The following is a 56,372-nucleotide window of genomic DNA, read 5'->3' on the forward strand; positions in this document are numbered from 1 at the left end:
GAGGTGAAAAGAAGCGCCCACCCTAAGCTGAATTTAATGACACTATTAATAGCGGATATATCGGTTTTAATGCTTTTCAATATCCATAAGGTAAGTAAGGCAGCAGGAACACTCCCTAGCGATAACCAGCCAGTAATTGCCCAATTTATATTTTTTTTCTTGTGGTGTACAAAAATGCCTCCCATTTTGGTAAACGCAGCATACAGTAAATCAGTTCCAACAGCTGTAGTGGGTGGAATACCAAACCACAATAATATTGGCGTCATTAATGATCCGCCTCCAACACCAGTTAATCCAACAACAAATCCTACTACTAGACCAGCTACTACAAATCCTATTTGAAAATCCATGAATAATTTTTTGGCAAAAGTAAAAATTATTTATCTAAATCCTATGGATTAAATAGAATTTAAAAAATTTATATGTGTTTGTTTTTTTGATACAAAAAGTCAAAATAATATTTTGGTATTTATAAATAAGGTAGTATTTTTGCAAAATAATCTACAAGCCCGATAGGGTAATGGATTTTTAATAAGAAATTACAATGAGCATAGCTACAGTACAAGTTTTATTAGATATAACAAAAGATTTCTCTATTGAGGAGACTTTGGCTTTTTTGGCAAAAGAATATCCAAATCAAGTGGTTTTCTCTACTTCTTTTGGGCAAGAAGATCAGGTGATTACTGATTTTATCGGTCAAAATCAATTGCCAATTACTGTTTTTACTTTGGATACAGGGCGTTTATTTCAAGAAACCTATGATGTGTTTCATAAAACATTGAAAAAATACAAAACAGAAATCAAGACTTTTTTTCCTGATACAACTGCAGTAGAAGCTTTGTTGAATCAAAAAGGACCGAATAGCTTTTACGATTCGGTAGAAAATAGAAAAGAATGTTGTTTCATCCGAAAAGTAGCGCCTTTAACTAAGGCCTTAAAAGGGAATGCTATTTGGATTACAGGATTAAGAGCAGAGCAGTCAGAGAATAGAAGTGATTTGAATTTCTTTGAATACGATGCGCATTTTGATATTATCAAATTCAATCCGTTGTTGAAATGGACTTTACAAGAAGTAGAAGCCTATTTAGAAAAAAATAATGTACCACAGAATACCTTGCACAAGAAAGGTTTTGTAAGTATCGGTTGTGCGCCTTGTACTCGTGCCATACTTCCAGGAGAAGATATTAGAGCAGGAAGATGGTCGTGGGAATCGAGTCATAAAGAATGTGGGTTACACCAAAAATAAATTATAAATGATTTTTCAATCATTTAATCTTTAAATATAAATAATGAGTTCAATAGTTAAAACAAATGCTTTAGAAAGCGAAGCGATATACATTTTTAGAGAAGTAATTTCTCAATTTGAGAAACCAGTATTGCTTTTTTCAGGTGGAAAAGATTCGATTACCTTGGTGCGTTTGGCGCAAAAAGCCTTTTTCCCGGCTAAAATTCCTTTCCCATTGTTGCACGTAGATACAGGTCATAATTTTCCTGAAACGATTGAATTTAGAGATAAATTGGTGGCTGAATTAGGATTGGAGTTAATCGTTCGTAACGTACAAGATGCTATTGATCAAGGAAAAGTAGTAGAAGAATCTGGAAAATATTCGAGTAGAAATAGTTTGCAAACGACTACACTTTTGGATGCTATAGAAGAATTCAAGTTTGATGCTTGTATTGGTGGAGCGCGAAGAGATGAAGAAAAAGCAAGAGCAAAAGAACGTATTTTTTCAGTTCGTGATGATTTTGGTCAATGGGATGAGAAAAACCAACGCCCTGAATTATTCGATTTGTTGAACGGAAAAATAGAAATTGGTCAAAACGTGCGTGTTTTTCCAATTTCTAACTGGACTGAGCTGGATGTTTGGAGTTATATCGAACAAGAACAAATCGAAATTCCATCGATTTATTTTTCACACAAACGAAAAGTATTTTTGAGAGATGGATTGATTTGGTCACATTCGCCATTTGTATACCAAGAAGAAGACGAAGCAATTGAAGAACGAATTGTTCGTTTTAGAACAGTAGGAGATATGAGTTGTACAGCAGCTGTCGAATCGTATGCAGCAACTATTCAAGAAGTAGTGGGAGAAATTCGTTCGTCAACCATTTCAGAAAGAGGAGCGAGAATTGACGACAAGCGTTCAGAAGCTGCCATGGAGAAAAGAAAACAACAAGGATACTTTTAAGCCCCCTAACCCCCGAAGGGGGAATGAAGGTGCGACAAACAAAATAAAAAAAATATTAATTTAAAATCAAAACTCAGCTCCCTCCCTTTTGGGGAGGGCTGGGGAGGGGCTTATGGAAGTTTTAAAAATAGCAACAGCAGGAAGTGTAGATGATGGAAAGAGTACTTTGATCGGGAGATTATTGTATGATACGAAATCATTAACTACGGACAAAATCGAAGCAATAGAAAAAAGTAGTAAACAAAAAGGATACGATTATCTTGATTTTTCTTTGGCTACGGATGGTTTGGTTGCCGAGAGAGAGCAAGGAATTACGATTGATGTAGCGCATATTTATTTTTCAACGGCTAAGAAAAGTTACATCATTGCCGATACTCCTGGTCACGTAGAATACACTCGTAATATGGTAACAGGAGCTTCGACTTCGCAAGTGTCGATCATTTTGATTGATGCTCGTAAAGGAGTAATTGAGCAAACCTACCGCCACTTTTTCATCAATAATTTATTGCGTGTTAAAGAGGTCATTGTTGCAGTAAACAAAATGGACTTGGTGGATTATTCAGAAGACGTTTTTAATAAAATCAAAGCCGACTTCCAAGCTTTAAATGCTAAAAGTTCGTTTAAAGAACAAAATGTAAGTTATATTCCGTTGAGTGCTATTAACGGTGGAAATGTAGCCGATAAATCTGAAAATATGCCTTGGTATAAAGGACAAACTGTTTTAGAGCATTTAGAAGATTTAACTCCTGAAGATGTGTTTGAAACTGGTAAAATGCGTTTTCCTGTGCAAACAGTGATTCGTCCAAAAACCGAAGAATACCATGATTTTAGAGGATATGCTGGAAAATTGTACGGCAACTCAATCCAAGTGGGAGATGCTGTGACGGTTTTACCTTCTTTAACCGAATCTAAAGTATCAAAAATCCACTTTTTTGACCAACAATTTGATGAAGCTAAAGCGGGTTCGTCTATTGTATTGGAATTAGAAAACGACATCAATGTAACTCGAGGGGATATGATTGTAAAATCAGATGAATTACCTCAAGTAGAAAAAGATATTAATGCGACGATTTGCTGGATGGACAGTAAAAAATTAGTTCCTGGAACGAAGTATTTGGTACAACACAATACCAACCGAATATTGGCTAAAATTGACGCCATCAAAAATGTAATAGCGACAGATTATTCAGGTGCTACACCGGCTTCGCAATTAGCGATTAACGAAATTGGAGAAGTAACTATCAAATTAAGCAAGGCCTTGTATTTTGATAAGTACAATGATAACAAATCAAATGGAGCGTTTATTTTAATTGACTCCAATACCAACACGACAGCGGGAGTTGGTTTTATAAATTAAATAAAAGTCCAAAAAAATGGAAAGTTTTAGAACCGAAATAGAAAATCCGATTGTCCAAAAAGACATCATCGATTTAGAAAGAAAAATTCGATTATTCAAAGAAGGAAAAATCGATGACGAACGTTTTCGTAGCCTTCGTTTGGCTAGAGGAGTGTACGGTCAGCGTCAAGAAGGGGTACAAATGATTCGTATCAAATTGCCTTTTGGTAAAGTGAGTAGCGAACAATTAGTGCGTATTACTAAAGTGTCTGACGAATATTCGACAGGACGTTTGCATATTACGACTCGACAGGACATTCAAATTCACTACGTAAGTTTGGATAGAACACCTGAGCTTTGGGCTAATTTGGAAAAAGACGATATCACGCTGAGAGAAGCGTGTGGAAATACCGTTAGAAATATTACAGCGAGTGAAAATGCAGGAATTGACCCAGAAGAACCTTTTGATGTGTCGCCTTATGCGCACGCTTTGTTTCAATTTTTCTTGAGAAATCCTGTGTGTCAAGAAATGGGGCGTAAATTTAAAATGTCCTTTTCTTCCTCAGATAAAGATACTGCTTTGAGCTACTTACACGATTTAGGATTCATTCCGAAAATTGTTAATGGGCAACGCGGATTCAAAGTGCTATTAGGTGGTGGATTAGGGTCTCAACCGAGTCATGCCGAATTACTTTCAGACTTTGTTCCAGTCAACCAAATCATTCCGATGACAGAAGGGGTGTTGCGTATTTTTGATCGTTATGGCGAAAGAGCCAAACGTTTGAAAGCCCGTATGAAATTCTTAATAAAAGAAATTGGTAAAGACGAATTTTTACGATTGGTAGAAGAAGAGAAAAAAGCCTTGTCATATCAAACTGTTGAAATAGATACTACAGCTTTTGATGGTCCAATTCCAGAACCATTAGTCGCTGCTCCAAAAGTAACTATCGAAGATGTTGCAGCTTTTGAAGCTTGGAAAAAATCAAACGTAATCGCTCAGAAACAAGCGGGTTATGTGGCTATCGGAATCAAAGTAGCTTTAGGTGATTTTTATACGGATAAAGCAAGAGCTTTGGCTGATTTGATTAAAAATTATGGTGCTAACGAATTGCGTTTTACTTTGCGTCAAGACATTTTGATTCGCAACATTAAAGAAGAAAACTTGCCGTTCTTTTACCAAGAATTAGCCAAGTTGGATTTTGTTACTTTAGGATACAATACCATCAATGACGTGACGGCTTGTCCAGGTACCGATACTTGTAATTTAGGAATCGCAAGTAGTACAGGAATTGCAGTAGAGTTAGAACGCGTTTTAGCTACAGAATACCCACAATACAGCAACAATCAAGAAATCACGATTAAAATCAGTGGTTGTATGAATGCTTGTGGACAACATAATATGGCAGAAATTGGTTTCCAAGGAATGTCCATCAATTCTGGAAAATTAGTAGCGCCAGCCCTTCAAGTATTGTTGGGTGGAGGTAACTTAGGAAATGGTCAAGGTCGTTTTTCTGATAAAGTAATTAAAATTCCAAGTAGAAGAGGACCTGAAGCCTTGCGTTTGATCTTAAATGATTTTGAAGCCAATGCAAACGGACAATCGTTCTTGGAGTATTATGATGCAAAAGGAGAAAAATATTTTTACGAATTTTTAAAACCTTTGGCAGATGTAACTAATTTGACAGAAGCTGATTTTGTGGATTGGGGAAATGCAGACAACTACGTAAAAGCTGTGGGTGTTGGTGAATGTGCGGGAGTAGTAATTGACTTAGTGGCAACTTTATTGGTAGAAGCGAAAGACAAATTAACCTTCTCTCAAGAGGCTGTTGACGATCAAAAATGGTCGGATTCTATTTACTTGACTTATGCAGGATTTGTCAATGCAGCCAAAGCGTTATTGCTTGCCGAAAAACAAAAAACAAACCACCACGCAGGAATCATCGATTTATTTGATACGGTTTTTGTAGAGACCAATAAAATTCAATTAGCAACTGCTTTCAAAGATTTGGTGTACCAAATTAAAGACAACGAACCATCGGAAGTATTTGCAAAACAGTATTTAGAACAAGCAATTGCATTTTTCGCAACCATTGAAACCTATAGAGAAAAAGATTTAGCTGATGCATAAAAATATAAATTTCATCCATGCTTCCTCCCTCCCTTTTGGGGAGGGTTGGGGTGGGGCTCAACCCAAAGTAACTTTAGTAGGTGCGGGTCCAGGCGATCCAGACTTGCTAACTATCAAAGGAGCCAATGCCTTAGCAGAAGCTCAGGTGGTTTTGTATGATGCCTTGGCCAACGAAGAAATATTGACCTATGCACCCAAAAAGTCAATCAAAATTTTTGTGGGAAAAAGAAAAGGTTGCCACGCGTATTCGCAAGACGAAATCAATCAATTGATTGTGGACAATGCCTTAACTTACGGACATGTGGTTCGATTAAAAGGAGGAGATCCTTTTATCTTTGGACGTGGAAGCGAAGAAATTGATTTTGTAGAAAGTTTCGGAATTCCAACAGCAGTAGTGCCTGGGATTTCCTCTTCGGTAGCTGTACCGGCTTATCAAGGAATTTCATTGACCAAGCGAGGGGTCTCAGAAAGTTTTTGGGTAATTACAGGAACTACTTCAGATAGAAAATTGTCAAATGATGTGGCTCTAGCTGCTCAGTCATCAGCAACAGTAGTGATTTTGATGGGAATGAGCAAATTGGCTCAAATTGTGAGTTTGTTTCAAAACGAATTAAAAGGAGCGACTCCTGTTGCCATTATTCAAAATGGAACGACTCCAAAAGAAAAAATAGGAGTTGGGACAATTGATACCATTCAAGAAGTAGTAGCAGAAAAGAAATTAAGTTCGCCAGCTATTATTGTCATTGGAGAAGTGGTCAGAGAAAGCAATAAACTAAAAGATTTCTATCACGACTATTTGATAGAAAAAAGATAATAAAACGTTCATTTGGCGAAAGCCAAAAAAGAGTTATGGAAGAAAGAAACGAACTATATCCTGTATTTTTAAAACTACATCAATTGAATGTGTTGATTGTGGGTGGCGGAAATGTAGGTTTAGAAAAGTTATCTTTCATGTTGAAATCGAGTCCGAATGCCAATGTGGAAGTAGTAGCACCACGATTTCTTCCGGAATTGGAGGCTTTGGTTGCCCAACATCCTTCGGTAAAGTTAACAACTAAGAAATTCAATCGCTGGATGCTTCGCAAACGCCATTTGGTAATTGCTTGTACCGATGATTTGAAGGTGAATAAAAGAGTATTTGACTTGTGTCGCAAGCGCCATTTGATTTGCAATATTGCTGATACACCTCAATTGTGTGATTATTATTTAGGAGGTATTGTAACCAAAGGAAATGTAAAAATTGCCATTTCAACCAATGGAAAATCCCCTACAACAGCTAAGCGATTGCGAGAGTTTTTTGAAGAAATAATTCCAGACGACATCAATAAAATGGTCGAAAACTTGAATGAATATCGAAAGACCTTGAAAGGAAATTTTGAAGAAAAAGTGCAAAAGATGAATGAAATCACTGATGCCTTGAAAAACAAGAAATAGTAGTAAGGTGAAAAAGTGATAAATGTTACCTTTACAAACTAAAATCATTTGTTCATTTGCATAAGATAAAGAGAAGCATAATTATAAAAGAATAAAAATAAAGAGAATGATTAAAACAGACATACTTATAATTGGAGCAGGCCCAACAGGTTTATTTGCCGTATTCGAAGCGGGATTATTAAAATTAAAATGTCATGTTCTTGATGCCTTACCACAACCAGGTGGGCAACTTTCAGAATTATATCCAAAAAAACCAATCTACGATATTCCAGGATTCCCGGAAGTGTTAGCAGGCGATTTAGTAGATAATTTGATGGAGCAAATCAAACAATTCGAACCAGGATTTACTCTTGGGGAGCGCGCTGAAACTATTGTAAAACAGGAAGACGGAACGTTTATTGTAACCTCTAATGCTGGAACACAATTTCACACGCCAGTGGTTGCCATTGCGGGTGGTTTAGGAAGCTTTGAACCTCGTAAACCATTGATTGAAAATATCGAATATTACGAAGATAAAGGGGTAAAATACTTCATCAAAAATCCAGAAGAATTCAGAAACAAAAGAGTGGTTATTGCAGGTGGTGGAGACTCGGCTTTGGACTGGAGTATTTTCTTGGCTGATGTCGCTTCAGAAGTTACTTTGATCCACAGAAGAAATGAATTTAGAGGCGCTTTGGATTCAGTAGAAAAAGTACAAGAGTTGAAGAATGAAGGTAAAATCCGAATGATTACTCCTGCTGAAGTAGTTGGAGTTAATGGAACTAACCACGTAGAATCCATTGTAATTGACGAAGACGGAGCGCAAAGAACTATCGAAACCGATTATTTTATTCCGCTTTTTGGTTTGACACCAAAATTAGGCCCAATCGGAGATTGGGGATTGGAAATCGAAAAAAATGCCATCAAAGTAAATAACTCTTTGGATTATCAAACGAACATTCCTGGAATTTTCGCTATTGGTGACGTGAATACCTATCCAGGGAAATTGAAACTGATTCTTTGTGGTTTCCACGAAGCCACTTTGATGTGTCAAGCAGCTTACCAAATCATCAATCCAGGGAAACGTTATGTATTGAAATACACTACCGTTTCAGGAGTAGATGGATTTGATGGAACTCGTAAAGAAGCGCCAAAAGCAGTAGTAAAAGCGATCGTGTAAAAACTTTTGCATCACAATACAAAGCGCTATTACTTTCGAGTGGTAGCGCTTTTTGTGTATTGGGTACTATTCCAATTCTAATTTTTTAAAAGGATAGCATATAATATTTTTTTAAAGCAAAGGAATGGCGTATTTTTGCCAAGATTTTTTCCTGCTGTACGCTGTATCTTTTATTCTGAAATCCAGAATAAAAGGATGTCGCTTCCATCAGGGCTAAAGGGGAGAAAAGTGATTTTCTGCTAAAAAAATAAATAACAAAACCAGTTTGATGGAGTGCCTTTACGGCCAAAATAAATAATATGTCAAAAATTCAACAAGCCATAAAAGAAAGAATCTTAGTCCTAGACGGCGCTATGGGAACCATGTTGCAACGCAACAATTTCTCTGAAGAAGATTTTCGTGGCGACCGTTTCAAAGATTTTCCACATCCACTAAAAGGAAACAACGATTTACTTTCTATCACTCAACCCGAAGCGGTAAAACAAGTACACCGTTTGTATTTTCAAGCGGGAGCTGACATTGTAGAAACTAATACGTTTTCAGGAACCACTATTGGTATGGCCGATTATCATTTGGAAGATTTAGTGTATGAGTTGAACTATCAATCGGCTAAAATTGCCCGTGAAGTAGCTGACGAATTCACAGACCGTCCTCGATTTGTAGCTGGTTCGATTGGACCAACCAATAGAACGGCTTCGATGTCACCAGACGTAAACGATCCAGGCTATCGTGCCGTGACTTTTGACGACTTGCGAGTAGCTTACAAACAACAAGTAGAAGCCTTAATTGACGGAGGTTGTGATGTGTTGTTAGTGGAAACTATTTTTGACACCTTGAATGCCAAAGCAGCACTTTTTGCTATCGAAGAAGTAAAAGAAGAACGCAAAATAGACATGCCAGTAATGGTTTCAGGAACGATTACCGATGCTTCAGGAAGAACACTTTCTGGTCAAACGGTTGAGGCTTTCTTAATTTCGATTTCTCACATTCCGTTATTGAGTGTTGGATTCAATTGTGCTTTAGGAGCTGACCAATTGAAGCCGTATTTGAAACGTTTGTCTATGAATACACAATTGAATATTTCAGCTCATCCTAATGCAGGTTTGCCTAATGCCTTCGGACATTACGATCAAACTCCAGAAGAAATGCAAGCGTTGATTCGAGAGTATTTGCAAGATAATTTAATCAATATCATTGGAGGTTGTTGTGGAACGACTCCAGAACACATCAAAGCAATAGCCGATGTAGCGAGAGAGTTTAAACCTAGGGTGACTTAAAAGTTGATAGTTACTGGTTGATAGTTTATGGATTGCCAATCTAACAACCAACAACAAATAACCAACAACAAAAAAATGGAATATGTAAAATTAGATGTTTGGGTTGAAACTAGGAAACTAGCCAATTTGATTTATGATGCTACTAAAGTTTTTCCTAAAGAAGAAATTTTTGGGTTAGTGAATCAAATGAGAAGATGTGCTGTTTCAGTTCCGTCTAATATTGCTGAAGGATGCGGACGTCAAACAGCGAAAGACACGATTAACTTTTTACATATTTCAAGAGGGTCTCTGTATGAGTTAGAAACGCAATGTTATTTAGCATTGGATCAAAAATATATTGATGAAAATAATTTTACCGTTATTTTTAATCAAATTCAAACAAGTAAGAAATTGTTAAATGGATTTATCAATTATTACAAAAAATTATAATTATGGGTATTGATATTACCAACAACCAACAACTAACAACCGATAACTATTTAAAGCTATCCGGACTCGAGCCATTAATTATTACCCCAGAAACTAATTTTGTGAATGTGGGTGAACGAACTAATGTAACCGGTTCCAGAAAATTCCTTCGATTAATCAAAGAAGAGAAATACGAAGAAGCCCTAGATATTGCCAGAAATCAAGTAGAAGGTGGTGCGCAAATTATTGACGTCAACATGGATGAGGGAATGTTAGACGGGGTGTATGCCATGACCAAATTTCTTAATTTAATCGCTGCTGAACCCGATATTTCTCGTGTTCCAGTGATGATTGATAGCTCGAAATGGGAAATTATCGAAGCAGGATTGAAAGTAATTCAAGGAAAAGGAGTAGTAAATTCGATTTCGTTAAAAGAAGGAGAAGAAAAATTCATTGAATACGCCAAAAAAATCAAGCGTTACGGAGCTGCAGTAATTGTAATGGCATTTGACGAAAATGGTCAAGCCGATACCTACGAGAGACGTATCGAAATTTGTAAAAGAAGTTACGATGTATTAGTCGATAAAGTAGGGTTTCCTGCTCAAGACATTATATTCGACCCGAATATTTTTCCAGTTGCCACAGGAATGGAAGAGCATAAATTGAATGCTTTGGACTTTTTCCGTGCGACCAAATGGATTAGAGAAAATCTACCGTATGCCCATATTTCGGGAGGAGTAAGTAATGTTTCTTTTTCGTTCAGAGGGAATGACAAAGTGCGCGAGGCGATGCACTCGGCATTTTTATACCATGCCATCAAAAATGGAATGACAATGGGTATCGTGAATCCTGAAATGTTAGAGATTTACGACGAAATTGATCCTGTTTTATTAGAACATGTAGAAGACGTTTTGTTGAACAGAAGAGAAGATGCGACAGAACGTTTATTGGATTTGGCAGAAAGTTTCAAAGGCGATTTCAAGGCCAATGAAAAGGCGATTGCTGAGTGGCGAAATGGTTCGGTTCAAGAACGATTAACTCATTCGTTAGTAAAAGGAATTGACGAATTTATAGAAATAGATGTAGAAGAAGCAAGACAGGCGGCTTCAAAACCTATTGAAGTCATCGAAATCAATTTGATGGCAGGAATGAATGTAGTAGGAGATTTATTCGGAAGCGGAAAAATGTTCTTGCCACAGGTAGTTAAATCGGCTCGTGTAATGAAAAAAGCAGTGGCGTATTTATTGCCTTACATCGAAGCAGAAAAAGATGGTGTTTCGCAAAGTGCAGGAAAAGTCTTGATGGCTACTGTAAAAGGAGATGTTCACGATATTGGAAAAAATATTGTTTCGGTGGTTTTGGCTTGTAACAATTATGAAATTGTTGATTTAGGTGTTATGGTAGCTCCTGAGAAAATTATTGCGGCCGCTATTGAACATAATGTAGATATTATTGGATTGAGTGGATTAATTACGCCTTCGCTAGACGAAATGGTGTATTTAGCCAAAGAATTAGACAAACTAAATGTTCAAATTCCAATTATGATTGGCGGAGCAACAACGTCTCGTGCGCATACTGCCGTGAAAATTGCGCCGCAATACAAAGCGACTGTAGTCCACGTTAACGATGCGTCTAGAGCGGTAACTGTTGCTGGAAACTTGCTGAATTCAGAAACCAAAGAAAAATATACACAAGACATTCGTACCGAATACGACGTACTTCGTGAAGGCTATTTGAATCGCAGTAGAGATAAAAATTTCTTAACGATTGAACAAGCCAGAGCCAATAAATTACAATTGGATTGGAATACCTACACGCCAACAAAACCTAATTTCATTGGAACAAAAACGGTTGATGTTGCCATTGCTGATTTAGTTGATTTTATCGATTGGACTCCCTTTTTCAATTCTTGGGAATTGTACGGAAAATACCCAGCCATTTTAACAGATGAGGTAGTTGGAGAACAAGCAACATCATTATTTGCCGATGCACAAAAAATGTTACATCAATTAATCAATGAAAATTGGTTGACTGCCAGAGGTATTTTAGGAATTTTTCCTGCCAATACCATCAACGATGATGATATTCAACTGACAACAGATAACCAACAACCGACAACTTTTTTAACCCTACGCCAACAATCTCAAAAAACAGCTGGAGCGCCTAATATTGCGTTAGCCGATTTTATTGCGCCAAAAGATTCAGGAGTACAAGATTATATGGGTTGTTTTTGTGTTACCACCGGTTTTGGAGTAGAAGAAAAAGCAAAAGCATTTGAAAAAGAGTTGGACGATTACAATTCGATTTTGGTCAAAGCCCTAGGCGATCGTTTGGCGGAAGCCTTTGCTGAATATTTACACTTACAAGTGCGTAAGGAAATTTGGGGTTATGCTTCTGACGAAAATTTATCGAATCAAGATTTGATTGCTGAAAATTATAAAGGTATTCGTCCTGCACCAGGATATCCTGCTTGTCCAGACCATTTAGAAAAACCAACGATTTGGAAATTATTAAATGTCGAACAAGAAATCGGTGTAACTTTGACCGAAAGTATGGCAATGTGGCCTGCTTCGTCCGTGTCAGGCTATTATTTTGCTAACCCAGAAAGTAAATATTTTGGTTTGGGTAAAATCAAGCAAGACCAAGTTGAAGATTATTCTAAGCGAAGAAATACCACTATGGAGCAAGCACAAAAATGGTTGGCTCCTAATATTGCAGATTAGGCCCCCTAACCCCCAAAGGGGGAACAAGAGAGCGACTAAATACTATTTATTAAATAAAAAACTGATTACCCACTTCAGTTGCCCCTCTTTTGGAGGGGACGGGGGAGGCTTATGAAAGTAACAGACCATATAGCAGCAGCCAAAGGAGAAACTTTATTCTCTTTTGAAATTGTACCGCCTCAAAAAGGGAAGAGTATCCAGGAATTATATGACAATATAGATCCGTTAATGGAATTCAAACCGCCATTTATAGATGTAACCACTTCGCGTGAGGAGTATATTTATGTCAATAAAGGCAATGGTTTATTAGAGAAAAAATTAACCAGAATGCGTCCAGGAACTTTGGGAATTTGTGCTTCTATCAAACACAAGTACAATGTGGATACCGTGCCTCACGTACTATGTGGTGGATTTACCAAAGAAGAAACCGAATACCTTTTGGTGGACTGTCATTATCTAGGAATTGACAATGTGATGGCCTTGCGTGGCGATGCAATGAAAGATGAACAATCCTTTATTCCAAAAGAAGGAGGGAATCATTATGCGGCTGATTTGGTGAGCCAAATTAACCAATTGAATCAAGGGAATTATTTGCATGGAGTTACCGATATTGATCATAAATCCGATTTTTGTATTGGAGTAGCTGGTTATCCAGAAAAGCATTTGGAGTCGCCATCTTTGATTTCTGATTTGAAACGATTGAAAGAAAAAGTAGATTCAGGTGCGGATTATGTGGTAACTCAAATGTTTTTTGATAATTCGAAATTCTTTGAATTCGTTGTCAAAGCTCGTGAAATAGGTATCAACGTGCCTATTATTCCGGGAATTAAACCGATTGCAGTACATAGACATTTGCAAATATTACCTCAAATCTTTAGAATTGACTTACCAGAAGATTTAATTAATGCGGTAGAAAAATGTAAAACGGCTGCCGATATCCGTCAAGTGGGAGTGGAATGGGCTATTCAACAGTCTTTGGAATTGAAAGCTGCTGGAGTGCCGTTGTTGCATTATTACTCTATGGGGAAATCAGAAAATATCCGACAAATAGCAAGCAAGGTTTTTTAAAAGAAACGTCTAGATATTTAAAGCTTTCAGCCTGTAAAGGTTGGGAGCTTTTTTATTTCGTAACCTCTCTAAACACCGTTTCTAAGTTTTTATTCTTTTGATTCAGCTGTAACGTTTTCAATCCATTGGCGGTAGCAAAATCAAAAACGCTAGGGCGCATGTCTTTGTTAGTAGCAAAAGTCAATTCCCAAATCGTTCCATTAGTAGTAGTGTAGGAACTGATGTTTTCAATGGTGGCGATTTGAGTTTCTTTAACTTCTTGGTCAAACTCCACTTCTATAATTTGGGTGGCGGTTTCCGAGATTAATTTTTCTAATTTTTTATCGGCTACAATTTTTCCTTTGTCAATAATAATCACACGATCACAAATGGCTTCGACTTCTTGCATGATGTGTGTAGAAAGGAAAATAGTTTTGTCTTTGCCAGCGTTTTTAATCACATTTCGAATCTCAATCAATTGATTCGGGTCTAAACCCGTAGTGGGTTCATCCAGAATTAAAACATCAGGGTTATGCAACAAAGCATTGGCTAGACCCACACGTTGGCGGTATCCCTTAGACAATTGACCAATTTTTTTATGACTTTCGGTAGTCAGTCCTGTCAGTTGGATGACTTCGTCAATTCGGGATTGGGCTACTTTATAAACATCAGCATTGAAGGCTAAATATTCCCGAACGTATAAATCCAGGTACAACGGATTGTGTTCTGGCAAATAGCCAATAGAAAGTTGGACATCTTTTTGTTGGGTAGTAACATCAAAGTCATTGACTTTGGCACTACCTTCATCAGCAGTTAAATAAGTAGTTAGAATTTTCATTAAGGTCGATTTTCCAGCTCCGTTAGGACCTAGGAAACCAACAATTTCTCCCTTGTTGATAGAAAATGAAATTGCATCAAGGGCTTTTTGTGTTCCGTAACTTTTAGATATGTTCTGAATTGCTATTGACATCGCTTTGTATTTGCTACAAAAGTAAACAGAAAAAGCATTTATTTGTTGTTTCAACCGATTTGAATTTTTTGACTATTTTCAAATTCATAAAAAATAGGGTTTAAATAATCGATTCATTAGGCAATAGTTATAAAAAAATGGTTTTAACAAAGAATTTCATTTTTGTTGTATAAAAGCGTTTCTTTTTTTTGGATGAATTGAAATAAATGCTAATATTTGCACCGTAATTAAATACAAAACAAGCAGGTCATGTGCAATAACCGTTTTTATTTTAGCAATACTTATTACTTCTTTTTTAAGAAGTAAGGATTGTTATAGGGTTATTTGAAAAATAAAAAAGCAAATTAAAACAATATACAATCCTGATGAAAATCAGGATTTTTTTTTGAATTTATGGCAACAAAAATCGCAATACAAGGAATAAAAGGTTCGTTCCATCATCAAGTGGCTCAGGAGTACTTTGGGAAAGAAGTAGTTGTGGATGAGTGTTTGTCATTTGAAGAATTGGTGTCGAGCGTATTGTCTGGTAAATCAGACCAGGCGGTTATGGCTATCGAAAATTCGATTGCAGGGCCTATTATTCCAAATTATGCTTTGATTGACAAGAATAATTTGCACATTATTGGCGAACATTATTTGGATATTCATCAAAATTTAATGGCTTTAAAAGGTCAGAAAATGGAAGATATCTTGGAGGTACATTCGCATCCCATGGCATTGTTGCAGTGTATGGAGTTTTTAAAACAATATCCACACATTAAAATTGTTGAAGATAAAGATACGGCCGAAACGGCTCGAAGAATTCACGAAAAGCAATTAAAAGGCATTGCAGCAATTGCGAGTAAGGTGGCGGCCGAAATGTATGATTTGGAAATTATAGCTCCCGAGATTCAGACGATTAATAATAACATGACTCGTTTTGTAATTATTAATAAAGAACAATCGTTTGTTCCTGAAAATGAAATTAACAGAGCTTCTATCAAATTCGAATTAGATCATAAAAGAGGGAGTTTGGCAGCAGTGTTGAATGTAATGAGTGATTGTAAATTGAATTTGACTAAGATTCAGTCCTTGCCAAAGATAGAAACACCTTGGAAATATTCGTTTTTTGTGGATGTAACATTCGATAAATACGAAGAGTATGCTAAGGCAAAAGCGTTGATAGGAATTATGGCAGAGTATTTTAAAGTATTAGGAGAATACAAGAATACAAAACCATAAGAAGTAAAAAAATACCATTTACGAGAGTAAAATAAGATAGAAGAACAAAGATGATTGCAACGGCAAAACGTTTAGAGATAGTGGAAGAATATTATTTCTCTTCTAAATTGAGAGAAGTAAGACAATTGGCTGCTGAAGGAAAACCCATCATCAATATGGGTATTGGAAGTCCTGATTTAAAGCCTTCACAAGCGGTGATTGATGCGGTGGTTTTGGCAATGCAAGAAGAAAATGCACACCAATACCAAAGCTATCAAGGGGTGCCTGAATTGCGTCAAAGTATGGCTGATTTTTATCAGAATAACTTTGGAGTAGCGATGAATCCAACTACTGAAATTTTGCCTTTGATGGGGTCTAAAGAAGGAATTATGCATATTTCTTTGGCATTCTTAAATGAAGGAGACCAAGTGTTGATTCCTAATCCTGGCTATCCAACCTATACTTCGGTGACGAATTTAGTAGGAGCAGTTCCGGTTTACTATGATTTAAAAGAAAGTACGAATTGGGAACCGGATTTTGAAGCCTTGGAACAATTGGATTTATCCAAAGTGAAAATCATGTGGGTGGGTTATCCACACATGCCAACGGGAGCGAGAGGTAGTTTGGCTTTGTTTGAAAAATTAGTGGCTTTCGCTAAAAAACATAGTATTTTGTTGGTCAATGACAATCCGTACAGTTTTGTTTTGAATGACAATCCGATGAGTTTGTTGCAAGTTGAAGGAGCGAAAGAAGTAGCTTTAGAATTGAATTCGTTGAGTAAAACCTTTAACATGGCCGGATGGCGTGTTGGAATGGTTTTAGGAAATGCCGCTTGTATTGATGCGGTACTGAAGGTGAAAAGTAATATGGACAGCGGAATGTTTTACGGTATCCAAAAAGGAGCAATTGCTGCTTTGAAAAGCGATGCTTCTTGGTTTGAATCGATGAACGCCATCTATAGAAAACGTCGTGTTTTAACCGAACAATTGGCAAAAAAATTAGGATGTGAAGTATATAAAGACGGGGTGGGATTGTTTGTTTGGGCAAAATTGCCTGCAGGAATTACATCCGCAGAACAATTCATCGACCAAATTTTATATGAGAAACACATTTTCATTACGCCGGGAACTATTTTTGGAAGTAATGGTGAAGGGTATATTCGTTTTGCACTTTGTGTAAAAGAAGAAAAGGTGCAAGAAGCAATAGATAGATTTTAAAAAATGAAAGTAGTTGTAGTAGGAATAGGATTGATAGGTGGTTCAATGGTTTTGGACATCAAAGGATTGCATCCAGAAGCGACTATTTTGGGGATGGATGCCAATGAAAACCATTTGCAACAAGCCATTGATTTAGGAGTAGTTGAAAAAGCAGGTACCACCGACGACTTAGCCGATGCTGATTTTGTGATTGTTTCGGTTCCAGTAGATATTGCTTTGATAGTTTTGCCTCAAGTATTGGATGCTGTTGGTGAGAATACTATTGTTTTTGAAGTAGGCTCTACCAAGTTGCCTATTTGCGAAGCGGTAGCCAATCACCCAAAACGACGCAATTATATTGCAACACATCCTATTGCAGGAACGGAGTTCTCAGGACCTTCGGCAGCCATAAAAGGATTGTTTCAAGGAAAGACGAATATTATTTGCGAGGTGGAAAAAACAACCTTCAAATTGCAAGAAAAAGCCTTGCAATTGTTTACGGCTATGGGAATGAGAATTCGCTATATGGATCCGCAATCGCATGATAAACATATTGCTTACGTATCGCATTTGTCTCATATTAGTTCGTTCATGTTAGGAAAAACAGTAATTGACAAAGAGACCGAAGAGCAAGATATCTTTGATATGGCGGGTAGTGGATTTGAAAGTACGGTGCGTTTAGCCAAAAGTTCCCCAGCCATGTGGACGCCGATTTTTAAACAAAATAAAAAACAAGTGGTCAATACATTAGAAGAGTACATCTCTAATTTGTCAAAATTTAAAGCATTATTAGAAAATGATGATTTTGATGCGATTTACCACGAAATGCAAAGTGTGAATAAAATAAAAGAAATATTAAACGGAATAAACATTAAAAAGTAATTTTAGAAAAGATGGAGAATAGTAAAGAAATGAGAAATTGGTTGGATGCCTTCAAATTAGATCATCCATTAGTAATTGCAGGACCATGTAGTGCTGAAACAGAAGAGCAAGTATTAAAAATTGCTCACGAATTGAAAGATTCTGACGTAAGTGTATTTAGAGCAGGAATCTGGAAACCAAGAACACGTCCAGGAGGATTTGAGGGTGTAGGTGAAATTGGATTGAAATGGTTGAAAAAAGCTAAAGAAGAAACCGGTTTGCTAATGGGTACAGAAGTAGCTACTGCAGCACACTGTAAATTAGCGTTAGAATATGATATTGATGTTTTATGGGTGGGAGCGCGTACAACAGCAAATCCATTTGCAGTACAAGAAATTGCAGATACTTTAAAAGGAACAGACAAAATTGTTTTGATCAAAAACCCAGTAAATCCAGATATGGCTTTGTGGTTAGGTGGTGTAGAGCGTTTGTATGCTGCTGGAATCAAAAAATTAGGAGTAATTCATAGAGGTTTCTCTACCTACCAAAAAACAAAATACAGAAACATTCCAGAATGGCAAATTGCTATCGAATTGCAAAACAAATTCCCTGATTTGCCTTTGATCATTGATCCATCACACATCACAGGAAACCGTGATATGATTTTGGAAGTGACTCAAGAAGCATTGGATTTGAACTACGATGGTATGATCATCGAAACACATAATGATCCTGAAAATGCTTGGAGTGATGCTGCTCAACAAGTAACACCGGCTGCTTTGAAACAAATTTTCAAAGATTTGAAAATCAGAAAACAAAGTGGAGATACAGCTGATTTTGACAACAAAATGACAAAATTAAGAGCTAATATTGATGTATTAGATGCTAATTTATTAGAATTACTTGGAAAACGTATGCAAGTTGCTTCTGAAATTGGTCAAGTAAAAAAAGACGCTAACGTTGCCGTTTTACAAAACAGCCGTTGGAATGAAATCCAAGCAAAAATGGTGGCTGAAGGTGCTAAAAAAGGATTGTCAGAAGAATTTATTATTAAATTGTTCAAAGGAATTCACCAAGAAAGTATCGAACAACAAGAAAAAATATTGAATTCATAATTCCTATTTTTCATTACTCTAAATCCTCACAGTTGAATCAATTGTGAGGATTTTTTATTTTGGAGTTCAATGTAAAAACTTTGTACTTCGAACTTGAAACTTAAAACAAAATTTTACCTTTGTCACATGACAGGAATCGTTTATAAATCTACAGGGAGTTGGTACACCGTAAAATCAGAAACAGGCGATTTTATGGAATGTCGTATGAAAGGGAAGTTCCGAATGAAAGGGATTAAAAGTACCAATCCAATTGCTGTTGGAGATGTGGTAGATTTTGAATTGGATGAAAATTCAGATGCCGTAACAGGAACCATTCATAACATCCATGATCGAAAAAATTATATCGTTCGAAAATCGGTGAATTTATCTAAGCAAATTCATATCATTGCGTCCAATATTGATCAAGTATTTTTGTTAATTACGATTGATAATCCGCCTACCACCACCAGTTTTATTGATCGATTTTTAGTTACCGCTGAGGCTTACGGCATTGAAACGGTTTTGGTTTTTAATAAAATTGACACGTTGAATGAAGCTACTTTAGATGAACAATTGTACATGCAACACGTGTATCAAGAAATTGGCTATCGTTGTTTACGTGTCTCCTCTACAGAAGGAAAAGGGGTAGAAGAATTAAAACAACTCATGTTAGGTAAAGTGAGTATGTTTTCGGGACATTCTGGTGTGGGAAAATCGACCTTGGTCAATGCGTTAGAACCTGCTTTGCATTTGAAAACAAAAAACATATCCGAACAAAGTAAACAAGGACAGCATACAACCACCTTTGCTGAAATGTATGATTTAAGTTTTGGTGCCAAGATTATCGATACACCAGGTATCAAGGGATTTGGAATTGTGGATATGGAGAAAGAAGAAATTGGCGGATACTTTCCGGAATTTTTCAAATTAAAAGACCAATGTAAATTCAACAATTGTTTGCACAAAGAAGAACCACATTGTGCGATTAAAGCAGCTTTGGAAAACGATGAAATCGCTTGGTCGCGTTACAATAGTTATCTTAAAATCTTGGAAGGCGATGAGGAACATTACCGTACCGATGTGTACAATGAAGACCGAATGGCTAGCGATAAAACTAGAGAATAATGAGAGTGGTTTTACAAAGAGTTGCTTCAGCTTCTGTAACTATTGAAGAGAAAATGGTTGCTGAAATTCAGAAAGGGGTATTAGTCTTAGTAGGAATTGAAGATGCCGATACGCAAGAAGATATTGATTGGCTGGTTACCAAAATTACCCAACTCCGTATTTTTGGTGATGAAAATGAGGTCATGAATTTGTCCGTTGAAGAGGTGAATGGCGATGTACTTGTGGTAAGTCAGTTTACTTTACATGCCGCTACTAAAAAAGGTAACCGACCTTCCTATATCAAAGCGGCTAGACCTGAAATGGCCATTCCAATCTATGAAAAATTTGTAAGTACTTTAGAAACTAAATTAGGTAAAAAAGTACCTACTGGTATTTTTGGTGCTGATATGAAAGTGGCTTTACTGAATGATGGCCCTGTGACGATAATTATTGATAGTAAAAACAGGGAGTAATTGTGAATTTATTCAAAAAAAAATTATATTTTTGAGTAAAATCTTCCCAAATGATAAAAAAGAATAGCCTCCTATTTTTAGTTTTTCTTGTTTTTTCTATAACAAGTTTAGCTCAAAAAAACACTTTTTTGATTAGTACTATAGCTGATAGTCTCAAACAAAATGCCAATGCGGTAATTCGCCTCAATCAAATAGATATTCTTATTACTTCTCAAGAGAATATGAAAATTACTAATAAAAGGGTAGTTTCGGTTTTCAATGAAAAAGGTATGGCTGCAATTCATGCAATTGAAGGTTATGACAATAGAACCAAAGTAACTTCTATTGAAGCAACAGTTTTTGATGAGAATGGAAAAGAAATCAAACGAATCAAACGGAAAGATTTTCGAGATCAATGTGTGATAGACGGGTCTACTTTATTTTCAGATAATAGAATATTGTTTTTGAATTATACCCCAACACAATATCCCTTTACGATTGTTTATACTAGCGAAATAGAAACTTCAAATACTGCTTTTATTCCTAAATGGCATCCACTATCTGATTTTAATGTATCACTTGAGAGCAGTGTTTTGAATGTAAATTTCCCAGTAGATTTAGGATTTAAAAAGAAATTAATTAATTTTTCTAATTTTAAAGCACTTAAAACTACAGATACAGCGGGTCAGTTAAGTTACGAATTGGTTGGAGTAGTTGCACAAAAACCAGAGGATTATAGTATCTCCAATTTAATTTTTCCAAATTTAATGATGGGACTTGAAAAATTCCATTTGGAAGGGGTTAATGGCTATGCTAAAGATTGGAAAGAATTTGGTAAATGGTATTCTGATGAGATATTAGCAGGAACTACTGAATTACCAGAGGAAACAAAAACAAAGATAAAATCGCTAGTTGGAGATGAAAAAGATATAGTAAAAAAAGCTAAAATAGTATATCAGTATGTTCAAAGTAAATCAAGATATGTAAGTATTCAGGTTGGAATTGGAGGATGGAAGCCAATGTTGGCTAGTGATGTGGATCGAGTAGGTTATGGAGATTGTAAAGCATTGACAAACTATACAAAAGCATTATTAGATGTGGTTGGGGTGCCTTCATATAACACTCTTTTGTATGGCGACCCTACCAAAACAAATATAGAATCAGATTTTGTTGCTATGCAAGGAAATCATATGATTTTATGTATTCCTCAAAATGATAAAAATATTTTTTTAGAATGTACAAGTCAGGATAGCCCTTTTGGTTATCAAGGTACTTTTACTGATGATAGAGATGTACTGGTGGTAAAATCAGATGGGGGCGAAATTGTACGAACTACAATATATGAAGACAAGGATAATACTCAAATTAGTAAAGGGTCTTATACTATTTCGCCAACGGGTGATTTTACTGGAAAAATAAATATCCTTTCTTCAGGAACACAATACAATAAAAAATCACAAATTCCGAACGTTTTGCCTCATCAAAAAGAGAGTTATTACAAAGAATATTGGGATAATATTAATAATTTGAAAATAGAGAAAGTGGACTTTGTTAATGACAAAGAGAAGGTTCAACTTACTGAAGAATTAGCACTTTCAGCTACAAATTATGGTGTTATAACAAATGGCAGGATGCTATTTGAAGTCAATGCTTATAATCACACTTCAGGGAATGTAAAAAGAATTCGAAATCGGAAGACTCCATTTGAAATTCAAAGAGGATATGTAGATAAAGACGAAATTGCAATTGAATTACCAGTTCATTTTGTTATTGAGTTTTTACCAACTAACTTTGAATTAATTACAAAGTTTGGGGAATATAAAACGGAAATTATTAAAAAGAATAATTCGATTTTGCTATACAAACGGACTATGTTTCTTAAAAAAGGCCTGTATTCTAATAAAGAATACGATGATTTTAGGCTATTTATGGAACAAATAGAAAAAAATGATAATTCAAAAATAATACTAATCCCAAATCCTTAAACCTATGAAATTCCCTAAGTTATTTCCACTATTTATTATTCTTGTTTTTTATACAAAAAGTATCGCTCAAAATTTTGAGTTAGGTAAAGTAACCATTACTGAACTTCAAGAAAAAAGGCATCCAAAAGACAGCACAGCTAATGCAGTTGTTTTATTTAAAAAAGGAGAGGTGTATTTTGAAGATTTGACAACAATAACTCGTGTTAGAACTAAAATTAAGATTTACAAAAAAGAAGGGTTTGAATGGGCAAATGAAGAAATTTCACATTATATAAATGGGGAAAGCGTATCTTTTTCAAATGCTACAACCTATAATTTAGTTGAGGGTAAAATTGAAAAGATAAAATTGAAAAAAGAAGGCGAGTTTGAACAAAAAATAAATAAATATTTTAGTCAAAAAAAAATCACAATGCCTAATGTTAGAGAGGGTTCAATTATAGAATATGAATATACAATTAGGTCTGGCAATTTCGGATCATTAAGAGATTGGTATTTTCAGACTTCTATTCCAGTAAATTATTCGGAGTTTAAAGTTAAAATACCTTATTTCTTAACATTTAACAAGCGAACAAAAGGTTTTTTATATCCTAAAATATCATCGGAACCAACCTATAATAGGGAAACATCGGAAGTATACAAGTTAGAGAATATTCCATCTATGAAAGAGGAGTCATTAGTTAATAACATTAATAATTATAGAGCGGGTATTTCTTATGAATTAGCGTTAGTTAATTTGCCTGGATATGTATATAAGTCATTTTCAACTGATTGGAATGCTGTTACGAAAACTATTTATGACGACTCTGATTTTGGCACGGAACTTAATAAAACTTCTTATTTTGAAGAAGATTTAAATCCGCTAATAAAAGGATTAACGAATAATGAAGAAAAGACAGCAGTGATTTTTAATTACGTTAAATCCGCGGTTAAATGGAATAAATATACAGGGTATTCTTGTAATGATGGTGTTAAAAAAGCCTACAAGGATAAAATTGGAAATGTAGCAGAAATTAATTTAATGCTTATTGCAATGTTGCGTTTCGCTGGATTGAATGCGAATCCTGTTTTAATCAGCACTCGCGATAATGGTATTGCTTTGTTCCCGAGTAGGACTGCTTTTAATTATGTAATTGCATCCGTTGAAATGCCTGAAGGAAATATATTGCTTGATGCCACAGAAAAATATGCTGAAATTAATGTATTGCCTCTTAATGATTTAAATTGGATAGGGAGATTAATTAGAAAGGATGGTACATCTGAAGAAGTTGATTTAATGCCTAAAAAGATATCCAATGATATCGTGACAATGAATTATTTAGTTGATTTAGAAGGAAAAATTTCAGGAAAGATTAGGCATCAATTCACGGATCATAAAGCATTAGAATATAGAAAAAAAGTAGAAGATATAAAAGAAGACATCTATCTCGAGAATTTAGAAAATGAAAATCAAAAAATTGAAATCAAGGAGTATTCACGAACTAATGAAAAAGACTTAAAATTACCAGTTGTCGAAACTTATTCTTTTACAGGTTCTAATTTAACAGAAACAATAGGGGATAAAATTTACATTAATCCGATGCTGTTTTATACACATCATGAAAATCCTTTTAAACAAGAAGTTAGGGAGTATCCAGTAGATTATGGATACTCATTTCTAGATAAATATGCGATAAATATCCAAATACCTGATGGGTATACGATTGAAACATTGCCTGCTTCAGGAATATTTTCTATGCAGGATGATTTAGGAACTTTCAAGTTCATGACGAGTTCTTCAGGAAATACGATTAATGTAATTGTACTACATCAAATAAATACTCCAATTATATCCTCTGAATACTATGATATGTTAAAGGAATTTTATCAAAAAATGATTGACAAACAAAACGAGAAAATTGTATTAGTAAAAATATAAACGATGGATTTAAAAAACGCACAACTAGACGTAGATACCTGGATAAAAGAACATGGAGTTCGCTACTTTAACGAGTTGACCAATATGGCGCAACTGACAGAAGAAGTGGGAGAGGTGGCTCGTATTATAGCGCGTCGCTATGGAGAACAGTCTGAAAAAGAATCCGATAAAAACAAAGATTTAGGCGAAGAACTAGCCGATGTGGTTTTTGTAGTATTGTGTTTGGCTAACCAAACCGGAATTGATTTACAAGCTGCTTTTGATAAAAAAATGGATTTAAAATCCGTTCGAGATAAAGATCGTCACAAAAATAACGAGAAATTGAAATAATATATTTAATGGTGGTTTGCAAATAAACTGCCACGGATACCACGGATAAAACTGATTTTTACAGATCTCTGGACATTCACAATTAATAAATAATCTGCGAATCTGAGGTAAAAAAAGGTTCGTTTTCCACTTTTTTGGAATAAATTTGCGCCCAATTACAGACCAACACACAACAGAATGAATTTACTGCTACAATCTGCACTACCTGAAATCAATGCAGCAATCAAAATCACGGGTTCCAAAAGCGAAACCAATCGTTTGTTATTGCTAAAAGCATTGTTCCCGAATATTACTTTAGCTAATACTTCTAATTCAGATGATAGCGAAGTAATGCAAAAAGCATTGACGGGTACAGATACAATTGTAGATATTCACCATGCCGGAACGGCAATGCGTTTTCTTACGGCATATTTTGCAGTCAATGCAGGTCGTGAAGTGGTGCTGACAGGTTCTAGCCGAATGCAAGAGCGTCCTATTAAAATTTTGGTGGAAGCATTGGAACAATTAGGTGCTGTAATTACGTATGAAAAAGAAGTGGGTTATCCACCCATCCGAATCAAAGGACAAAAAATCACAGCTTCCAAAGTAAACTTAGCTGCTAATGTGAGCAGTCAATACATTTCAGCTTTATTATTAGTAGCGTCCAAATTAGAAAATGGTTTAGAGTTAACTTTAGAAGGAGAAATTACTTCTATTCCCTATATCAAAATGACTTTGGCTTTGTTGAATGATTTGGATATTCAGACCAGTTTTGAAGGAAACGTAATTAAAGTAGCGCCAAAATCAGCAGTAGCAACAAAAGAAATGACTGTGGAATCGGATTGGAGTTCGGCTTCGTATTATTTTAGTATTGCCGCTTTAGCAGATGCTGCTACTATCACCATTTCAAGTTATAAAGAAAATAGCTTACAAGGCGATTCGGGTTTGGTCAACCTATACAAAGCCATGGGAGTCGAATCGACTTTTAACGGAAATCAGTTGACTTTAAACAAACAAGCTAATTTCAATTACCAAGACGTCACTTTCGATTTGAACAATACACCTGATATTGCACAAACTATTGTAGTAACTTGTTTGGGTTTAGGCATTGGTTGTCATCTGACGGGGTTACATACCTTGAAAATCAAAGAGACCGATCGTTTAGAAGCACTTCGAATCGAACTAACTAAGTTAGGAGCCACTATTTCCGTGACTAATGATAGTTTGACTTTGGTAGCTACCAAAGAAATCAATCCCAATGTGACTATTGCTACGTATAATGACCATCGAATGGCAATGGCTTTTGCACCTTTAGCCTTACGTGTGCCTATTTTTATTGCTAATGCCGAAGTAGTCTCTAAATCGTATCCTGATTTTTGGGAAGATTTAAAAAGTCTAGGCTTTGCAATGGAAGAAACCGCTTAAATTAGAAAGTTGAATAGTCGGAATCCCTTTCTAGTAGTGGGTTGGTGAAAATAAACACTAAAAGACTTGACAACGCCTCTTTCACAGTCGTATATTTGCACTCTGATTTTAAATGGTTATAAAGTCTATAAACATTTAAACTCTTAAACATATAAACTTTTTATTAAATGAAATTATCACATTTTCAATTCAATTTACCAAAAGAACTTTTAGCTGAGTTCCCTGCGGAAAACAGAGACGAATCTCGTTTAATGGTTATTGACCGTAAAAAACAAACGATAGAGCACAAAATGTTCAAAGATGTTATCGATTATTTTGATGACGGAGATGTAATGATTTTGAATAATACCAAAGTTTTTCCAGCTCGTTTGTACGGAAATAAAGAAAAAACAGGGGCAAGAATCGAAGTGTTCTTGTTACGTGAATTGAATGCTGAACAAAGACTTTGGGATGTGTTAGTAGATCCAGCACGTAAAATCAGAATCGGGAACAAATTGTATTTTGGAGATGATGACTCATTAGTGGCTGAAGTAATTGACAACACGACTTCTCGTGGAAGAACATTGCGTTTTCTTTACGATGGTTCTTATGAAGAATTCAGAAATAAATTGACTGAATTGGGCGAAACCCCAATCCCAAAATACATTTCACGAGAGGTAACTCCAGAAGATGCAGAGCGTTACCAAACCATTTATGCTAAAGAAGAAGGAGCTGTTGCAGCACCTACTGCTGGATTGCACTTTTCTAAGCATTTATTAAAAAAATTAGAAATCAAAGGAATCAACTTTGCGGAAGTAACCCTTCATGTTGGTTTAGGAACTTTTAATCCAGTGGAGGTAGAAGACTTATCGAAACACAAAATGGATTCAGAAGAGTTAAAAATCAGTCAAGAAGCTTGTGATATTGTGAACAATGCTAAAGTGAATAAGAAACGTATTTGTGCCGTAGGAACCACTTCTATGCGTGCTATCGAGAGTTCAGTTTCTTCTCAAAAAACATTGAATCCGTATGATGGTTGGACTAATAAATTCATTTTTCCTCCACACGATTTCAGTATCGCCGATTGTATGATTACCAATTTCCATACGCCAAAATCAACTTTACTAATGATGATTTCTGCTTTTTGCGGTCACGATTTAATGAAACGTGCTTACGAAGAAGCCATTAAAGAAGAATATAAATTCTACTCTTACGGAGATGCCATGTTGATTATTTAATCTGAACTTGTTTCAGATTCACATATAGAAATCTCGTCAGTCTTGGCGAGATTTTTTTGTTTTGGGCGTGACCCTTTTCCTTTCTTAAGCCAACGCTCGGGTCGGGCTATACTCTTCAATTCCTCGCGCTGTTACGCTTTCGCTCCACAGCGCTGCGGGATTTTCGTTACTATCCCTCACGCAACCAACGAATAGAAGTTTAATTTACTGATCTGTATTTGTTTGGAGTAACACCCACTTTTTGTTTGAAAAATCGTCTAAAGTGTTGCGGGTATTTAAAACCGAGTTCAAAAGCAATCTCATTGATGGTTCTTTCATCTTCAAAAATCTTGTTTTTGGCTACATCAATTATTTTGTTTTGAATGTATTCTTGTGCTGTTTTCCCCGTTTCTTTTTTGATGATATCTCCAAAATAATTAGCAGATAAATTCAGTTTATCGGCACAATAAGCCACTGATGGGAGTCCCGTAGTTTGAGGCTTTTCTGAAAAGAAATAACCATTTAAGAGTTCCTCAAATTTCTCTAAAATTCCTCTATTGACATTTTCACGGGTAATGAATTGACGGTCGTAAAAACGAATACAATAATTCAATAACATTTCAATATTAGACACAATTAGTTTCTTGCTATGCTTATCAATAGTGGATTCCAGTTCGTATTGAATTTTTTGAAGACAGTCTAATACAATACTTCTTTCTTTGTCAGATAAGTGCAATGCCTCATTGGAATGATAGCTGAAAAAATTATAATCTTGAATATGCTTTCCTAGCGAGGTACCATGCAATAATTCAGAATCAAAAGCTAAACCATATCCCTTAGGCTGATAGTTAGGATCCATATTTTCGATTTCAATCACTTGACCTGGGGAAACAAAGGTTAATGTACCTTCTTGGTAGTCATAGTAATTGCGACCGTATTTTAAATCACCACATTTCACTTCTTTTAAAATAATACAATAAAAACCATAATGAATCTTTACTGATTGTTGTTCTTTCCAAGGTCGTGGTTGGGCTTTAGAAAAATCAATCACACTAATCAAAGGATGTAGTGTTTTGTGATCGTTTAACTCGTTAAATTCATTGATGGTGTTGAATTTATAGATATTTTCCATTTTGTTACTTCTTTATACACCCAAATTTAGGGATTAAAATCATTGTTTCACTCTTTCTCTTTCAATATCAGTGAAAGTGGTACAATTATCCGTAATCTATATACAGCTTACACTAAATAAATAGACCAATTTTGTAATGCAAAATTTAAAGAACTTGAATTTCTTTATAATTGAAAATCAATTAATCTTAGTTAAAAATCAATTGTATGCAATATGTTACATTAAATAACGGAGTTGAAATGCCAATATTAGGTTTTGGTGTTTTTCAAATTTCAGATCCTGCAGAATGTGAAAAAGCAGTAGTAGAGGCTATTCAAAGCGGGTATCGTTTAATTGATACTGCGGCTTCATATAAAAATGAGGATGCTGTAGGTAACGCCATTAAAAAGAGTGGTGTTGATAGAAAAGAGCTATTTATCACTACCAAATTATGGATTCAAGATTTGGGTTATGAAAAAACAAAAGCTGCTTTTCAAAAATCATTAGATCTATTACAACTCGATTATCTCGATTTATATTTAATTCACCAACCTTATGGTGATATTTTTGGATCTTGGAAAGCGATGCGTGAATTACTCGAAGAAGGAAAAATAAGAGCGATTGGTGTTTCTAATTTCCATCCTGATAGAGTGATGGATTTAATTGTGAATAGCGGATTTACCCCAGCAGTAAATCAAGTTGAAACACACCCTTTTGACCAACAAATAGACAATCAGGTATTCTTACAAGAAAATAATGTTCAAATAGAATCTTGGGGACCTTTTGCCGAAGGAAGAAACGACATGTTTCAAAATGAAGTATTAGTTGCATTAGGTAAAAAACACAATAAATCAGTCGCTCAGGTTATCCTCCGTTGGTTAACACAACGTGGAGTTGTTGTTATTCCTAAATCGGTTCGAAAAGAAAGAATGGTAGAGAATTTTGACATTTTCGATTTTGAATTAGCAGCAGATGATATGGAAGCAATAGTTGCATTAGACACAAAAGAAAGTTTGTTTTTTGATCACAGAGATCCTAATATGGTAAAATGGTTGGGTGAAATGAAGTTGGAGTCTTAGGCAATAAATAATAAATAGGAGTAAACAAAATCGATATTAATAAATTCAATTATGAATCGTAGATCCATTTTAAAAACAGCAGGAATTGCTTTGGTAGGGAGTGTCTTAGCCCCTTTTGATTCTTTGGCACAATCCGCTTTATCAAAACCAATTTTAGAAAAAGACACCCTTCCAAATACTCTTTTAGGGAAGAGAAAACTAGGTGCTTCTCTCGAAGTTTCAAGTATAGGACTTGGGGTTCAAAATATGAGTAGAACGTATCAAACTACCATTCCTTCTCGCACGGAAATGCATCATATTATACGAACTGCATTTGACAAAGGAGTCACCTTATTTGATGCTGCGGAAGCGTATGGACCATTTGAAGTGGAGCGAATATTAGGAGAAGCTATAACCCCTTTTCGTGATAAAATAGTGATTGAAACGAAGTTTGGTTGGAATATAGATCAAGAAACAGGCAATAGATTACCAGGATTAAACAGCCGACCTGAACATATTAAAATTGTAGTGGAAGGAATGTTGAAAAGACTTCGTACTGACAGAATCGATTTACTCTATCAACATCGTGTTGATCCACAAGTACCAATCGAAGATGTCGTTGGTGCTATTCAGGATTTGATAAAGGAAGGTAAAGTATTGCATTATGGATTGTCTGAACCAGGAATTCAAACGGTAAGACGCGCACATAAAATTCATCCGGTTGCTGCTATTCAAAACGAATATTCGTTGTTATGGCGTGGTCCAGAAAAACAAATTATTCCGCTTTGTGAAGAACTTGGAATTGGGTTTGTGTCTTGGAGTCCTTTAGGAGTGGGGTTTTTGACTGGTGCTATCGATGCTAATACAAGTTTTGCACAAGGAGATTTTAGAGGGTTTGAAACCCGTTTTTCGCCAGAAAATCTTAAACACAATATGGCAGTTGTAGAATTATTGAAAAAATGGAGTATACAAAAACAAGCTACTCCTGCTCAAATTTCATTGGCTTGGCTATTGGCACAAAAACCTTGGATAGTTCCAATACCTGGGACAACACAGATGGCACACCTAATTGAAAATATTGGTGCTGAAGAAGTTAAATTTACGGCAACAGAATTCAAAGAATTTAACAATCAATTGAATGCTATTCAAATTCAAGGTGAAAGATTACCTGCTTTTGTTCAAGCTTTTTCTGATGTAGAAGCACCACTCAAACAATAATTAAAAAGATACTCTTAGTTTAATTTTTAAATCCTACAAAATGAAAAAAATAATTTTAGCTCTTATTGCTATAACCAATTTCCAATTTTCTTTAGCACAAGAAAGTAAAACAACTATTGTTCCCACTTACACCCCAGCTGAACAAGAAGTGATTCAACTTTCTAAACAAAAATGGCAATGGATGGCAGATAAAGATGTCGAAAAATTAGCCCCTCTATTTGACGACAAATCAAAGTTTGTTCACATGAGCGGAACTTGGAAAAAAGACGAAGAACTCGACATTATTAAAACGGGTAGAATTTGGTACAAGGAGGCAAAAATACATGATGTTGCAATTGAACTTTTCGGAAAAACAGCTATCGTTTGGAACAGAATTACATTGGATGCTATTGTTCGAGGAAGCGAAGTCGTAACAGAATTTACGGTAACAGAAGTATATCAAAAGCGAGGCAAAGAATGGAAATTATTAGATTTAACATTTAGTAGCGTTCGCGACACACATCAACTTCAAAAATAAAATACTATTATGAAAACATCAATCTTTAGATTACTGCTTATCGTTTTATTTACTACCAATGCTTTTGCACAAACCACAGCAGAACAGGAAGTGATTCAACTTTCAAAACAAAAATGGCAATGGATGGCCGACAAAAATGTCGATCAATTAACGCCCTTATTTGACGACAAATCTGTTTTTGTCCACATGGGAGGAAGTTGGGGTAAAAAACAAGAAATCGACATTATTAAAAGTGGAGGTATTCACTACAAGAAAGCCGATATCCATGAAGTCTCAGTAAATATCATTGGGAACACAGCGATACTTTTAAACAATATTACCTTGTTAGCCGTAGTTGGAGGGAACGAAGTGACAAATCCATTTATTGTAACAGAAGTTTATATTAAAGAAAATGAAGGATGGAAATTAGGTTCTTTATCATTTACTAAACTAATGACGGCTGCTCATTAAAAACAAAAAAACATGAAAAAAATAACACTTTTTGTATTATTTAGTATAAGCTGTAATATATACTCGCAAGTCAAGAACCCTACTTCGGTTTCTGTAACAACAACACCTATAGTAAAAACAGTTTCTGGATTAGTCCGTGGTGTAATTGAAAGTGATGTTGCTATTTTTAAAGGGATTCCTTATGCGGCGCCACCTGTGGGTGAATTTCGTTGGCGTTCGCCACAACCAGTAAAATCTTGGGCAGGAGTTCGTGATGCTAATCAATTTGGACCTAATTGTGCTCAGGCAGGATGGGGAGCTGCTCCAGGAACTATTGCTGAAGGGTTGTCGGAAGATGGTTTGTATCTTAATGTTTGGGTACCAGCTGGAACTAAACCAGGAGCAAAACTGCCAGTGTTGGTATGGATTCATGGAGGTGCATTTGTATTTGGTAGTGGTTCACAACCTGACTTTTCAGGGGTGCCGTTTGCCAAACAAGGAGTTATTTTAATCACCTTCAATTATCGTTTAGGCCGTCTTGGGTTTTTTGCATTCCCAGCGTTAAGTAAGGAACATCCTGAAGAACCTAAAGGGAATTATGCCTATATGGATCAAATTGCAGCGTTGCAATGGGTTAAGGATAATGTTGCTGCTTTTGGAGGTGATTCGAAGAATGTAACCATTTTCGGAGAGTCAGCTGGAGGTGTTTCAGTGCATTCCTTATTAACGATACCAGCTGCGCAATCACTTTTTCAAAAAGCGATTATTGAGTCAGGTGGTGGTCGTGATGGCGTATTGACAGGAAGACCCATTCATGATGAAAATGCCGATATACATTACCCAGTTTCAGCTGAAACGATTGGGACAAACTTTGCTATCAAACACGGAATTGAAGGTACAGATGCCAATGCATTAGCAAAACTACGTTCGTTGAGTGTTGCAGATATCGTTGATGGAGGCCAGGAAACTAATGGCCCAGGGGGGCTCCCGATTTATTCGGGTCCAATTCTAGATGGTAAATTGGTTGTTGAAACAGCAGAAAGTGCGTATAGAGCAGGAAGAGTACCTGCTATTCCTTTACTAATTGGATCTAATAGTGCAGAAGTTCCAGCTGGTTTTGTGAATGCTAAATCGAAAGAAGAATTATTGGCATTATTTGGTAATTTTAAAGAAGAAGCTTCAGCCGCTTATGATAATGACGGAACGACTGATTTTGGTAAAATGCTAAGCTTGGTGAATACCGATAAAGTATGGGCAGAACCTGCACGATTTACTGCCAGAGCTTTTGTTGCTAAATCGATACCTGCATATACGTATCTTTTTTCATATGTTCCTGAATCGATGAAAGCCAGAATGAAATATGGAGCGGCTCATGCCTCTGAAATTCCTTTTGTTTTTGGCAATCTGATAGAACGTAATGGAGTACAATTTGATGAAAAAGATAAAGAAGTAAGTAAAATGATGCAATCGTATTGGGTTAATTTTGCTAAAACTGGAAATCCAAACGGCAAAGGCTTACCTCTTTGGTCTATGTATGATACGACTAAAAATACTATATTTGAGTTGAACAATCAAGGTTCGGCAGAGACTATTTCAGATTACAGAAAATCAAGATTAGATGTCATAGAAAAGGCATTTGAAAGCAACAATTAAAATCAATTATGATGAGATATAATAAAATACATAGCTGGAGTATATTTTGTTTGTTATTGTTAATCAGTACTTCATTTTATGCACAAAAAAGTGCAAAACAAAAGCCGTTACTAATTGAAGAACAAGGTAGTTTTGCAGTTGGAGGAACTATGATTACCAATCCAGGTACATTCGATCCTTACAAACCCACTCCTGAGGGGCAAACCTTTAGAGGAGATCATGCGTACGTATTTTATCAAATACCTGTAAAAGCACGAAAATATCCTTTAGTTATGTGGCATGGCATTGGTCAGTTTTCTAAAACATGGGAAACTACAGCTGATGGTAGAGAAGGGTATCAAACTATTTTTTTACGAAGAAACTTTCCAGTCTATTTAATAGATCAGCCTAGACGAGGTAATGCTGGTAGAAGTACTGTACCTGCAACGATTAATCCAATTCCCGACGAACAACAATGGTTTGACGTGTTTCGTGTAGGAGTTTGGCCTAATTATTTTGATGGGGTGCAATTTGCAAGAGATAGCGAGTCTTTGAATCAGTATTTCCGTTCGATGACGCCAAGTATTGGAGCCATTGATATTGAAGTTACAACCGATGCCGCCGCTGCACTTTTTACCAAAATTGGACCAGGAATATTAGTAACACATTCACATTCTGGCGGAATGGGATGGAAAACAGCCTTGAAAAATGCTAACGTTAAAGCCATCGTTTCGTATGAACCCGGAAGTGGATTCCTTTTTCCCGAAGGTGAAGTGCCAGCTCCAGTTGCTAGTTCTGCAGGGGCTTTGGAAGCAATAGGAATTGCGAAGAAAGATTTTATGTTACTTACTAAAATACCAATTGTCATTTATTACGGTGATAATATTCCTGAAAGTCCATCGGCTAATCCGGGTGCTGACGGATGGAGAGCGCGTTTAGCTATGGCAAGATTATGGAGAGATACAGTAAATAAATATGGTGGAGATGTGACTGTGGTACATCTTCCAGAAGTAGGACTTAAAGGAAATACGCATTTCCCGTTTTCAGATTTGAACAATATAGAAGTAGCTAATTTAATGAGTAAATGGCTTAAGGATAAAGGTTTAGATCAATAATTAAATCGCCATGAAGCACTATAAAATAATCGGTTCAATACTATTATGGAGTATTTTATTGTTTACTAATTCAATCAAAGCGCAACAAATGATATCTATTGAAAATGGTTTAAGTCAGAAAGAAAAAAGTATCATTATCATTGCTGCTGAAACGGCCAAAGGAGATTTAGCAAATTTAAAAATTGCCTTGGCTGATGGTTTGAACACCGGATTAACGGTAAACGAAATCAAAGAAATTCTAGTACACACCTATGCTTATTGTGGCTTTCCAAGGAGTATTCGAGGATTGCAAACTTTCATGGAAGTGATGAATGACCGAAAAACAAAAGGAATTGTTGATCCAGTTGGTAAGGAAGCCTCAGTTGTAAAAGAAGATGGGAATAAATACGAAAGAGGTAAAAAAATCTTAGCAACATTAACGCAAACACCTGCTCCTGAAAAGATAGTAGGTTATGCCGCTTTTGCACCCATAATTGACACTTTTTTAAAAGAACATTTATTTGCCTCTATTTTTGAAAGAGATGTTTTGACATATCGTCAGAGAGAATGGGTAACCTTATCAGTAATAAGTGCGATTGGTGATGCAGAACCTATGCTGAAAGGGCATTTGTCAATTGCTCTTAATTTAGGAGTTTCACCCAAAGAGTTGGAGAAATTTATTGAAGTGATTCAACCTACAATTGGTAAAAATAAATCTAATGCAGCTCAACTAATAATAAACGAAGTACTAAAAAGTAAATAGATAGAAATGAAAAAAATAGTAATACTACTGGCATTAGTGATGCCGATAATAGGAATTAATAGATCAAACGCTCAAAATACTCAAACGCAACAAATGAAAAATCCATACACATTAGTTTATGAGGGTGCTATTACAGAAAATGTAGTAGGTCAAGTCAATATACACCCTGTTTCATATAAAATTAAAGACATCAATATTGTAGCCAATGTATATACGCCTGCGAATTTTGATACAGCAAAAAAATATCCCACTATAGTAATTGCGCATCCTAATGGCGGTGTAAAAGAACAAGTGGCTGGATTGTACGCACAACGATTAGCAAATCAAGGGTACATTACTATTACTGCTGATGCGGCTTACCAGGGTGGAAGTGGAGGAACACCTAGAAATGTAGATAAACCAGCCAATAGAATAGAAGATATACACGCTATGGCGGATTTTATTTCACAATACCAAGGAGTTGATGTTTCCAAATTAGGATTGTTAGGTATTTGTGGAGGAGGAGGATATGCGCTAACTGCAGCGCAATCGGATAAACGTTTTAAAGCGGTTGCTACGGTGAGTATGTTCAACTCAGGCATTGTAAGACGAAATGGGTTTATGAATTCCCAAGTAGCTACTATTCAAGAACGATTACAACAAGCTTCGGAGGCTCGAGCTTTAGAAGCTGCAGGGAAAGAAATTCGCTATACTGCAAATGTGGTTATTACTGATGAAATGGCGGATAAAATGCCTTTTGATTTGTATCGCGAAGGTCATTATTACTATAATAGAACTCATGCTCATCCTAACTCAAAATTCTGTTATACTTTGAGTAGTTTAATGGATTTAATGACTTTTGATGCAAGTACTAATATGGATTTAATTAATCAGCCTTTATTAATGATTGCAGGAAGTAAAGCGGATTCTTTTTACATGACAGAAGATGCCTTTAAGAAAGCAACCAATGCAAAAAATAAGGAGTTATTTCAAATCAACGGAGCGACTCATATTCAAACCTATTGGAAACCAGAATATGTGTCTCAAGCAGTAAATAAATTGAAAGATTTTTATCAAATTAATCTTTAAAATTCTAAATGAAGGGTTTAAAAAAAACAGTCGTTGTATTCGTTATTGGACTACTCGTTCTTTCATGTCAAGCACAAAATAAATTAGCTCAAAAATCAGGTATGGAATCCACATTAATTTTCCCTAAAGGAGACAAAATCACCAATACTAATTTCACAGGAACAGTATATTTACAAATGCTAATGGCTGCGGATAATGAAAATCCAACAGCAATAGGGAATGTGACTTTTGAACCTGGTGCAAGAACAAAATGGCATTACCATCCCGCAGGTCAAATACTGATGGTGACAGATGGTGTGGGGTATTATCAAGAGAAAGGGCAAGCTAAAAAAATACTTCGAAAAGGAGATGTAATTAAATGTCCTCCCAATGTTCATCATTGGCATGGCGCAAGTCCAGATAGTTATTTTGTTCAAGTGGCGGTTACTAATAATGATAAAGGAAATGCTGTTTGGTTAGAAAAAGTAACAGACGAAGAATACAAATAGACACTATTTTAAAAAGTGTGTAATCTGCGTTTGAATTTCGTTTGAGTTTGTTACTTTTACTTTATAAAACCAACACGAATGACATTCGAAAACAGCCTAGCTTTTGCGCAACAACTCGATGCACAAGATCCATTAAAGCAGTATCAAAATGAATTTTCTTTCCCTCAAGTCAACGGAAAGAAAGTGATTTACTTTACAGGAAACTCTTTAGGACTTCAGCCTAAAAGCGCTAGGGCTTATGTCGATGAGGTAATGAATGACTGGGCAAACCTGGCTGTTGAAGGGCATTTTTATGCCGAAAAACCGTGGTGGGATTACCACGAACGCTTTGCAAATCCGTTGAGTAAATTAGTAGGTGCTTTGCCTTCTGAAGTTACGGTGATGAATACCCTGACAGTTAACCTACATTTGTTGATGGTTTCTTTTTATAGTCCAACGACTCAACGATATAAAATCATTTGCGAAGAAAAAGCCTTTCCTTCAGATCAATATTTATTTCAAAGTCAAGTACGTTTTCATGGTTATTCGCCAGAAAATGCCATTGTTGAAGTAAAACGCCGAGAAGGAGAACACAATATTCGTTTAGAAGATATTGTAGCAAAAATTGAAGAAGTCGGAGATGAATTGGCATTGGTCTTAATTGGCGGGGTGAACTATTACACCGGACAAGTTTTCGATATCAAGACTATTACTCAAGCAGGACATCAAGTAGGGGCTTATGTCGGTTGGGATTTAGCGCATGCTGCAGGTAATGTTGAATTAAAACTACATGATTGGCAGGTGGACTTTGCCGCTTGGTGCAGTTATAAATACATGAATTCAGGACCGGGAAATGCTTCGGGCTGTTTCATACACGAAAAACATCACACTAATTCGGAATTACCAAGATTCGCAGGTTGGTGGGGACACAACAAAGAACGCCGTTTTAAAATGGAGTCTGTTTTTGATCCCATTCAAGGCGCTGATGGTTGGCAAATAAGTAATTTACCCGTTTTGTCTTTAGCTCCCTATTTGGCTTCTGTGGATCTATTCGCCAAAATTGGGCTGGATGCTTTGATTCAGAAAAGAAATACAATTACGGCCTACTTGGAATTTGTTTTACACCAAATTGACCGAGAAGTGAATGGTAATTTTGAAATTATTACTCCAGCTAATCAAGAAGAAAGAGGCTGTCAACTCTCTGTTTTTCTCCATGGAGAAGGCAGAAGCTTATTTGATTATTTAATGAAAAATGGAGTCATTGTAGATTGGCGCGAACCCAATGTAATTCGACTCGCACCAGTGCCATTGTACACTTCTTTTGAGGATATTTATCATTTTGGACAAATTCTAAAAAGTGGAATTTTAAATAAATAACTTATTCGGACTTAAAAAAAGATTGTGTGGGTTGGTCTTTTCGAGCATATTGAAAACGATCGACGAGTTTGGGTAAGCAGTAGCCATCCAGGCCATTTAGAGCAATCACATTTCCTTTATCAATTTGCAACCAACCATCCTCGTGTTGCAATTCTTCGTCAAAAAATAATTCCTCTATAGAAGCAACAATATGAATGGTATCATTTTCCTTGATGTAATATTCATTCACATATTTGCAATACAATTGAACGGGACTCCCTTTTACAAAAGGGATTTCGATATCAGTTTTATATTCTTCCTCCAGATTGGTTTTGTCAAATTCAGAAATACCTAAGTCGTAATTGGCTGAGGTGTGATGTGCATCTTCAATCATGTCAACCGTCACATGATTAACGCTAAAGTAGCCCGTTTCCTTGATGTTTTTATAAGTGTCACGCGGAACAGTTGTTGGTCGCATGATGAATCCAATTAATGGAGGTTCGCTTCCCAAATGAGTCACGCTACTAAAAACAGCTACATTAGATTGCCCATCAATAGATTTAGTAGCAATTAAATTAGTCGATTTATAGCCCGTACACGAATTGACTAAGTTCAATCGAGGGACTTTTTCCATTCTAGCAATGGCTTCTTTAGATATAGCTTTCATTTGAATTGGTTTGCCACAAAGATAGTTTTTGTTTATTTAAATTACACATTCGTTAAACAAAATTTAAACAATTCAATGATTACTAAGTAGTAATTGAAGATTATTCTACTATATTTGTTTTTCAAATCCATTCAAAAATGAAAATTTTCAAAAAAGTACTTCTCGTAATTGTTTCCATTTTAGTGCTATTGATTTTAGGCTTAGTAGGCTATGCCTTTTATTCCAAACCAAAATATGAAGGTCAATTGCCATTGAATAACATTCAGAAAGAAACCACTGTGTATTTTGATGAATTTGGAGTCCCGCATATTTATGCCGAAAATAGTATTGATGCAATGGAAGCATTGGGCTATGTCCACGCGCAAGATCGTTTGTGGCAAATGGAGTTGATGCGTCGCATTGCGCCAGGCCGTTTGTCTGAAATTTTCGGATCGGTGGCATTAAAAAACGATAAGTTCTTTGCAGGTTTAGGAATTGAAGAAGCTTCAGCAAAGGCCATTGCTCAATTGGATAAGAATAGTCCAAGTTACCAATTGACTCAAGCGTATTTAGATGGAATTAATCAATATATAGCTGAAGGGAAAACACCAGTGGAGTTTCAGTTGCTTGGAATTCAGAAGCAGAAATTTGAGATTAAAGACGTCTATAATATTTTTGGGTATATGTCATTTAGTTTTGCCATGGCACAAAAATCAGATCCTTTGATGACGGATTTGCGCAACAAATACGGCATGGAGTATTTGAAAGATTTTGGTCTAGAAGGCGAATTCAATACCACTAAAATCAAGAATGCTAAAAATACTCAAGAATATTCGGCGATAGCTCAATCGGTTACTGCTTTATTAGATCAGTCGCCAATTCCCCCTTTCATTGGAAGTAACAGTTGGGTCATTGCTCCACAAAAGACCAAGAATGGTAAAGTGATTTTTGCTAATGATCCGCATATTGGGTTTTCGCAACCCGGCACTTGGTATGAAGCTCATATAGTTACACCTGATTACGAAATATATGGTTGTTATTTGGCTGGAACTCCTTTTCCTCTTCTCGGACATAATCATAAATATGCGTATGGTTTGACCATGTTTGAAAATGATGATATTGACTTGTATCAAGAAGAAAACCATCCAACAGATGCGGCAAAATACAAAACGCCTACAGGGTTTACTACTTACGAAACAAGAACCAAAACGATTAAAGTTAAAGATACTTCGGATGTGGTAATGAAGGTTAAAGTAAGTCGTCACGGACCGATTGTGAATGATTTAATTGATGGATTGAAAAAAGACCAGCCTGTAGCTTTGTCTTGGATTTATACCCAACAACCCATTTTGATTTTGGATGCAGTATACGCGCTTTCGCATGCTAAAGACAAGGCTGATTTTCAAAAAGGAGTACAACTGATTGCTGCTCCAGGTTTGAATGTCATGTACGGCGATGCGAAAGGAAATGTGGCTTGGTGGGCAACAGGAAAATTATACAAACACAATGCAGGAGTAAATCCGAATTTTATTTTGGATGGAGCGAGTGGCAAAGACGATATTAAAGAATATTTGGATTTCTCCAAAAATCCTTCAGCAGTCAATCCTAGTTGGAATTATGTGTATTCGGCTAACAATCAACCGGAAGCTATTGACGGATTTTCATATCCAGGCTACTATTTACCTGAAGACAGAGCCAAGCGTATCGCTCACTTGTTAGATTCGAAATCAAATTGGGACAAAAAATCGGCGAGTCAAATGATTTTTGATAACACTTCATCAGTGGCGCCATCGGTAGTTCAAAACTTAATAGGTGCTTTGGAGATGAATTCACTTTCTAAAAACGAGAAAGAAGCTCTTGCAATTTTAAAAGAATGGAAAGGAGCAAATAATTTAGAAGATGTTGCTCCAACAATTTATAATAAATGGATTTATAACTACCTTAAAAACACCTTTCAAGATGAAATGGGTGAGGCTGGATTCAAACAATTTTTGGTGACACATGTTATGAAACAAGTAGTGGCCCGACAAGTAGCTAATACTAATTCGCTTTGGTGGGATAATATTGCTACTAAAAATAAGAAAGAAACTCGTTCACAAATTATATCACAGTCCTTTAAAGATGCGATTACTGCATTGGAAACCCAATTAGGTAAATCGGTTACTGCTTGGACTTGGAACAAAGTACATACACTAGAACACCAACATCCTTTAGGGAAAGTAAATGCATTAAAGCCTTTCTTTAATGTGGGTCCGTTTGAGGTTTCGGGTTCAATGGAGGTAATTAATAATTTGTTCTTTGATTTTGCCGAAGACGGGAAGTATCTTGTAAAAGGAGGTCCGTCAACAAGACGAATCATTGATTTTTCAGATATTGAAAACAGTTGGAGTATTTTGCCTACAGGACAATCTGGGAATCCAATGAGCCCGCATTATAAAGATCAAGCCGAAATGTACAATACAGGTAAGTTCAGAAAGATGAAATTGAACAAGGACGAAATTGTTAGAACTTCAACAAAATTGGTTTTTATTCCTAATAAAAAGTAAAAAATATACAAAGGATAGGTACTATAAATGAGTAATTTTGCCTAACTTTTATAAAAAATTGATGCAAACTCCTCAAAAAATTGCCGTTGTCGGTTCGGGATTAGTAGGTTCGTTATTGGCTATTTATTTGCGCAAAGCAGGACATACCGTTCATGTGTATGATAGAAGTCCTGATATTCGTCAAATTGAATTTTCTGGCCGTTCCATTAATTTAGCCATGTCTAATCGAGGTTGGAAAGCCTTAGACGGAGTAGGAGTAGGCGATGCGGTTCGTGAAATTGCTATTCCCATGGATAAACGCGCTATTCATTTGGTGGACAAACTCAATTTTCAACCGTATGGAAATGAAGGAGAGGCAATTTATTCCATATCAAGAGGGTTGTTGAATCGAAAAATGATTGACTTGGCAGAGCATGCTGGTGCCGAATTCTTTTTTGAACAACGAATTTGGGATGTCACTCTTGCTGATGCTACTTTGCATATTGGCGAAACAGAACGCGGTGCCTGGCAAGAAAAAAAATACGATATGGTGTTTGGGGCAGATGGTGCCTTTTCTCGAATTCGCCATCGTATGCAACGCCAGAGCATGTTTGATTATTCGCAAGAATTTTTAAAAATTGGTTACAAAGAATTAAATATCCCTGCTAATCCAGATGGGACTCATAAATTAGATCCGAATTCTTTCCATATTTGGCCTCGCGGCGAGTATATGTTGATTGCTTTGCCCAATTTAGATGGGAGTTTTACATGTACCTTATTTATGCCTTTTGAAGGAGCAAATTCATTGGAACAATTGAAAGACATTAAGTTGGTCGAGGAATTTTTTGCTAAAAATTTCCCAGATTCAATCGATGTGATTCCTAAGTTGGCTGAAGATTTTTTCAAGAATCCAACCAGTACTTTGGTTACGATGAAATGTTTTCCTTGGACGTATGAAGATAAAATTGCTTTAATAGGCGATGCGTGTCATGCCATAGTGCCGTTTTACGGACAAGGAATGAATGCAGGATTTGAAGATATTTCAATTCTAAACGAAATGATAGAACGCTACGGAGACGATTGGAAAACCGTACTTTCAGAATACCAAAAATCCAGAAAACCCAATGCTGATGCTATTGCCGAATTATCGTATCGCAATTTCATGGAGATGAGTACCAAAACAGCAGATGAAAAATTCTTGTTGCAAAAGAAAATCGAAAAACTATTTTCAGACAAACATCCCGACAAATGGATTCCGTTGTATAGTAGAGTGACTTTTAGCGACCGACCCTATGCTGAAGCGCTAGCTATAGGTGACTATCAAAATGCGATTATGGATACAGTTTTGAAGATGGAAAATATCGAACAAAAATGGGACTCGACAGAAGTAGAACAAACAATATTAGAATTACTTCAACGTAACTAATTACGATTCTTCTCGATGTACTTTGGTAAAGTCAAATGCAGGATTGCAAATGGCAATGTATTCGCAAGGCTCTCCAAAAGGATTTGAATATTGAACTCGGGTGTTTTTTTCAATTCTAATAGATTGACCAGCTTCTAATAAAATTGTTTCGCCTTCTATAATAAATTGTTTTTTACCTCTTATTATATAGGTGTATTCTTCAAATTCTGGAGTTTGAAAAGGTTCGCTCCATCCTGGAGGCGCTATCATGTGCGCAATAGAAATAGCGGGGTTGTGTGTACTAGCTAAACCATGGTGTTCTTCAATTAGCTTTCCGTCAGTAGTAGGTACTATGAAAGGGCTTTTTTGTAAGGTATATTTTTTCATATTATATAAGGTGTTATTTCAAAAGTTTATTTTCTAGATTTAAAGTAAATGAAGGCATGAATAAATTAGATATTGGTAAAAATACCTTTTATACTTCTAAATTTGTTTTACAAAGCTATTAAATCTACCATCAATAATAAGAGAGAAGGAGGGACTTATTTTTGGTTTGTATTTTTAGCGCAAATCAGTATAATCAGGAGGAGTAAAAATTGAGATTATAAACTCCTTTTATGAGCTTTTGAGCCTAACTACATCGTTTTTTGTAAAAAAAATAAATATTTTATATGTAAATTTTTTTTCTTCTTTTATTGATAAATTATATTAATATAAGGAGAATGAATGTGTTTTTTGTATTAAACAATCGTTTTCGTTATGCATTTTTTATTAAATGAAAAAAAAACAAAAAGAAACGCAATTGGCTCGACTAAAATTAACATCAATTAAATTAAAAAAAGTTTTTTTATTTAAACTAAAAATATAAATTTGCTCCACTACAAGTTTATTTAAACACTAAAAAATTAAATTATTTAAAACTATTAAAATTAAAAAAAATGGCAAACGTTAAAAAAGAAAATGGACCAAAAGGTGGAGGAGCAGTTTCAGGAATTATCATCGCATCTTGTATTTTTGTAGGATGGATTATCTGGAATTTTATCATGGGTAATGGAGCAAACTTCGAAGGTGGAGTAAATACAGGTCACCCACTACCAGGAAACTACTTAGCAATGGTATATAAAGGAGGTCCAATCGTTCCTGTTTTATTAGGATGTTTATTAATGGTAATCGTGTTTTCATTTGAGCGTTTTGCTGTTATTTCAAAAGCTGCTGGAAAAGGAAACTTAGATGCTTTCATGAAAAATGTTCAAGCTAGTATTACTAAAGGAGATATTGACGGAGCTATTGCTTCATGTGACAAACAACAAGGTTCAGTTGCAAATGCAATTAAATCAGCTTTATTGAAATACCAAGATGTTAAAGCAGAAGGTTTAGATAGCGAAGCTGCTGCTGAAACTATTCATAAAGAAATTGAAGAAGCTACTTCATTAGAAATGCCAATGTTAGAAAAACATATGACTATCCTTTCTACATTAGTATCTTTAGGAACATTAGCTGGTTTGTTAGGAACAGTAACAGGGATGATTAAAGCGTTTGGTGCGTTAGCTTCTGCTGGAACTCCAGATCAAGCTGCTCTTGCAAATGGTATCTCTGAAGCATTGATTAACACTGCAACAGGTATCTCGACTTCAGCTTTAGCAATTATTGTTTATAACCTTTTTACTTCTAAAATTGATACTTTGACTTATTCTATTGATGAGGCTGGTAATACAATTGTAAATACTTACAGACACTTCAGAAGTTCAAAAAAATAATTAATAATTAATTTTGGGAAAGCGTTTCTAAAAGAATTCACTTTTTCAAGTTATAAAAAAATAAAGTAATGGCTGTAAAAATGTCCAAAAAAGCTGCGTCTATTGATATGACCGCTATGTGTGATGTTGCCTTTCTATTGCTGACTTTCTTTATTTTGACTGCTACAGCCAAAATACCAGAACCATTGCCAGTAGATACACCAGCATCAACAGTTCAAACTAAATTGCCAGACACTGATTTAGCTACTATTACCGTAGGAAAAGGAAAAGTTTTCTTTGACTTAAAAGGTAGAGAAGTTAGAAAAAGAACTTTAGAATTAATGGGTCAAAAGTACGGAGTTGCTTTTACTGAAGATGAATCAGCAAAATTTGCATTAATGGAAGGTATTGGAGTGCCAATTACTAACCTTAAGCAGATTATTGCAATGAAAAGTTCAGAGCGAGGTAAAGCAAATCAACCTGGAATTCCTAAAGATTCTTTGGATAATCAGTTGTCTCAATGGATTCAAAATGCTAGAATTGCAAACATTGAAATCGACGATAAAGAGTTGCAAATAGCAATTAAAGGAGATGCAAAAGAAGAATATCCTTCTATTAAAAAAGTAATGGATATTTTACAAGACCAAAAAATCAATAGCTTTAATTTAGTTACTGGTTTGAGAGCAAAAGACAAATAATTATAAAAAGACACTAAAATGGCTGAATTAAATACCGGCGACGGTGGAGGCAAAAAAGGTGATGGTAAGGTAAGAAGTAAAAAATCCAATTCCAAGGTTGATTTAACAGCAATGGTGGATTTAGCTTTCTTGTTGATTACATTCTTTATGCTTACAACCACCCTGTCTAAACCCCAATCGATGAGTTTGGGATTGCCAGATAAAGAAGATAAACCTGATCCAAAGAATCAAGTTAAAGTGGATGAAAATCGTACGATGACTATTCTATTAGGTGATAATGACAAATTAGTTCGTTACGTTGGTCTGTTAGCTACTCCAGTTGCTGGTGGAGCTCCAAAAGAGTTTTCTTATGGTAAAGAGGGTATTCGTAAAGAGTTGTTGTCAAGAAAAAAACTGGTTCTTGAGTACACAGGGAATAAAGACAAAGGGATGATTGTAATTATCAAACCAAGTAAAAAATCGAATTACCGCAACTTGGTTGATGTATTAGATGAGATGGCGATTGTTGACGTTCCTACGTATGCAATTGTTAATGAGTACACTCCTGAGGAACAAAAATTGTTAGAAGGTAAATAAGAATTTCTTATTACTCAATAACCTAATAACTAAGAAAAATGAAATTAGATATATTCACAAATCAATGGCTTGATATTGTTTTTGAAGGGAAAAATAAGGCTTACGGGGCTTACGATCTTAGAAAAACCAATAACAAAACTACGGTAAAGGCATTAATTTTTGGCGCAATTGTATTTGCTTTGATGGTAGGTGCACCGCTTATTATGAGCTTGTTGCCTGATTCTTCTAGTGATGATGATAGTTTAGATACTAAAATTGTAACGATGAAGTTGCCTCCAAAGAAAGAACAGCCTAAAAAAGATCTTCCACCACCTCCACCACCTCCACCAAAAGTGGATCAAGTGAAATTTGTTAAGCCAGTTGTGGCAAAAGCAGATGAGGTAACTGAGGAACCACCAAAAATTACCGAAATTAAAGACAAAAAATTAGGTAATGAAACTATCAAAGGAGATCCAGATGCTCAATTAACAGTTGAACCTGTTGGGAATGGACCTGCTGCAGTAGTAGAAGAAGATAACACAGTATATAATACTGCTGGTATCGAAGTAAAACCTGATTTCCCTGGAGGAATGGAAAAATTCTATTCTTTTGTTGGTAAAAATTACCAAACACCAGAAGAAGAAGGTTTGAAAGGTAAAGTATATGTTACTTTCGTAGTAGAAAAAGATGGTTCGTTAACAGATATCAAAGTACTTAGAGACATTGGTTTTGGAACTGGCAAAGAAGCTATACGTGTATTAAACAAATGTCCAAGATGGACTCCTGGAGAGCAAAATGGTAAAAAAGTGAGAGTACTTTATTCTCTTCCTATTACTATCCAATCTGCAGAATAATGATCAAAAACTTTGTTAATAGTTTTCAGAAGAAATCGCTCAAAGGGCGATTTCTTCTCGTTATAGGAATTTTGTTTTTATTGTCTTATTTAGTTTTAGGATTATTAGTTATCTTTATGAAACATTTCCCTATTCAAATGCAATACAACTATAGAATTGCTTTTGGAGTACTTTTAATTGTGTATTCTTTTTTTAGGTTCGTAAGGATTATTAATGATAACAATGATTAAGTTATGAGAACTATTGCAAAATTATCGTGTTTGTTTATTGTGGTTTTATTTGTTACAGCTTGTAATAAATCAAATACTGCTAATCAGGAAACTATTTTGAAAGGGAATGCGACCCTTTTAGTTGACGAGACATTAAAGCCAATCATGGAAGATCAGATAGAAATATTTGAGAGTCGTTATGAGGCTAAGATTAAATTGGATGCAAAATCTGAAAGTGAGGTTATTCAGTCATTGGTTAAAGACACTTCTAGTATGGCGGTGTTATCAAGAAAATTGAATGACGATGAAATGAAAGTTTTTGCTGCAAGAAAAATCATTCCTAAAATAACTCCTATTGCGATTGATGCAATTGCATTTATTTCAAATGGTCAATCTAAAGATACTTTAGTTGCATTGAGCGATGTATTGGATTTCATGAAAGGAAAAACAGAAGGTAAAATTAAAGGATTGGTTTTTGACGACCCCAATTCAAGTACTGTTCGTTATATGAACAACTTGGCAGGTCTAAATTCGATTCCACAAAAAGGAGTATTTTCTTTTGGAACAAATAACGAAGTTATTAAATTTGTTTCTGAAAATGAGGGGATGATTGGTGTGGTTGGATTGAATTGGTTGTCACAACCTACTCCAGAAATGCAACACTATGTAGATAAGGTAAATCTTTTAAGTGTTAAAGGTCTTAAAGATTCAAATTACTATGCTCCAGATCAAAATAATATTGCGGAGGGGAAATATGCTTTGGCACGTGATTTGTACATTATCAATTGTCAAGGATTTTCTGGTTTAGGAATGGGTTTTGCTTCTTTTGTTGCAGGAGACATTGGACAACGAATTATTTTAAAATCGGGATTATTGCCAGTTAAAGTACCGCCAAGAAAATTGAATATAAGAAAAGAAATCACCAACGATAAAAAATAAATTAATTATAAAAATAAAGATGAATAAATTTAAAATTTTTGGATTAGTTCTTTTGACTTCAGTTTCTGTAAGTCATGCTCAAGATATCAATCAAGCAAAAAAGGCTATTGATGCCGAGAAATATGAAGAGGCTAAGTCTATTCTAAAATCAATCATACAAGCTAAGCCTTCAAATGGTATGGCTTCTTTTATTTTGGGTAATGTATATTTAACTCAAAGTCTTAAAGATTCAGCTAAAATTTCTTACGATAAGGGATTAGCTGCTTCAGAAGCTGCCCGATTCAATAACATTGGGTTAGGACAAATGGACTTGGATAGAAATGATACTATTGCAGCCAATGCTAAATTCATTTTGGCTACAAAAGACATGCGTAAAAAAGATTTTGAAGAGTATGTGTATGTAGCTAGAGCTTATATGAATGCTGAAAAACCTAATTATAAAGCAGCAGTTGCAGTTTTAAAACGTGCATTAGTAAATAATCCATTAGATGCTCAGGTGCAATTAGCTCTAGGTGATGCTTATTTTGGATTGAGTAATCAAAATGATGCCTACAAAGCCTACAGAGATGCGTTTCAAGCAGACAATACTTTATTAAGAGCTAAAATGCAATTAGGAGTATTGTTGAAAGGTGCTAAGTCATACGATGAAGCTTCCAAAGCGTATAATGAAGTAATTGCAATCAATCCGAATTACGGACCAGTATATAGAGAATTAGCTGAAACCTATTACAAAATCGCGAGAAATAAGCCTTCAAAAGCAGCTGAAAATTTCAAAATCGCAATTGATTACTATCAAAAGTACATGGATTTAACGGACTATTCTATTCACTCAAGAATGCGTCGTGCAGACTTTTTGATTTTAGCTAAAGATTACAAAGCGTTAGAAGAAGAGGCTAATAAAATGATTGAATTAGATAAAGTGAATCCAAGAATATTTAGATATTTAGGATATGCTGCATACGAAAATGGTAATGTAGACAAAGCAATTCAGTCATTAGAGACATTCACTTCTAATCCGACAAATAAAATTATTGCGAAAGATTACCAAGTGTTAGGATTGGCTAAAATTAAAAAAGGAACTAGTGCTGATGGACTTTCTATTGACCCTATTGCTTTTGAAGCAGGTTTAGTGTCTATTAAAAAATCGATCGAAATGGAACCTTTAGCAGTAGAGGATTTGAATGAAGTAGGTAAAAAAATATTTACTCAAAAATTATATAAAGAGGCTGCAGCCATCTTTGAATTTGGAGCATCTAACCAAGATTCAAAAAATTATTTAGATGATAATTTGTACTTCGGATTGTCATTGTATTATGCTAATAATAAAAAAGATATTAAGCCAGATGCTTTAGGTCTTCAAAAAGCAGATGCTGCATTTGATAAAGTATTAGTAGCTTCTCCTGGATATTATGAAGCGTATTTGTTCAAAGCTCGTACGAATAGTTTATTAGATAATGATGCTAACACTATTAAATTTTATGAGGCTTATGTAGCTGCAGTTACCGCTAAAGGCCCTGAAGAAGTTGCTAAGCCAGCTGTTGCTAAAAAAATAGCAGAAAGTTACAACACAATTGGAGCAACTTATGCTAATACAGACAAAGCAAAAGCTATTGAGTATTTCAATAAAACTTTAGCTATTGATCCAACTAATGCTTATGCATTAAGCTCAATCAAGCAATTGAAATAAAGATTATTTCACAGTATAAAAAAAACCGACAATTAGTTGTCGGTTTTTTTTATGTCTAAATTTTACTCTTTTAAGGTTGAAAGAAGATACGATAAGAATTTTCTAATTGACTATCTTTGCAACTTCAAAAGAAATTCATGTTATCAAAAGAAATACAATTAGAAGTTAATAAAGGAGCCATGCTGCCTTTGATGGAGGAATTTTATACCATTCAAGGTGAAGGATCACATACGGGAACAGCAGCTTATTTTATACGAATTGGCGGTTGTGATGTAGGTTGTCATTGGTGTGATGTGAAAGAGAGTTGGAATGCAGAACTACATCCTCCTACTAATGTGGATTTGATTGTAGCCAATGCAACTAAGTATGCTGATACTGTTGTAGTAACTGGAGGAGAACCGTTGACTTGGGATATGACTTTGTTAACCCAAAAATTAAAAGATAACAATGTGAAAGTTCATATTGAAACTTCAGGCGCCTATCCACTTTCAGGAACTTGGGATTGGATTTGTCTTTCGCCCAAAAAATATAAATTACCAACACAAACGGTATATGACAATGCCGACGAGTTAAAAGTAATCATTTATAATAAGCATGATTTTATTTTTGCAGAAGAACAAGCTGAAAAAGTAAATAAAAATGCTATACTTTTTCTTCAGCCAGAATGGAGCAAAAGAGAAGAGATGACACCAATGATAGTGGACTATGTCATGAAAAATCCAAAATGGCGTGTGTCATTACAAACGCATAAATATTTAAATATCCCATAAATAGTAGTTTTTAATTTTTGTCCCTAAATAAATGAAATCACAATTCCTTCTTGATCCAACAATTACATTTTTAAATCATGGTTCATTTGGTGCTTGTCCTAAACCTATCTTTGAAGAATACCAACGATTTCAGTTGGAGTTGGAGACAGAACCTGTTTTGTTTATTCAAAAAAAAGCAGCAGGATATTTAAAGACTGCTAGAGAAAAGCTGTCAACTTATATAGGTTGTAATTCTTTGGATGTGTTTTTTACTCCTAATCCTACCTTTGCTATTAATACCATTATGCGAAGTCTGGACCTACAAGAAGGTGACGAAATTTTATCGACCAATCATGAATATGGAGCAATGGATCGAATTTGGAGTTTTTATTCCAAAAAGTCAGGAGCCAAGTACATTCGGCAAAATATCACACTCCCAGTTACAAGTAAAGAACAGCTGTTAGACGAATTTTGGAAAGGGTACAATTCCAAAACAAAAATTATCTTTCTAAATCATATTTCAAGTTGTACGGCTCTAGTATTCCCTGTAAAGGAAATTTGCGATAGAGCAAGAGAGTTGGGTATAATTACTATTATCGATGGTGCGCATGTTCCTGGTCAAATGGATTTGAACATTGAGGATTTAAATCCAGATTTTTATACAGGTACATTGCATAAATGGATGTTGGCACCCAAAGGAAGCTCTTTTTTGTACGTAAAAAAAGCGTTTCAAAATACGCTTGACCCATTAATTGTGGGTTGGGGATATGAAAGTGTTTCTCCGGGAGAAAGCCAATTTTTAGATTATCAAGATTATCAAGGGACTAGAGATATTTCTTCTTTTTTGACTACACCAAAAGTGATTGAATTTTTAGAGAAAAACAATTGGAAATCAATTGCAAAACAATCTAAATCTATTGTTTTAGGGAATTACCAACGTTTTTGTGATTTACTTCATACACAACCGCTTTGTCCAATTTCGGAAGAATTTTTAGTCCAAATGGCAAGTATTCCTGTTAAAACAACCAATCCAATTGGATTAAAGGAGTTGTTGTTTACTAAATACAAAATTGAAATTCCAGTGATGTCTTTGAATGGTAATTTTTATTTAAGATATTCCATCAACGGCTATAATTCAAAGGAAGATTTAGATGTATTGTACGCTGCTTTACAAGATATTCTTGCTACAACAGATTTAATTCAAGAATAAATTTACCAACCTTTTCGTTTTTTTAACTCTGTAATATGTGCCAGATGGTGTAATCCATGCCATGCATACGTACCAATAATCGCTTTGATTTGAAAAGAGGCATTGTGTTCGGGATGAATGAACGATTTTTCCAAATCCGATTCAGACAAACTATTCATTAAATAAGCCAAACGAAAATGTAATCCTTCTAATAAAGCTAGAGTGGGTTCGATTGGCATTTTTGAATTATCATTCATTTCACCCCAACGGTCTTCATAATAAAATTTAATAGTTGGAGTGTCTTCCGTTAATGTCCATTTGAGTCGGATGAAACAGTTCATATGACTATCGGCGCAATGGTGAATCACTTGGCGAATAGTCCATCCGCCATCCCTATAAGGTGTGTCTAGCTGTCCATCACTCAGTTGTGACACTTCTTTTATTAATAAGGCTGGGAATTGCGCAATTTCCTCAATGCGTTCAAATAAATATTTTGATGTGTAAACTTCTGGAGCGGTAAATTTTCCAATTGGGTAACGTAAATTGTCTTCCATTTTTTGTGTTTTATGAATGGTTAAATTGAAAGTTGTGCTAGATAGTCAAAATGGTCTCCTTCAAGCAGGAGTTGACATTCTAGCCCATTAGCTAAAGCTGCATTTTGAAGTGTATTGTAGTCCATATAGAGCCACGGAAACGGAGCCTCTATTTCATTCTTATAACGAAGGTTAAAAGTTAATTCACCGTAATACGTATCACTTGGAATCCATTTTCCCCCATCTTCGTCTTCGTCAAACATATAAATAATGTCAGAGGAATCAATTAAAATTTGTCCGTTTGGATTCAGCAAACTTTTTAATTTTTGAAGGTAGCGCGTCGTTTTGTCCAATGTTTCAAAGACACCTGTGCCATTCATTAATAAAAGTATCGTATCGTATTTTTCATTGTCTAAGTCTAATACATCAATGGCTTGGACATTTCTTAATCCACGAAGGGAACACGCTTCGATAGCATTTCTGGAAATATCAATAGAATGAACATCAATATTGCGTTCGTTTTGCAAATACAAACTATGGCTACCAGCCCCACAACCCACATCTAAAGTTCTGCCTTTAGTTAGTTGTAAAGCCTTTTGTTCAATTGTCGGCATTTCGCCAAAGCTTCGAAATAAATACCCTACTTCCATCTCATCTTCTTCTGAAATAGAAGTCGATGTAATGATGTTTTCAGGATTATTGTGAGTTTGATAATCGAGTATGGCTTTTCCGAAAAGGTCTTTCATAATGTCATTGCGAGGAACGAAGCAATCTTTCCTCTTTTTATAGTTTATAGTTTCAAGTTGTTTAACTTTGCATTAGAAATACAATATGATGTTGAAGCCAAATTTAAATGAACTCGGGAAACTTGCCAAAGATAAGCATATCGAAAATAAAAAGTATTTTGATAAGCTGAAAAAGAAGGTGCCAAAGAATTTAGATTATGCGATGCAAGAATTACATGATGCTGAATTTAAAAAAACGGATTGCTTGACTTGTGCCAATTGTTGTAAAACCACTGGGCCTTTGTTTACATCTGCTGATATTGAACGAATCGCGAAGCATTTAAGACAAAAACCACAACAATTTATTGAGCAATATCTTCGTATTGATGAAGATAATGACTATGTGTTGCAATCCGTGCCGTGTACTTTTTTGGATAGTGACAATACCTGTTTTATTTATGAGGTGCGACCAAAAGCCTGTCGCGAATTCCCACATACTGACCGGAAAAAGTTTCAGCAAATATCTAATTTGACTTTAAAGAACATTCCTATTTGTCCAGCAGTCTATAATATAGTCGAAGAGATGAAAAAAAAATTACCGCTTTAATAGATCAAATATTTCTTTCGTGTTTCTTTAAATTGCTCTAAACCGAATCTCCAACTTTTTTTGATTTTTCGTTCCGAAAGACCTTCTTCTATTTGTTGTTGTAGGACTTTGGTGCCTGCTAATTTGGTGAAAAACGGAATGAAAAATTTCGTTTTATCTTCAGTGCTTTTGTAGGCTTTTAAAAGCCATTTCAATTCTATTTGGTTAACCGTCTCGATTGAGGACAAATCTTCTCCGTAACATACTTTTCCTTTATGCATTGGTTCTTTGGCGCCAATATTGGGTTCTGGAGTGAAACTAAATCCACTTTGGGGTAAAAATGGTGAGCCATATATTTGAAATTGCTTTTCGGTTCCTCTACCCACACTTACATTAGTCCCTTCAAAAAAACACAAGCTGGCATACAAATTAATGGCTTGGTCGTTAGGAAGATTGGGCGACGGTTTTTCTGATAGATGATACGAAGCATTTCGGTCATAATTCAAACATGGCATTACTTTAAGAGCACATTGGACTTCATTTTTGAGCCATTTTTCGCCATTAATCATTTGAGCATATTCTCCAATAGTCATTCCATATAGTACAGGAACAGGATGCATCCCTACAAAACTGGTGAATTCTTTTTCTAGAATTGGGCCGTCAATGATAAATCCGTTCGGATTGGGTCTGTCCAAAACAATAAGTTGAATGTTGTTTTCAGCACAAGCTTCCATTACATAATGCAAAGTGGAAATGTAGGTGTAAAAACGCGCGCCCACATCTTGAATGTCAAATACCAGAATATCTATTCCTTCTAATTGTTCTGTTTTTGGTTTTTTATTGTCACCATATAGTGAGATAATAGGCAGCCCCGTTCTAGTATCTTTCCCGTCGATAATCAATTCGCCAGCATCGGCAGTACCTCGAAAGCCATGCTCGGGTGCAAATATTTTGAGTACGTTGATTTGATTGGCAACTAAAAAATCAACTAAATGAGTTCTATTAGTCAATATTCCAGTTTGATTACTTACCACACCCACTTTTTTATCTTTTAAAAGCGTGAGGTAACTTTCGTAGTTGTCAGCTCCTGTTTTAAAATCGATAGGTTGGGAAGGTCTACTATGCTTTTGAATTGTGGTAGCGGCAGGATGTTGATTGGTATTAGTTGTCTGTAGATTTCTGTTTACTGAACAAGAAACCATAATAAGCAGAATACCAATAGGGAGTACTATTTTTTTAATTGTGACCGTCATTGCCAAGTAAATAAAGTTAAAGCCAATTAGTGTAATTCGTGTTTTAGCTGTATTTTTGGCTCAAGTAAATACCAAGTCCACTTGAATTTAGAATATTTCATAGCCAAAAGATTGATTACTGCTAAAGATTATAAAAGTAGTATATCTGCGCCAATAATAAAAATTGCCATTGCGGCTATTGCAATAGGAATGGTAATGATGATTGTTTCGGTGGCAACAGGAATTGGTTTACAGCAAAAGATTCGCGAAAAAGTATCGGCTTTCAATGGTCATATCATTATTTCAAATTATGACAACAATCAATCGGAGGCAACCTTAATCCCGATTTCTAAAAACCAAAAGTTTTATCCTAAGTTCAACTCGGTTTCAGGAATTAATCATATTCAAGCCATTGCAACCAAAGCAGGAATTATTCGTACCGAAAAAGCCTTCGAAGGAATTATCTTTAAGGGAGTAGGTACAGATTATCAATGGGATAATCTAAAAGAATATTTAATTGCGGGGCAATTACCCAATCTGTCGAGCCAATTGAACAATGAAGTTGTTATTTCTCAATTTTTAGCAGATAGATTACAGCTTAAAGTTGGGGATTTGTTTAATGCATTTTTTATTAAAGAGAATCAAAACCAACTCCCAAATATTCGAAGATTCAAAATCACTGGAATTTTCAATTCAGGGTTTCAAGAGTTTGACGCTACTTATATAATAGGAGATATCCGTCACATTCAGCGAATCAACAAATGGACACCAAACGAAATCGGGGCATTTGAAATTTTTGTGCAAGATTTCAACAATATTCAAAAAGTAGGGGAAGAAGTCTATCGCCAAACGCCCTCCAATTTAGATTCTAAAACAATAATTGAAAAATACAGTTATATATTTGATTGGCTCCAACTATTTGATTTCAATATTGTAGTCATTTTAGGAGTGATGATTTTAGTAGCTACAATTAATATGGTAGTGGCTTTATTAGTACTTATTTTGGAACGTACCCAAATGATAGGAATTCTAAAAGCACTTGGGGCAAATAATTGGTCCGTTCGAAAAATATTCTTGTACAATGCCTTTTATTTAATTCTTCGCGGTTTACTTTGGGGTAATTGCATCGGAATAGCAGTGTTGTTTATTCAAAAATACTTTGGTGTAATCCAACTCAATCCAGAAAATTATTATGTGAACCAAGCACCGGTTTATTTTAATTTGGGCTATATCTTGGCGCTAAATCTATTGACAGTAGGCGTGTGTTTCTTGGTGTTATTGATCCCTTCGTATATCATTACTAAAATTTCTCCCATCAAAGCCATTCGTTACGAATAGATTATTTTGGGCGTTCCCCTTCGGGTCGGGCTATCCGCTGTATCTTTTTAAAGGGACTTCGAGAGCCTCAGTTCCCTTTTAAAAAGGATGTCGCTACTATCCCTAACGCGGGTACAACTTCAATAACAATTTCAAAGTTCAAAATTCAAAGTTCAAAATTCAAAATTCAACATTCGTTGTTCAACATTCACTCTTCTTTATGTTCCTTAATTTCTTAATGGTTCAAAAACCTTATATTCCCTTATATTCCTTATATGGTAAAAAATTAATTTCAATAACAATTTCAAAATTCAACATTCAACATTCGTTGTTCAATATTTCAAGTTCAATAATATTTCAAAACCTTCTATGACTTATATGGTTTAAAAACCTGCGAATCTGCGGTGAATTCCGCCAAATAGTCTTTGCGTCTATCCAATTCAAAAAAAACTTTGTTGTTTACAAAACTTTAAATCAGCGAGTTAAGGAAAAGGCAAAAAATAAAGTTTAAAAAAGCTTGTGAAAGTGGATTTAGGTTGTACTTTTGCACCCGCATTAGAGGCGACGTTCTTACTTAAATATTGAAAAGCGAGTTGAAATACAATAGGAAGAAATTTTTATAAAAAGATTTGCTAGAGATAAAAAAGTAATTATCTTTGCCCTCCC

General features: G+C 35.4%; 52 protein-coding genes (1 of these 52 only partly in view). 44 read left to right on the forward strand and 8 right to left on the reverse strand.

Annotated features, from left to right (window positions below; translation table 11 throughout):
• Positions 1 to 350, reverse strand: the 5' portion of a protein-coding gene (locus RMR09_RS00645; RefSeq protein ID WP_310593902.1) for a sulfite exporter TauE/SafE family protein. The gene continues 433 nt to the left of window position 1, outside the view; the window shows 350 of its 783 coding nt (coding positions 1–350); the start codon lies at positions 348 to 350; its stop codon lies off the left edge, out of view.
• 194 nt (positions 351 to 544) lie between these two features.
• On the opposite strand from RMR09_RS00645, the gene RMR09_RS00650 reads away from it, so the two are divergent.
• The 11 genes from RMR09_RS00650 to metF all read left to right on the forward strand — a co-directional run bounded on the left by RMR09_RS00650 (position 545) and on the right by metF (position 13,722).
• A complete protein-coding gene (locus tag RMR09_RS00650; protein ID WP_310593903.1) occupies positions 545 to 1,246 on the forward strand; it encodes a phosphoadenylyl-sulfate reductase in 702 nt (233 codons plus the stop codon).
• A 43-nt stretch (positions 1,247 to 1,289) separates the two neighbouring features.
• Positions 1,290 to 2,189: a sulfate adenylyltransferase subunit CysD gene (gene cysD, locus RMR09_RS00655; protein ID WP_310593904.1), complete on the forward strand. Its 900-nt coding sequence runs from the start codon at positions 1,290 to 1,292 to the stop codon at positions 2,187 to 2,189.
• 112 nt (positions 2,190 to 2,301) lie between these two features.
• Positions 2,302 to 3,546 (forward strand): GTP-binding protein, encoded by a 1,245-nt coding sequence (locus tag RMR09_RS00660; protein WP_310593905.1) that lies wholly within the window; start codon positions 2,302 to 2,304, stop codon positions 3,544 to 3,546.
• A 16-nt stretch (positions 3,547 to 3,562) separates the two neighbouring features.
• The gene (locus tag RMR09_RS00665) at positions 3,563 to 5,653 is read left to right on the forward strand and encodes a nitrite/sulfite reductase (RefSeq protein ID WP_310593906.1); all 2,091 of its coding nucleotides are present in this window, start codon (positions 3,563 to 3,565) and stop codon (positions 5,651 to 5,653) included.
• Positions 5,646 to 6,467 carry a uroporphyrinogen-III C-methyltransferase gene (gene cobA, locus RMR09_RS00670; protein ID WP_310593907.1) on the forward strand — a complete coding sequence of 274 codons (822 nt, stop codon included), beginning with the start codon at positions 5,646 to 5,648 and terminating at the stop codon, positions 6,465 to 6,467. Before RMR09_RS00665 ends, cobA begins: the two co-directional genes overlap by 8 nt.
• A gap of 35 nt (positions 6,468 to 6,502) precedes the next feature.
• Positions 6,503 to 7,087, forward strand: a complete 585-nt coding sequence (locus RMR09_RS00675) for a bifunctional precorrin-2 dehydrogenase/sirohydrochlorin ferrochelatase (RefSeq protein WP_310593908.1) — start codon at positions 6,503 to 6,505, stop codon at positions 7,085 to 7,087.
• 106 nt (positions 7,088 to 7,193) lie between these two features.
• Entirely contained in the window at positions 7,194 to 8,246 is a 1,053-nt protein-coding gene (locus RMR09_RS00680) for an NAD(P)/FAD-dependent oxidoreductase (protein ID WP_310593909.1), read from the forward strand.
• Between the two features lie 299 nt (positions 8,247 to 8,545).
• Positions 8,546 to 9,523 carry a homocysteine S-methyltransferase family protein gene (locus tag RMR09_RS00685; protein ID WP_310593910.1) on the forward strand — a complete coding sequence of 326 codons (978 nt, stop codon included), beginning with the start codon at positions 8,546 to 8,548 and terminating at the stop codon, positions 9,521 to 9,523.
• 75 nt (positions 9,524 to 9,598) lie between these two features.
• Positions 9,599 to 9,952: a four helix bundle protein gene (locus tag RMR09_RS00690; RefSeq protein WP_310593911.1), complete on the forward strand. Its 354-nt coding sequence runs from the start codon at positions 9,599 to 9,601 to the stop codon at positions 9,950 to 9,952.
• Between the two features lie 2 nt (positions 9,953 to 9,954).
• Positions 9,955 to 12,654 carry a methionine synthase gene (gene metH / locus RMR09_RS00695; protein ID WP_310593912.1) on the forward strand — a complete coding sequence of 900 codons (2,700 nt, stop codon included), beginning with the start codon at positions 9,955 to 9,957 and terminating at the stop codon, positions 12,652 to 12,654.
• Positions 12,655 to 12,765: 111 nt separating this feature from the next.
• The gene (gene metF, locus RMR09_RS00700) at positions 12,766 to 13,722 is read left to right on the forward strand and encodes a methylenetetrahydrofolate reductase [NAD(P)H] (RefSeq protein WP_310593913.1); all 957 of its coding nucleotides are present in this window, start codon (positions 12,766 to 12,768) and stop codon (positions 13,720 to 13,722) included.
• Between the two features lie 52 nt (positions 13,723 to 13,774).
• Here metF and gldA read toward each other — a convergent pair whose 3' ends face one another.
• Positions 13,775 to 14,671, reverse strand: a complete 897-nt coding sequence (gldA, locus tag RMR09_RS00705) for a gliding motility-associated ABC transporter ATP-binding subunit GldA (protein ID WP_310593914.1) — start codon at positions 14,669 to 14,671, stop codon at positions 13,775 to 13,777.
• Between the two features lie 393 nt (positions 14,672 to 15,064).
• Between gldA and RMR09_RS00710 the strand changes: the two genes are divergently transcribed.
• From RMR09_RS00710 to queA, 11 genes are all read left to right on the forward strand, one after another.
• Positions 15,065 to 15,892: a prephenate dehydratase gene (locus RMR09_RS00710; RefSeq protein ID WP_310593915.1), complete on the forward strand. Its 828-nt coding sequence runs from the start codon at positions 15,065 to 15,067 to the stop codon at positions 15,890 to 15,892.
• Between the two features lie 50 nt (positions 15,893 to 15,942).
• The gene (locus RMR09_RS00715) at positions 15,943 to 17,088 is read left to right on the forward strand and encodes an aminotransferase class I/II-fold pyridoxal phosphate-dependent enzyme (RefSeq protein WP_310593916.1); all 1,146 of its coding nucleotides are present in this window, start codon (positions 15,943 to 15,945) and stop codon (positions 17,086 to 17,088) included.
• 3 nt (positions 17,089 to 17,091) lie between these two features.
• Positions 17,092 to 17,949: a prephenate dehydrogenase gene (locus tag RMR09_RS00720; protein ID WP_310593917.1), complete on the forward strand. Its 858-nt coding sequence runs from the start codon at positions 17,092 to 17,094 to the stop codon at positions 17,947 to 17,949.
• An 11-nt stretch (positions 17,950 to 17,960) separates the two neighbouring features.
• Complete coding sequence (locus RMR09_RS00725; RefSeq protein ID WP_310593918.1) at positions 17,961 to 19,043, forward strand: bifunctional 3-deoxy-7-phosphoheptulonate synthase/chorismate mutase type II; 1,083 nt, start codon at positions 17,961 to 17,963, stop codon at positions 19,041 to 19,043.
• Between the two features lie 126 nt (positions 19,044 to 19,169).
• Positions 19,170 to 20,147 (forward strand): ribosome small subunit-dependent GTPase A, encoded by a 978-nt coding sequence (rsgA, locus tag RMR09_RS00730; protein WP_310593919.1) that lies wholly within the window; start codon positions 19,170 to 19,172, stop codon positions 20,145 to 20,147.
• Entirely contained in the window at positions 20,147 to 20,599 is a 453-nt protein-coding gene (dtd, locus tag RMR09_RS00735; RefSeq protein ID WP_310593920.1) for a D-aminoacyl-tRNA deacylase, read from the forward strand. Before rsgA ends, dtd begins: the two co-directional genes overlap by 1 nt.
• A gap of 128 nt (positions 20,600 to 20,727) precedes the next feature.
• Positions 20,728 to 22,563, forward strand: coding sequence for a DUF3857 domain-containing protein (locus RMR09_RS00740; RefSeq protein ID WP_310593921.1), 1,836 nt, complete (start codon positions 20,728 to 20,730; stop codon positions 22,561 to 22,563).
• Positions 22,564 to 22,567: 4 nt separating this feature from the next.
• Entirely contained in the window at positions 22,568 to 24,478 is a 1,911-nt protein-coding gene (locus RMR09_RS00745; RefSeq protein ID WP_310593922.1) for a DUF3857 domain-containing protein, read from the forward strand.
• Positions 24,479 to 24,481: 3 nt separating this feature from the next.
• Positions 24,482 to 24,808, forward strand: coding sequence for a nucleotide pyrophosphohydrolase (locus tag RMR09_RS00750; RefSeq protein WP_179001729.1), 327 nt, complete (start codon positions 24,482 to 24,484; stop codon positions 24,806 to 24,808).
• 177 nt (positions 24,809 to 24,985) lie between these two features.
• Entirely contained in the window at positions 24,986 to 26,212 is a 1,227-nt protein-coding gene (locus RMR09_RS00755; protein WP_310593923.1) for a 3-phosphoshikimate 1-carboxyvinyltransferase, read from the forward strand.
• Positions 26,213 to 26,379: 167 nt separating this feature from the next.
• The gene (queA, locus tag RMR09_RS00760; RefSeq protein WP_310593924.1) at positions 26,380 to 27,429 is read left to right on the forward strand and encodes a tRNA preQ1(34) S-adenosylmethionine ribosyltransferase-isomerase QueA; all 1,050 of its coding nucleotides are present in this window, start codon (positions 26,380 to 26,382) and stop codon (positions 27,427 to 27,429) included.
• Between the two features lie 199 nt (positions 27,430 to 27,628).
• Here queA and RMR09_RS00765 read toward each other — a convergent pair whose 3' ends face one another.
• Positions 27,629 to 28,540, reverse strand: a complete 912-nt coding sequence (locus RMR09_RS00765) for a helix-turn-helix domain-containing protein (RefSeq protein WP_310593925.1) — start codon at positions 28,538 to 28,540, stop codon at positions 27,629 to 27,631.
• Positions 28,541 to 28,746: 206 nt separating this feature from the next.
• Between RMR09_RS00765 and RMR09_RS00770 the strand changes: the two genes are divergently transcribed.
• The 10 genes from RMR09_RS00770 (at position 28,747) to kynU (ending at position 38,142) form a co-directional block, all read left to right on the forward strand.
• On the forward strand, positions 28,747 to 29,598 hold the full coding sequence (locus tag RMR09_RS00770) for an aldo/keto reductase (RefSeq protein ID WP_310593926.1): 852 nt from the start codon (positions 28,747 to 28,749) through the stop codon (positions 29,596 to 29,598).
• A gap of 51 nt (positions 29,599 to 29,649) precedes the next feature.
• Entirely contained in the window at positions 29,650 to 30,795 is a 1,146-nt protein-coding gene (locus RMR09_RS00775) for an aldo/keto reductase (protein ID WP_310593927.1), read from the forward strand.
• A gap of 40 nt (positions 30,796 to 30,835) precedes the next feature.
• A complete protein-coding gene (locus RMR09_RS00780) occupies positions 30,836 to 31,312 on the forward strand; it encodes a nuclear transport factor 2 family protein (protein ID WP_310593928.1) in 477 nt (158 codons plus the stop codon).
• 9 nt (positions 31,313 to 31,321) lie between these two features.
• A complete protein-coding gene (locus RMR09_RS00785) occupies positions 31,322 to 31,762 on the forward strand; it encodes a nuclear transport factor 2 family protein (RefSeq protein WP_310593929.1) in 441 nt (146 codons plus the stop codon).
• A 12-nt stretch (positions 31,763 to 31,774) separates the two neighbouring features.
• On the forward strand, positions 31,775 to 33,394 hold the full coding sequence (locus tag RMR09_RS00790; protein ID WP_310593930.1) for a carboxylesterase family protein: 1,620 nt from the start codon (positions 31,775 to 31,777) through the stop codon (positions 33,392 to 33,394).
• An 11-nt stretch (positions 33,395 to 33,405) separates the two neighbouring features.
• A complete protein-coding gene (locus RMR09_RS00795) occupies positions 33,406 to 34,488 on the forward strand; it encodes an alpha/beta fold hydrolase (RefSeq protein WP_310593931.1) in 1,083 nt (360 codons plus the stop codon).
• A 10-nt stretch (positions 34,489 to 34,498) separates the two neighbouring features.
• Positions 34,499 to 35,230, forward strand: a complete 732-nt coding sequence (locus RMR09_RS00800; protein ID WP_310593932.1) for a carboxymuconolactone decarboxylase family protein — start codon at positions 34,499 to 34,501, stop codon at positions 35,228 to 35,230.
• A gap of 6 nt (positions 35,231 to 35,236) precedes the next feature.
• Positions 35,237 to 36,298, forward strand: coding sequence for an alpha/beta hydrolase (locus tag RMR09_RS00805; protein ID WP_310593933.1), 1,062 nt, complete (start codon positions 35,237 to 35,239; stop codon positions 36,296 to 36,298).
• 8 nt (positions 36,299 to 36,306) lie between these two features.
• Positions 36,307 to 36,786, forward strand: a complete 480-nt coding sequence (locus RMR09_RS00810) for a cupin domain-containing protein (RefSeq protein ID WP_310593934.1) — start codon at positions 36,307 to 36,309, stop codon at positions 36,784 to 36,786.
• 78 nt (positions 36,787 to 36,864) lie between these two features.
• On the forward strand, positions 36,865 to 38,142 hold the full coding sequence (gene kynU, locus RMR09_RS00815; protein WP_310593935.1) for a kynureninase: 1,278 nt from the start codon (positions 36,865 to 36,867) through the stop codon (positions 38,140 to 38,142).
• A 1-nt stretch (position 38,143) separates the two neighbouring features.
• On the opposite strand, the gene RMR09_RS00820 is transcribed toward kynU, so the two are convergent.
• On the reverse strand, positions 38,144 to 38,788 hold the full coding sequence (locus RMR09_RS00820; protein ID WP_310593936.1) for a flavin reductase: 645 nt from the start codon (positions 38,786 to 38,788) through the stop codon (positions 38,144 to 38,146).
• Between the two features lie 137 nt (positions 38,789 to 38,925).
• Here RMR09_RS00820 and RMR09_RS00825 point away from each other — a divergent pair, with 137 nt between their 5' ends.
• Together RMR09_RS00825 and RMR09_RS00830 are read left to right on the forward strand one after the other, a co-directional pair.
• Positions 38,926 to 41,313, forward strand: coding sequence for a penicillin acylase family protein (locus RMR09_RS00825; RefSeq protein WP_310593937.1), 2,388 nt, complete (start codon positions 38,926 to 38,928; stop codon positions 41,311 to 41,313).
• Between the two features lie 61 nt (positions 41,314 to 41,374).
• Positions 41,375 to 42,718 carry an NAD(P)/FAD-dependent oxidoreductase gene (locus RMR09_RS00830; protein ID WP_310593938.1) on the forward strand — a complete coding sequence of 448 codons (1,344 nt, stop codon included), beginning with the start codon at positions 41,375 to 41,377 and terminating at the stop codon, positions 42,716 to 42,718.
• On the opposite strand, the gene RMR09_RS00835 is transcribed toward RMR09_RS00830, so the two are convergent.
• A complete protein-coding gene (locus RMR09_RS00835) occupies positions 42,719 to 43,084 on the reverse strand; it encodes a cupin domain-containing protein (RefSeq protein ID WP_310593939.1) in 366 nt (121 codons plus the stop codon).
• A 551-nt stretch (positions 43,085 to 43,635) separates the two neighbouring features.
• Here RMR09_RS00835 and RMR09_RS00840 point away from each other — a divergent pair.
• The 8 genes from RMR09_RS00840 to RMR09_RS00875 all read left to right on the forward strand — a co-directional run bounded on the left by RMR09_RS00840 (position 43,636) and on the right by RMR09_RS00875 (position 51,334).
• Positions 43,636 to 44,454, forward strand: coding sequence for a MotA/TolQ/ExbB proton channel family protein (locus RMR09_RS00840; RefSeq protein ID WP_310593940.1), 819 nt, complete (start codon positions 43,636 to 43,638; stop codon positions 44,452 to 44,454).
• A 68-nt stretch (positions 44,455 to 44,522) separates the two neighbouring features.
• Positions 44,523 to 45,131, forward strand: coding sequence for a biopolymer transporter ExbD (locus RMR09_RS00845; protein WP_310593941.1), 609 nt, complete (start codon positions 44,523 to 44,525; stop codon positions 45,129 to 45,131).
• Positions 45,132 to 45,149: 18 nt separating this feature from the next.
• Positions 45,150 to 45,707, forward strand: a complete 558-nt coding sequence (locus tag RMR09_RS00850) for a biopolymer transporter ExbD (protein WP_310593942.1) — start codon at positions 45,150 to 45,152, stop codon at positions 45,705 to 45,707.
• 38 nt (positions 45,708 to 45,745) lie between these two features.
• Positions 45,746 to 46,540, forward strand: a complete 795-nt coding sequence (locus RMR09_RS00855) for an energy transducer TonB (protein ID WP_310593943.1) — start codon at positions 45,746 to 45,748, stop codon at positions 46,538 to 46,540.
• A gap of 233 nt (positions 46,541 to 46,773) precedes the next feature.
• Positions 46,774 to 47,688: a substrate-binding domain-containing protein gene (locus RMR09_RS00860; RefSeq protein WP_310593944.1), complete on the forward strand. Its 915-nt coding sequence runs from the start codon at positions 46,774 to 46,776 to the stop codon at positions 47,686 to 47,688.
• Positions 47,689 to 47,707: 19 nt separating this feature from the next.
• Positions 47,708 to 49,375, forward strand: coding sequence for a tetratricopeptide repeat protein (locus RMR09_RS00865; protein WP_310593945.1), 1,668 nt, complete (start codon positions 47,708 to 47,710; stop codon positions 49,373 to 49,375).
• Positions 49,376 to 49,512: 137 nt separating this feature from the next.
• A complete protein-coding gene (locus RMR09_RS00870) occupies positions 49,513 to 50,145 on the forward strand; it encodes a 7-carboxy-7-deazaguanine synthase QueE (protein ID WP_310593946.1) in 633 nt (210 codons plus the stop codon).
• Positions 50,146 to 50,176: 31 nt separating this feature from the next.
• Positions 50,177 to 51,334 carry an aminotransferase class V-fold PLP-dependent enzyme gene (locus RMR09_RS00875; RefSeq protein ID WP_310593947.1) on the forward strand — a complete coding sequence of 386 codons (1,158 nt, stop codon included), beginning with the start codon at positions 50,177 to 50,179 and terminating at the stop codon, positions 51,332 to 51,334.
• 2 nt (positions 51,335 to 51,336) lie between these two features.
• On the opposite strand, the gene RMR09_RS00880 is transcribed toward RMR09_RS00875, so the two are convergent.
• The gene (locus RMR09_RS00880) at positions 51,337 to 51,867 is read right to left on the reverse strand and encodes a YfiT family bacillithiol transferase (protein WP_310593948.1); all 531 of its coding nucleotides are present in this window, start codon (positions 51,865 to 51,867) and stop codon (positions 51,337 to 51,339) included.
• Between the two features lie 20 nt (positions 51,868 to 51,887).
• Complete coding sequence (locus RMR09_RS00885; RefSeq protein WP_310593949.1) at positions 51,888 to 52,592, reverse strand: class I SAM-dependent methyltransferase; 705 nt, start codon at positions 52,590 to 52,592, stop codon at positions 51,888 to 51,890.
• A 91-nt stretch (positions 52,593 to 52,683) separates the two neighbouring features.
• On the opposite strand from RMR09_RS00885, the gene RMR09_RS00890 reads away from it, so the two are divergent.
• Positions 52,684 to 53,178 (forward strand): YkgJ family cysteine cluster protein, encoded by a 495-nt coding sequence (locus tag RMR09_RS00890; RefSeq protein ID WP_310593955.1) that lies wholly within the window; start codon positions 52,684 to 52,686, stop codon positions 53,176 to 53,178.
• Here the strand turns inward: RMR09_RS00890 and RMR09_RS00895 are convergent.
• The gene (locus RMR09_RS00895; RefSeq protein WP_310593950.1) at positions 53,175 to 54,410 is read right to left on the reverse strand and encodes a DUF1343 domain-containing protein; all 1,236 of its coding nucleotides are present in this window, start codon (positions 54,408 to 54,410) and stop codon (positions 53,175 to 53,177) included. The two genes, RMR09_RS00890 and RMR09_RS00895, sit on opposite strands and share 4 nt — an antisense overlap.
• A gap of 81 nt (positions 54,411 to 54,491) precedes the next feature.
• Here RMR09_RS00895 and RMR09_RS00900 point away from each other — a divergent pair, with 81 nt between their 5' ends.
• Positions 54,492 to 55,727: an FtsX-like permease family protein gene (locus tag RMR09_RS00900; protein WP_310593951.1), complete on the forward strand. Its 1,236-nt coding sequence runs from the start codon at positions 54,492 to 54,494 to the stop codon at positions 55,725 to 55,727.
• Positions 55,728 to 56,372: the final 645 nt, after the last annotated feature.

The sequence above is a fragment of the Flavobacterium sp. genome, from assembly GCF_031537875.1.
Classification (GTDB): Bacteria; Bacteroidota; Bacteroidia; order Flavobacteriales; family Flavobacteriaceae; genus Flavobacterium.

What these genes read in the sequence shown, in the direction of transcription:
- gldA (WP_310593914.1), bottom strand. Translation starts at nt 14,671, where the DNA reads ATGTCAATAGCAATTCAGAACATATCTAAAAGTTACGGAACACAAAAA.
- RMR09_RS00810 (WP_310593934.1), top strand. Translation starts at nt 36,307, where the DNA reads ATGAAGGGTTTAAAAAAAACAGTCGTTGTATTCGTTATTGGACTACTC.
- RMR09_RS00665 (WP_310593906.1), top strand. Translation starts at nt 3,563, where the DNA reads ATGGAAAGTTTTAGAACCGAAATAGAAAATCCGATTGTCCAAAAAGAC.
- rsgA (WP_310593919.1), top strand. Translation starts at nt 19,170, where the DNA reads ATGACAGGAATCGTTTATAAATCTACAGGGAGTTGGTACACCGTAAAA.
- RMR09_RS00825 (WP_310593937.1), top strand. Translation starts at nt 38,926, where the DNA reads ATGAAAATTTTCAAAAAAGTACTTCTCGTAATTGTTTCCATTTTAGTG.
- RMR09_RS00895 (WP_310593950.1), bottom strand. Translation starts at nt 54,410, where the DNA reads ATGACGGTCACAATTAAAAAAATAGTACTCCCTATTGGTATTCTGCTT.
- metF (WP_310593913.1), top strand. Translation starts at nt 12,766, where the DNA reads ATGAAAGTAACAGACCATATAGCAGCAGCCAAAGGAGAAACTTTATTC.
- RMR09_RS00835 (WP_310593939.1), bottom strand. Translation starts at nt 43,084, where the DNA reads ATGAAAAAATATACCTTACAAAAAAGCCCTTTCATAGTACCTACTACT.
- RMR09_RS00770 (WP_310593926.1), top strand. Translation starts at nt 28,747, where the DNA reads ATGCAATATGTTACATTAAATAACGGAGTTGAAATGCCAATATTAGGT.
- RMR09_RS00795 (WP_310593931.1), top strand. Translation starts at nt 33,406, where the DNA reads ATGAGATATAATAAAATACATAGCTGGAGTATATTTTGTTTGTTATTG.
- RMR09_RS00745 (WP_310593922.1), top strand. Translation starts at nt 22,568, where the DNA reads ATGAAATTCCCTAAGTTATTTCCACTATTTATTATTCTTGTTTTTTAT.
- metH (WP_310593912.1), top strand. Translation starts at nt 9,955, where the DNA reads ATGGGTATTGATATTACCAACAACCAACAACTAACAACCGATAACTAT.
- RMR09_RS00860 (WP_310593944.1), top strand. Translation starts at nt 46,774, where the DNA reads ATGAGAACTATTGCAAAATTATCGTGTTTGTTTATTGTGGTTTTATTT.
- RMR09_RS00880 (WP_310593948.1), bottom strand. Translation starts at nt 51,867, where the DNA reads ATGGAAGACAATTTACGTTACCCAATTGGAAAATTTACCGCTCCAGAA.
- RMR09_RS00710 (WP_310593915.1), top strand. Translation starts at nt 15,065, where the DNA reads ATGGCAACAAAAATCGCAATACAAGGAATAAAAGGTTCGTTCCATCAT.
- RMR09_RS00785 (WP_310593929.1), top strand. Translation starts at nt 31,322, where the DNA reads ATGAAAACATCAATCTTTAGATTACTGCTTATCGTTTTATTTACTACC.
- kynU (WP_310593935.1), top strand. Translation starts at nt 36,865, where the DNA reads ATGACATTCGAAAACAGCCTAGCTTTTGCGCAACAACTCGATGCACAA.
- RMR09_RS00725 (WP_310593918.1), top strand. Translation starts at nt 17,961, where the DNA reads ATGGAGAATAGTAAAGAAATGAGAAATTGGTTGGATGCCTTCAAATTA.
- RMR09_RS00755 (WP_310593923.1), top strand. Translation starts at nt 24,986, where the DNA reads ATGAATTTACTGCTACAATCTGCACTACCTGAAATCAATGCAGCAATC.
- RMR09_RS00675 (WP_310593908.1), top strand. Translation starts at nt 6,503, where the DNA reads ATGGAAGAAAGAAACGAACTATATCCTGTATTTTTAAAACTACATCAA.
- RMR09_RS00870 (WP_310593946.1), top strand. Translation starts at nt 49,513, where the DNA reads ATGTTATCAAAAGAAATACAATTAGAAGTTAATAAAGGAGCCATGCTG.
- cobA (WP_310593907.1), top strand. Translation starts at nt 5,646, where the DNA reads ATGCATAAAAATATAAATTTCATCCATGCTTCCTCCCTCCCTTTTGGG.
- RMR09_RS00765 (WP_310593925.1), bottom strand. Translation starts at nt 28,540, where the DNA reads ATGGAAAATATCTATAAATTCAACACCATCAATGAATTTAACGAGTTA.
- queA (WP_310593924.1), top strand. Translation starts at nt 26,380, where the DNA reads ATGAAATTATCACATTTTCAATTCAATTTACCAAAAGAACTTTTAGCT.
- RMR09_RS00680 (WP_310593909.1), top strand. Translation starts at nt 7,194, where the DNA reads ATGATTAAAACAGACATACTTATAATTGGAGCAGGCCCAACAGGTTTA.
- RMR09_RS00685 (WP_310593910.1), top strand. Translation starts at nt 8,546, where the DNA reads ATGTCAAAAATTCAACAAGCCATAAAAGAAAGAATCTTAGTCCTAGAC.
- RMR09_RS00660 (WP_310593905.1), top strand. Translation starts at nt 2,302, where the DNA reads ATGGAAGTTTTAAAAATAGCAACAGCAGGAAGTGTAGATGATGGAAAG.
- RMR09_RS00865 (WP_310593945.1), top strand. Translation starts at nt 47,708, where the DNA reads ATGAATAAATTTAAAATTTTTGGATTAGTTCTTTTGACTTCAGTTTCT.
- RMR09_RS00855 (WP_310593943.1), top strand. Translation starts at nt 45,746, where the DNA reads ATGAAATTAGATATATTCACAAATCAATGGCTTGATATTGTTTTTGAA.
- RMR09_RS00840 (WP_310593940.1), top strand. Translation starts at nt 43,636, where the DNA reads ATGGCAAACGTTAAAAAAGAAAATGGACCAAAAGGTGGAGGAGCAGTT.
- RMR09_RS00780 (WP_310593928.1), top strand. Translation starts at nt 30,836, where the DNA reads ATGAAAAAAATAATTTTAGCTCTTATTGCTATAACCAATTTCCAATTT.
- cysD (WP_310593904.1), top strand. Translation starts at nt 1,290, where the DNA reads ATGAGTTCAATAGTTAAAACAAATGCTTTAGAAAGCGAAGCGATATAC.
- RMR09_RS00850 (WP_310593942.1), top strand. Translation starts at nt 45,150, where the DNA reads ATGGCTGAATTAAATACCGGCGACGGTGGAGGCAAAAAAGGTGATGGT.
- RMR09_RS00790 (WP_310593930.1), top strand. Translation starts at nt 31,775, where the DNA reads ATGAAAAAAATAACACTTTTTGTATTATTTAGTATAAGCTGTAATATA.
- RMR09_RS00830 (WP_310593938.1), top strand. Translation starts at nt 41,375, where the DNA reads ATGCAAACTCCTCAAAAAATTGCCGTTGTCGGTTCGGGATTAGTAGGT.
- RMR09_RS00750 (WP_179001729.1), top strand. Translation starts at nt 24,482, where the DNA reads ATGGATTTAAAAAACGCACAACTAGACGTAGATACCTGGATAAAAGAA.
- RMR09_RS00715 (WP_310593916.1), top strand. Translation starts at nt 15,943, where the DNA reads ATGATTGCAACGGCAAAACGTTTAGAGATAGTGGAAGAATATTATTTC.
- RMR09_RS00845 (WP_310593941.1), top strand. Translation starts at nt 44,523, where the DNA reads ATGGCTGTAAAAATGTCCAAAAAAGCTGCGTCTATTGATATGACCGCT.
- RMR09_RS00875 (WP_310593947.1), top strand. Translation starts at nt 50,177, where the DNA reads ATGAAATCACAATTCCTTCTTGATCCAACAATTACATTTTTAAATCAT.
- RMR09_RS00800 (WP_310593932.1), top strand. Translation starts at nt 34,499, where the DNA reads ATGAAGCACTATAAAATAATCGGTTCAATACTATTATGGAGTATTTTA.
- RMR09_RS00720 (WP_310593917.1), top strand. Translation starts at nt 17,092, where the DNA reads ATGAAAGTAGTTGTAGTAGGAATAGGATTGATAGGTGGTTCAATGGTT.
- dtd (WP_310593920.1), top strand. Translation starts at nt 20,147, where the DNA reads ATGAGAGTGGTTTTACAAAGAGTTGCTTCAGCTTCTGTAACTATTGAA.
- RMR09_RS00820 (WP_310593936.1), bottom strand. Translation starts at nt 38,788, where the DNA reads ATGAAAGCTATATCTAAAGAAGCCATTGCTAGAATGGAAAAAGTCCCT.
- RMR09_RS00775 (WP_310593927.1), top strand. Translation starts at nt 29,650, where the DNA reads ATGAATCGTAGATCCATTTTAAAAACAGCAGGAATTGCTTTGGTAGGG.
- RMR09_RS00805 (WP_310593933.1), top strand. Translation starts at nt 35,237, where the DNA reads ATGAAAAAAATAGTAATACTACTGGCATTAGTGATGCCGATAATAGGA.
- RMR09_RS00650 (WP_310593903.1), top strand. Translation starts at nt 545, where the DNA reads ATGAGCATAGCTACAGTACAAGTTTTATTAGATATAACAAAAGATTTC.
- RMR09_RS00690 (WP_310593911.1), top strand. Translation starts at nt 9,599, where the DNA reads ATGGAATATGTAAAATTAGATGTTTGGGTTGAAACTAGGAAACTAGCC.
- RMR09_RS00885 (WP_310593949.1), bottom strand. Translation starts at nt 52,592, where the DNA reads ATGAAAGACCTTTTCGGAAAAGCCATACTCGATTATCAAACTCACAAT.